Origin of the sequence: Methylobacterium sp. 190mf (assembly GCF_900107945.1) — a bacterium.
Taxonomy (GTDB): Bacteria; Pseudomonadota; Alphaproteobacteria; order Rhizobiales; family Beijerinckiaceae; genus Methylobacterium.
Map to the genome: position 1 here is coordinate 55,030 of NZ_FNVI01000013.1, position 56,233 is coordinate 111,262.

A 56,233-nucleotide genomic window follows, 5' to 3' on the forward strand; every position below is an offset into this window, starting at 1 on the left:
TCCATGGCGCCGATCCGCAGGGGTCCGCGCGGCTCGCCCTCGGCCAGCAGGGCGTGGCGCGCCTCCGCGAGCAGCTGCCCGACCTGGAGCGCGTAGGGCAGGAGCCGCTCCCCCGCCCGGGTAAGCGTCACCCCGCGGCTGCAGCGGTGGAACAGCGGCACGCGCAGGGCCTGCTCCAGGGCGCGGATCCGGCCTGTGACGTTGGACTGGACGGTGTTGAGCCGCGCCGCCGCCCGCCCGATGCCGCCGGTCTCGGCCACCGCCGCGAAGAACATCAGGTCGGTGCTGTTCATGTCATCTGCTTTTCCGATGCCTTCCTTCAGAAGGAATCATTTTTTCCGCCATCGCGCGAGCGCTAATCCCTGGCGGGCGGCGCGCGCAACCGAGACGCTACCCGGGGGAGGGGATCCATGGCCTTGAGGACCAGACTCACCGACGCCTTCGGGCTGCGACACCCGATCGTGCTAGCCCCCATGGACCCGGCCTCGGGGGGTGCCCTCGCGGCGGCGGTGAGCGCCGCCGGCGGCCTCGGCCTGATCGGCGGCGGCTACGGCGACCACGCGACGCTCGACCGGGAATTCGCCCGCGCGGGCAATCAGCGGGTCGGCTGCGGCTTCATCACGTGGTCGATGGCCCGGGACCCGTCGCTCCTCGACGCGGCGCTCGCCCGGTCGCCCGCGGCCCTGATGCTCTCCTTCGCGGATCCCGCGCCGTTCGCGGACCGGATCCGCGCCGCCGGCGTGCCGCTGATCTGCCAAGTGCACACCCTGGCGCATGCGAGGCGTGCCCTGGAGGTCGGCGCGGCCGCGGTGGTGGCGCAGGGGACGGAGGCCGGCGGCCACGGCCTCACCGCCCGCGGCACCGCGGCGTTCGTCCCGGCGGTCGCCGACCTGATCGCCCGCGAGCGCCCCGAGACGCTGCTCCTCGCGGCGGGCGGCATCGCGGACGGGCGCGGCCTCGCCGCCGCCCTGGCGCTGGGGGCCGACGGTGTCCTGATGGGGACCCGGTTCTGGGCCAGCCGGGAGGCGCTGATCCACCCGGCCGCGAAGCAGCGGGTTCTCGCCGCGACCGGCGACGACACGATCCGCACGCAGGTCTACGACATCGCCCGCCAGCGGGCCTGGCCGAAGCCCTATACCGGCCGACTCCTGCGCAACGCCTTCATCGAGACGTGGCACGGCCGCGAGGACGCGCTGCGCGCGGCCTCGGCCGAGCGGCGCCGGGACGTGGAGGATGCCGACGCGGCGGGCGACTACGACGTCGCCAACGTCACGGTCGGCGAGGCCGTCGGGCTCATCGCCGACCTGCCGGGCGCCGGCGACCTCGTCCTACGCATCGCCGAGGAGGCCGAAGCCGCGATCCGCCGGATCTCCGGCATGGCCGCGGCGGCGCCGTGAGGGCGCCGCCAGGGTGCTGTGAGGGTGCTCAGCAAAGCGTGACTACGCAGGGTTGCCGCGGACCGGAACCTCGGTGTTGCCGACGGTTTAGCGTGACGGCAAACCGTCGCGGTTTCTCGAGGCGCGTCTCGAGTCGGAGTCGCTCATGCGTATCGGTCTGATCTCCGTCCTGTCCGGGCTGCTCCTGTGCGCGGGGATCCCCGCGACGGCCAGCGCGGACGTGCTCGTCAACGTCGACAAGACCACCCAGCGCATGGAGGTCTCCGTCGACGGCCAGCCGCGCTATTCCTGGCCGATCTCGACCGGCGTCGCGAGCTACGACACCCCGTCCGGCGCCTACCGCCCGTTCCGTATGGAGCGCACGCACTTCTCGAAGGAGTGGGATGACGCGCCCATGCCCTTCGCGATGTTCTTCACGACCCAGGGCCACGCCATCCACGGCACCAACCACGTCCGGAGCCTCGGGCGCGCGGCCTCGCACGGCTGCGTGCGCCTGTCGGTGCGCAACGCCGCGACCCTGTTCAACCTCGTGAAGAGCCAGGGCATGGGCCGGACGCGGGTGGTGATCGAGGGGGCGGATGTCCCGATGGCGGACCGTGGCCGGCGCGGCACCCGGCTCGCCCGGAACCGCAGCCCCTACGAGCCGGACGATCTGCTGGCAAACAGCGATCAGATGGGGCGCCGGTCGGTGCCGGCCTATTACCGCCCGGCGGCCCGGCCGGCCTACGCGCCCGCGACGGTCTACGGCTACCCGGCCGACGCCGACGAGACGGACGGCTGGTAGGCCGGATCGCGGCCCAGGTCGCGAGTATCGGCCGCTCGGCGCCACGACGGCCACTGCGCGCAGACGATCACCGACCGCGTCGTCTGACCGCGAAAGTCATGTGCCGCCGCTCCCGCCCATTGCCGAGCGCGCCCTCCCGGCCTAGCTCCTGCGCGGCCATCAGAGCCTGCGCGGCCCCTGCCGCGACCTGAGACGGACGGAGACACCCCGAGATGCCCTTCGCTTTCTGCCGGTCCCTTCCCCTCGCCGCCCTGGCGCTCGCCGCGGCCACCGTGCCGGGCTACGCCCTCGAGGTGACGCGCTCGGCCGACATCGCCGCGCCGCCGGCCAAGGTCTGGCAGACCATCGGCGAGTTCTGCGGCATCGGCGACTGGCACCCCGCCATCGAGAAGTGCGTCCTGTCGGACAAGGACGGTATGAAGGTCCGCACCCTCAGCCTCAAGGGTGGCGGCACCATCAAGGAGGAGCAGGTCTCCCGCGACGACAAGGTGATGAGCTACACCTACACGATCCTCGAGAGCCCGCTGCCGGTCTCGGACTACAAGTCGACCCTCTCGGTCGCCCCCGCCGGCTCCGGCTCGAAGGTGACCTGGACCGGGACCTTCAACGCCAAGGGCGCGCCGGACACGGTCGCCACCGACGCGATCCAGGGCATCTACGATTCCGGCCTGAAGGCGCTCGCCGACAAGGCGAAGTAAGCCCGTCACGATTCGGAGCGCGCCGCCGACGCCGGATGCCGGCGGCGCGCTCCAAGTCCCTCCGGCAACAGCGGAATCGCGCGTTCGCGGCGAACCGCGTCCCGCGCTGCGCGCCCCTTCGGCATGTCGCCGGGGCGATTGACCCCTTGCCAAGCTCGGCCCAGAACCTCGGCGGCGCGGCCCCTCGCGCCCCAACAGGATGATCGCCGTGCCCGCGTCCCGCCTCCCGATGCGCCTCAGCCTCGTCGCCCTCGCCGTCGCGGCGCTGGGCGCCTGCCAGCAGCGCGCCACGCCCGCGGTGACGGAGCCTTCGCCGATCGTGCCGGCGCCCCTGGCCCTGCCCACGGGCAGCGGCTGCGGCCCGGAGATCGCCCGCACGAAGGCTATCGTCGACAGCGACGTGGCCACTGGCAACCTCAACAAGCCGGTGGGCGACCGCTTCAGCGCCGACCTCGCCCAGGCCGCCGCGGAATGCTCGGCCGGCAAGTCAGGCGAGGCCCTGCACCTGCTCGCCGCCGCCAAGAGCCGCTACGGGTACCGCTGAGCGCGGGGTTCTCCGGTTTCGCCGCGTCGCAGCGTCGCGCTCTCGATCCTGCAGGCGCGTCCAACCCATCCCCTCATCGTGAGGTGCCGGAGCGCAGCGGAGGCCTCGCGATCGCCGGCGCTCTCCGTCGAGGCCCGCCGACGCGGTCACCTCAGGATGCGGCCGTCGGTTCGGACAGGCGCATCCCGCGCTAGATCACGAACAGCAGGTTCAATCCGGCGCGCCGGAACCCGTCCTCGGCGATCTTCAGATCGAGCCCGTAGGACGCGATGTCGTCCGCCACCGGGTCGAGGGCCGGCGCCCGGTGCTGGTGGAGGTGCTTGATGTAGCTGTGGCAGGTCGTGCAGGTCTCGACCTGAACGTCCTTCGAGACCTCATCGAGCCCGTAATAGCTCACGTTCTCGCCGTCACCGCAGGCGGTGCAGCGGATCCGGACGTGGTTCCAGTACGTGCCGCAGACTGAGCAGCTGAGATACCGGGCCTTGTCGGCCGGGGTCCAGGAGACGATGACGCTCGCCACCGGCGCGCCGCCGCAGCACGGGCAGACGCCGTCCGCGACGGGCTTCAGCGTCCGCGTGTCGAGGCGCGCGGCCCGCTCGGCGAAGCGCACCTGCAACGCGGCTGAGACGAACAGGCATTCGGCGATCCGGTCGACCGGCAGCGCGCCCTCAAAAACCTGCACGGCGAGATCGCGGCGCTCCTCCGGCGCGGCGGCCCGCAGGGCATCCCGCGCCGCGGCCGAGGCCTCGGGCGCGGTCGCGAGATCCAGCGCGTCGAGCAGCGCCAAGAGGCACGCGTCGAAATCCTGGTCGGCCTCGAGGCTGTGCCGCGACAGCGGCGGCATGCCGTGCTCGCTCCGCAGCGCCTGATCGGCGGGATCCGGCGCCGGCGGGGCCGGAAACCGTGCCTGGATCGCCGCCTGGGCGCGGGCGACCTCACCGACGAACCGGAGATAGGCCTCCAGCGGGTGCCCGGGCGCGGCCTCCGCCAGGCGCGCGGCCCGGTCGGCGAACAGCGTCGCGGGATCGGGCAGGCGCACGAACGGGACCGAGCCCGAGATCCCGATCTTGTCGGGATCGGGCTTGAGCTCGCTGAAATCCCGGCGGCGGGGCTTCGGGGCCTCGGCGGGTTTCGGGGTCTTGTCCGCGGCCGGAGCCGCGGGTTTCCGCCTGAAGAAGTTGGCCACGCGATCAGGATCCGCGCTTGTCCACCGAGCCGCGGCGCGCCGGGCCGCCGGCCATCTGACGGAACCACTTGCGGTGATGCCGGTAGGCCCAGCCGCCCGTGACCGTGCCGCGGACCATCGCCCGGCCGGTGCCGCGCACCCAGATGCCGGCGTAGACGTGCACCACGATGATCGCGATGGCGATGACGGCGGCCAGCGAGTGCGCGAGCAGCGCCCAGCGCTGGGTCTCGATCGAGGTGAGGCCGCCGAAATAGGTGTTCCAGATCACGAGGCCGGTCACGAGCATCACGCCGATCAGCGCGGTCTGGCCCCAGAACACGCCCTTCTGGCCGGCATTGTACTTGCCGAGCTCCGGCAGCCGGTCCTCGCGGTTGGTGACCACGTCGCCGATCTTCTTCGACCACTCGACATCGTCCTTGTTGGGGATGTTGAGCCGCCAGAAGCGCACGAACAGGAAGAGGAAGCTGATCGCCAGCGCCACGCCGAACCACGGGTGGATCGCTCGGGTCGCCTGCCCGCCGCCGAACAGGCCGGTCAGCGAGAACAGGTAGGGCGTGAACATCGCCAGCCCCGAGAGGGTCAGCAGCGTGAACAGGATCGCGGTGATCCAGTGATTCACGCGCTGCACGCCGGTGTAGCGCGGGACGTACATCACCTCCGGCGCCTCGGACTTGGCGTGGTGGAGGGGGCGGGAATCGCCGTCCCGGACATCGTTCTGGATCGTCATCGGCCTTCACTCGCCTGACGGGGCCGCCCGTCGCGGCGGGCGGGCCGTGAAACTCGAAATCGGGTCGGGCGCCCGAGCCGTCTCCGCCCTGCCGAAACCGTTCGGCGCGGCGCTCCCTCCCCCCGCGGGGGAGGGAGACCGTCGCGTCTCAGTGCGGCCGGGCCTCCCCGCCATTCTCCCGGCGCTTGGCCTCGTCGTACTCGACCGCCTCTTCCTCCTCCTCGGGCACGACCTCGTTGGGGCCGGCCGTGACGTAGTGGAAGAAGCCCGCCACCGCCGCGAAGCCCATCGCGGCGAGACCGAACACCTTGGCGCCGCCCTTCCAGAAGGCGACCAGCGGCGAGATCTTCGGGTCGTTCGGCAGGCCCGCGTAGAGGTTCGGCTGGTCGGCGTGGTGCAGCACGTACATGACGTGCGTGCCGCCGACCCCGGCCGGGTCGTAGAGGCCGGCATGGGCGAAGCCGCGCGACTTCAGGTCCTCGACGCGGTCGTGGGCCTGATCGATCATGGCCTGCTTGGTGCCGAACATGATCGAGCCGGTCGGGCAGGCCTTGGCGCAGGCCGGGGCCTGCCCCACCGCCACCCGGTCCGAGCACAGGGTGCACTTGTACGCCTTGTGGTCGGTCTGGCTGATGCGCGGGATGTTGAAGGGGCAGCCCTTCACGCAGTAGCCGCAGCCGATGCAGTTCTCCTCGATGAAGTCGACGATGCCGTTGGAGTACTGCACGATCGCGCCGGGGGACGGGCAGGCCTTCAGGCAGCCCGGCTCGGTGCAGTGCATGCAGCCGTCCTTGCGGATCAGCCATTCGAGGTTGTTGGTCTCCGGGTTCTCGTACTCGGTGAACCGCATCAGGGTCCACGACTTCGGCGTGAGGTCGTGGGGGTTCTGGTAGGTGCCCGTGTTGACACCGATGTCGTCGCGCAGGTCGTTCCACTCCTCGCAGGCCGACTGGCAGGCCTTGCAGCCGATGCACTTCGACACGTCGATGAGTTTGGCGACCTCCACCTGACGGCGGATCTCCGGCGGCGTCTCCGTGGAGGCGGAGCGCTGGCGGATGTCGAGGGAGCTGTAGTCAGCCATGTCTGCCGCTCCCCCTTACGCGACCGCGTCCGACGGAGGCGTGGTCGGCTCGATGTTCACGAGCCAGGCCTTGAACTCCGGCGTCTCGGTGTTCGCGTCGCCGACGACGGGCGTCAGCGAGTTCGGGTGCCATCCTTTCTTGGTGTGGCCCATGAAGCCCCAGTGCTGCGGGATGCCGACGACGTGGACGGGCTTGCCGTCGCAGATCAGCGGCTTGATCCGCTTCGTCACCACGGCCTTGGCCTTCAGGGAGCCGCGCTTCGACCAGACGCGGACCCAGCCGCCCTTGGCGATGCCCTTCTCCTTGGCGAGCTCCTCCGAAATCTCCACGAAGGCTTCCGGCTGGAGGATCGCGTTGATCCGGGCGTGCTTGGTCCACCCGTGGAAGTGCTCGGTCAGGCGGTAGCTCGTCGCCGCGTAGGGGAACTCCTTCGCGTCGCCGAGGTCGGCGAGGTCGTCCTTGAAGATGCGGGACGCGGGCGCGCCCTTGATCTTCGGGAAGGCGAGGTTGGCCACCGGGGACTCGAAGGGCTCGTAGTGCGTCGGGAACGGCCCGTCGCGCATGAGACCGCGGGTCCACAGGCGGGCGACGCCCTCCTGGTTCAGGATGAACGGGCCGACGCCCTTATCGGGGGCGACGGTGACGCCGTAATCCGGCACGTCGAAGCCGATCCACTGCTTGCCGTTCCACTCGATGAGCTTCTTCTTCTCCGACCACGGGCGGCCCTCGGGGTCGCACGAGGCGCGGTTGTAGAGCACGCGCCGGTTGGCCGGCCACGCGAAGGCCCAGTTCGGCGCGATGCCGCGGTCGCCGGGATCGGTGTTGTCCCGGCGGGCCATCATGTTGCCCTTCTCGGTGTAGCAGCCCGAGTAGATCCAGCAGCCGCAGGCGGTCGTCCCGTCGTCCTTGAGCTGGGCGAAGCCGTCGACCTGCTTGCCCGCCGGGATGATCGTCCCGTTGAGGTCCGGCGTCGGCGCCAGCGTGTAGCCGTTGAGCTCGCGGGCGAGCTCGGTCGGCGTCGGCGCCTCGGCGATCGCGTAGTCCCACTTCAGATTGACGATCGGGTCCGGGAAGGCCCCGCCATCCTTCTTGTAGGCCGCCTTCATGCGGAGGAAGATCTCCGACATGATCTCGATGTCCGAGCGGCACTCGCCCGGCGCCTCCTGCGCCTGCCAGTGCCACTGCAGCCACCGGCTGGAGTTCGACAGCGAGCCTTCCTCCTCCACGAACAGGGTGGTCGGAAGCTCGAACACCTCGGTCTGGATCTTGGTCGGATCGACGTCGTTGTACTCGCCGTGGTTCTCCCAGAACCGGGCCGTCTCGGTCTTGAGCGGATCCATCACCACGATGAACTTCATCTTGGAGAAGGCTTCCGTCATCTTGGCGCGATTCGGGAACGACAGCAGGGGGTTGAAGCCCTGGATGACGTAGCCGGTCATCTTGCCCTGCTTGGCGAGCTCGAATCCGCGCAGCACGTCGTAGGTCGGCACGTCGAGCTTGGGCAGGTAGTCGTACGCCCAGTCGTTCTCCTTGGTAGCCTTGTCGCCCCACATCGCCTTCTGGAACGAGACGAAGAATTTGTTGTAGTTCTGCCAGTAGCTCGTCTGTCCGGGACGCAGCGGCTTGAACTGCCGCTTGGCGATGTAGCTCGCGTAGTCGGGCTCCTTCTCCACCGGGATGTTCAGGTATCCGGGGATGAGGTTCGACATCAGCCCGATATCGGTCAGCCCCTGGATGTTGGAGTGACCGCGCAGGGCCTGCATGCCGCCGCCGAGCACGCCGATGTTCCCGAGCAGCGTCTGCACGATGCACATCGAGCGGATGTTCTGCGAGCCCTTGGAGTGATGGGTCCAGCCGAGCGCGTAGAGCGAGGCCATCGACTTCTCGGGGGAAGCCGTCGTCGCCATCAGCTCGCAGACCTTCAGGAAGGTCTCCTTGGGAGAGCCGCAGATTTTCTCCACCATCTCGGGCGTGTAGATCGCGAGATGCTTCTTGAGGAGCTGCATCACGCAGCGCGGATGCTGCATCGTCTCATCGACCACGGCGTAGCCGTCGGGGCCGATCTCGTAGTCCCAGGTGGTCTTGTCGTAGTCGCGCTTGTCGGCGTCGTAGCCCGTGAACAGCCCCTCGCTGAAGTCGTAGCCCTCGCGGACCACGTACCCGGCGTTGGTGTAGGCGGAGACGTAGCGGTGCTGCAGCTTGTCGTTGTCGAGCAGGTACTTGGCCACCCCCGACAGGAAGGCGATGTCGGTCCCCTGCCGGATCGGGCAGTAGAGATCGGCCACCGACGCCGTACGGGTGAAGCGCGGATCGACGACGATCAGCTTGGCATTGTTATGGGCTTTCGCCTCCACGACCCACTTGAAGCCGCAGGGGTGGGCCTCGGCGGCATTGCCGCCCATCACGGTGATCACGTCCGCGTGCTTGATGTCCATCCAGAGGTTGGTCATCGCACCGCGTCCGAAGGAGGGCGCCAAACTGGCGACCGACGGACCGTGTCAAACTCTGGCCTGATTATCGAAGACCAGGGCCCCCATGCTTCGGACTGTCTTGTAGGTCAGCCACGCCGTCTCGTTGGTGGTGGCCGAGGCCCCGAGGAAGCCCATCGTGGTCCAGCGGTTGACCGTGAGGTCGCCGTTCTTGGCCACGAAGTTCTTGTCCCGGTCCTCCTTCATGAGCTGCGCGATGCGGTCGAGGGCAAAGTCCCAGGACACGCGCTTGAACTCGGAGGAACCCGGGGCGCGGTGGAGCGGGTACTTGGTGCGCGTCTCGGCGTGCACGAAGTCGAGCAGCGCCGAGCCCTTCGGGCAGAGCGTGCCGCGGTTGACCGGATGATCCGGATCGCCCTCGATGTGCATGACCGAGGAGCGCGCGTTCTTCGAACGGTCCCCCAGGCTGTAGAGGATCACGCCGCACGCGACCGAGCAGTACGGGCAGGTGTTGCGGGTCTCGCGCATCTGCGCGAGCTTGAACGGCCGCACCGCGGCGGCCATGGCGGGCTCGAGTCCGCCGAATCCGAGCGCGCCCAGCGAGCCGCCAGCGAGGCCGGCGCCGGCCCCCTTGAGCAGGCCACGCCTTGAGACCTGGACCGTCATCTCCGCTCCGTAAAAGCGATCTGGTATAATTCCAAGCTGTCCCAAAAAAGCGTGCGCGAGGCAAGTGCGGTTGCGTGACACAGCAAGTTGCCGTGTCTCAGCCGAAGCAACACGTTTGTCGCACCGGCATCATCCTGCATGAGAACGGTTTTTTTACTTGCTGGGATTGGCCGGATTGGTGCCTGACGGGCCGGCCGTGCGGTGCTCCAGGGGCGCCTGCGGCTCGGTCGCGGAGGTGCCGCCGGGCTGGGCCGGCGGCACGGGACGGTCGGCATTCTCCTTGATCGAGTTGCCGCCCGGGTCCGGCGCGTCCTTGGCGGCCGACTGCTCCCGCGGCACCGGGGCCTGGCTCCAGCCGTCCTGCGCGCTGCGGGACTTGTCGCCCATCGCGTCGACGCCCTTGATCTCGCCCGGCTTCGTCTGCGCGAGACAGGGCGACGCCACCGTCGCGAGACCGAGGAGCACCGACATCATCAGGGGAATCGAGCGGGACACGGGGCGCCTCCTGGCAGCAGGGGGAATGCGGGGAGAATGGCAGCGGGGGATGAACAGCGGGGAATGCCCGGGCAACGTAGCCTTCGCGGCGGCAGTTCCGGCCTGCGACACCGACCCGGCACGGGGCACCGGGATCGCGTGGCGGCAGCGCGGCCGCGGCGGTGACGGCTCCTTAACCAAACCTTGCAACCGTACGTGTCCACAGGTGCGAGGATTTCCCGGTCATGTCGAAGCCGCATCCCGAACGCCCCTGCGAGAACGAGCGGTCGGTCGACGCGCCGCCGCTGAGCTCCGACATCCGGCGCCATCTCGGCCAGAACCTGCGCGCGCTCTTCACCGACACGCTGGCGGCCCCGGTCGACAAGCGGCTGGAGGCCCTGATCGCCCGGCTCGACAAGCCGAAGCGCTGACCCGGACCGCCGCCGGTTGGGGAGCGGAGGATCGCCGTCATGCGGGCAACCGCGTGCGGCGCGAACCGCCGACGGCTCTCGCCGGCCCGCGGAATGCCGTCCGATGTGCGCTAGAGCACTTAAGATCGTTCGTTCTGAGAAACCCGATTCCGCGCAGGAAATCTTCTCCATCGGCGACACCAGAGAGAAGATCCATGCGTTCTGATCGTCTATTGCCCTGAGTTATCTTGCATTTCCGGCACGATCGTCGATCCTGATCGCGTTACGGCATCACGCGGGTCCACACCCGAGGCTTGACTTCGTTCGGTAAAAAGAACGATTTCGCGCCTCCCGGGGACGCCTGTCCCCTGCGTCGCAACCGCGGATGGCTGGGGGATCGGACGTGATGACGAACGCTTCAGGTCTGGGCCGGATGGCTCGGGCGATCGGGCTGACCCTTCTGGCCGGAGCCGGCCTGCTGACCTGCGCGCTGCCGGCCGCGGCCGAGACCGCGCTCCTCAACGTCTCGTACGACCCGACCCGCGAGCTCTACCGCGAGATCAACGCCGCCTTCGCGGAAGAGTGGAAGGCCAAGACCGGCGAGGCCATCACGGTGCGGGCCTCGCACGGCGGCTCGGGCGCGCAGGCGCGCACGGTGATCGACGGGGTGGACGCCGACGTGGTCACCCTCGGCATCCCGTCCGACATCGACGCGATCGCCAAGCTCACCCACAAGATCCCCGAGGATTGGCGCAGCAAGCTGCCGAACCAGGGGACGCCCTACACCTCGACGGTGGTGTTCCTCGTCCGCAAGGGCAACCCGAAGGGCGTCAAGGACTGGGACGACCTGGTCAAGCCCGACGTGAAGGTGATCACCCCGAATCCGAAGACCTCGGCGGGGGGGCGCTGGAACTTCCTCGCCGCCTGGGGCTACGCCTACGGGAAGGATAAGGACGCCGCGAAGGCCGACGCCTTCGTCGGGCAGGTCTACAAGAACGTGCCGGTGCTCGACACCGGCGCCCGCGGCTCGACGGTGACCTTCGCGCAGCGCGGCCTCGGCGACGTCCTGCCGACCTGGGAGAACGAGGCCTACCTCGTGCTCCAGGAATTCGGCGCCGACAAGTTCGACATCGTCTCGCCGCCAACCTCGATCTACGCCGAGCCGCCTGTGGCCCTGGTGGCGGTCAATGCCGAGCGGAAGGGCACCACCAAGGCGGCCCAGGCCTATCTCGACTTCCTCTACGGCGACCGCGCCCAGGCGATCTTCGCCAAGCACCATTACCGGCCGATCCGCCGGGAGGCGGCCGCCCCGGCGGACCTCGCCCAGCTGCCCGAGATCAAGCTGTTCAAGATCGAGGACCTCCAGGGATCCTGGGACGAGATCCAGAAGCGGAACTTCGACGCCGGCGGCCTGTTCGACCGTCTGAGCCGGGCCGGCCGCTGAGGCATCAGATCATGGTCCAGACGCCCCGTCCCCGTCGGACATTCCGACGGCCGAGCGTGATCCCGGGCTTCGGGATCAGCTTCGGCTACACGCTGACCTGCCTCGGCCTGATCGTCCTGCTGCCGCTGGCCGGACTGGTGGTGAAGGCCTCGGGACTCGGCCTGTCGGGCATCTGGGAGGTCGCCACCGATCCGCGGGTCGCGAGCGCCCTGCGGATCAGCTTCGGCGTCTCGGCGATCGCGGCGCTCGTCGCCTCGGTCTTCGGCTTCCTGGTGGCCTGGGTGCTGACCCGCTACCGCTTCCCGGGGCGCAAGCTGGTCGACGCCGCCGTCGACCTGCCCTTCGCGCTGCCCACCGCGGTCGCCGGCATCGCGCTCGCCTCGCTCTACGCGCCGGACGGGCTGCTCGGCGCGCCGCTCGCGCGCCTCGGAATCCAGGCGGCCTACACGCCGGTCGGCATCTTCATCGCCATGGTGTTCATCGGCCTGCCCTTCGCGGTGCGGACCGTGCAGCCGCTGATCGCCGAGATCGACAAGGAGATCGAGGAGGCCTCGGCCACCCTCGGGGCGACGCGCCTCGTCACCCTCACCCGGGTGGTGCTGCCGCCCCTGATCCCGGCGGTGCTCACCGGCTTCGCGCTCGCCTTCGCCCGGGGTGTCGGCGAGTACGGCTCGATCATCTTCATCGCCGGCAACCTGCCCTACGTGTCGGAGATCGCGCCGCTGCTCATCGTCATCAAGCTCTCCGAGTTCGACTACGGCGGCGCGGCGGCCATCGCGACGATCATGCTCGGGATCTCGTTCCTGACGCTGCTCGCCATCAACCTCATCCAGGCCTGGTCACGGCGGCGGTTCGGCTATGTCTGAGATCTTCTCCCCCGCCTTCGTGCCGGCCGCCAAGCCGGCCCCGGTCGCCTCGGAAGGGGTCGGCGTCCGCGCGGTCCTGATCGGGATCGCCGTGGCGTTCCTGGCGCTGTTCCTGGTGCTGCCGCTGTTCGCGGTCTTCCTCCAGGCCTTCTCGAAGGGGCTCGGGGCATTCCTAGACGCGTTCCGGGAGCCCGACGCCTGGAGCGCGATCCGCCTGACGCTGACCGTGGCGGCGATCGCGGTGCCGTTCAACGTCGTGTTCGGGCTGGCCGCCTCCTGGGCGATCGCCAAGTTCGAGTTTCCCGGCAAGGCGCTGCTGATCACCCTGATCGACCTGCCGTTCTCGGTCTCTCCGGTGGTCTCCGGCCTGATCTACGTGCTGCTGTTCGGGTCCCAGGGCCTGTTCGGCTCCTGGCTCCTCAACCACGGCGTCCAGATCCTGTTCGCCCTGCCGGGGATCGTCCTGGCGACGGTGTTCGTGACCTTCCCGTTCGTCGCCCGCGAGCTGATCCCGCTGATGCAGGAGCAGGGCACCGCCGAGGAGGAGGCGGCGCTGACGCTCGGCGCCTCGGGCCTGCACGCGTTCCGGACGGTGACGCTGCCCAATATCCGCTGGGGCCTGCTCTACAGCGTGCTCCTCTGCAATGCCCGGGCGATGGGTGAATTCGGAGCGGTGTCGGTGGTGTCGGGCCACATCCGCGGCCTGACCAACACCATCCCACTCCACGTGGAGATCCTCTACAATGAGTACAACTTCGTCGCCGCATTCGCCGTCGCTTCGCTCCTCGCCGTCCTTGCCCTCATCACCCTCGTCCTCAAATCCGTCCTCGAATGGCGCTTCGCGGGTGAGCTCGCGCACGGCCGGGCACACTGATCGCCCCTCCACGGCGATCCGGGTCGAGAACGTCTCGAAGACGTTCGACACGGCGGCGGTGCTGCACGACCTGTCGCTGGACGTGCGGGCGGGCGAGCTGATCGGGCTCCTCGGCCCGTCGGGCTCGGGCAAGACGACGCTGCTGCGGATCATCGCCGGGCTCGACGCGCCGGACCGGGGCCGGATCCTGTTCGGCGGCGACGACGCCACCGGCCTGCCGGTGCAGGAGCGGGCCGTGGGCTTCGTGTTCCAGCACTACGCCCTGTTCAAGCACATGAGCGTGGCCGACAACATCGCCTACGGGCTGAACGCGCGGCGCCGCGCCGACCGGCCGGCCAAGGCCGAGATCAAGCGCCGGGTCGGCGACCTGCTCGACCTGATCCGCCTCTCCGGGTTCGGCGACCGCTACCCGTCGCAGCTCTCCGGCGGCCAGCGGCAGCGGGTGGCGCTCGCCCGGGCCCTCGCGGTCGAGCCGCGGGTTCTCCTGCTGGACGAGCCCTTCGGCGCTCTGGACGCCCAGGTCCGCAAGGACCTGCGCCGCTGGCTGCGCGAGATCCACGACCGCACCGGCCAGACCACGATCTTCGTGACCCACGACCAGGACGAGGCGCTGGAGCTGTCCGACCGCGTGGCCGTGCTCGATCGCGGCCGCCTGGAGCAGGTCGGCACGCCCGACGAGGTGCAGGAGAACCCGGCCTCCGCCACCGTGATGAAGTTCCTGGGCGATTCCGTCGAGGTGGAGGCGATCGCCGAGGGCGGCCGGGTGCTGGTCCGGGGCCGGGAGACGCCGGTCGCCGCGCCCGCCAGCCTGTTCGGCCCGGTCAAGCTCTACGTCCGGCCCTGGCAGCTGCAGCTCGCCGAGCCCGAGGCCGCGCACCTATCTGGCACCGTGCGCAGCTCGTACCGGACGCAGGGGCGCCAGCGGATCGAGGTGGCCGACGCTGAGGGGCGCGTCCTCGCCGTGGAGGATTTCGACGGCGTGCGCTACCCGGCCGGCCACCCGGTCGGCCTGCGGATCAACGGCGGGCACGTGTTCGGGTGAGGCTCGCCAGCGGCCGCGCGGCACCCTAGGCTCCCGACCATGACCGTACCGAGTCGCGAACCCGCCTCCGACGTCCTGGCCGCCATCGGCCGGACGCCGCTGATCCGCCTGCGCCGCGCCTCCGAGGAGACCGGCTGCACCATCTACGGCAAGGCGGAGTTCCTGAATCCCGGCCTGTCGGTGAAGGACCGGGCGGCGCTCTCGATCGTGCGGGACGCGGAGACGCGGGGCCTGATCCGCCCGGGCGGCACGATCGTCGAGGGCACCGCCGGCAACACCGGCATCGGCCTCGCCCTGGTGGCCTCGGTGCGCGGCTACCGGACGCTGATCGTCATCCCGGTCACCCAGTCCGAGGAGAAGAAGCAGACCCTGCGGCTCGCGGGCGCCCGGCTGGTGGAAGTGCCGGCGGTGCCCTTCGCCAACCCGAACAACTACGTCCACGTGGCCCGGCGGCTCGCGGAGAAGCTCGCCGCCACCGAGCCGGCGGGCGCCTTCTTCGCCGACCAGTTCGACAACGTCGCCAACCGGCGGGCCCATGTCGACGGCACCGGCCCGGAGATCTGGGCGCAGACCGGCGGCCGGGTCGACGGCTTCGTCTGCGCGGCCGGCACCGGCGGCACGCTAGCCGGCACCGCCGAGGCCCTGCGCGCCCGCAACCCGCAGGTGCGGATCGCGCTGTCGGATCCGGAGGGCTCGGCCCTCTACGCCCACTACACGACCGGCACCCTGAAGGCCGAGGGCTCCTCGATCACCGAGGGGATCGGCCAGGGGCGGATCACCCGGAACCTCGAGGGCTTCACCCCCGACCGCGCCTTCCGGATCCCGGACCGCGAGGCTCTCGACATCGTCTTCGGGCTGATGCGGGAGGAGGGGCTGTCGCTGGGCGGCTCGTCGGGCATCAACGTCGCCGGGGCGATCCGGCTGGCCCGGGACCTCGGGCCCGGTCACACGATCGTGACGATTCTCTGCGACGGGGCGGCCCGCTACGCCTCGAAGCTGTTCAACCCGGCCTTCCTCACCGAGCGCGGCCTGCCGATTCCAGGCTGGCTCGACGCGCCCGCGGAGCCTCTGCCGGACTGGCACGCCTGAGGCCGGGGTCTCATCCGGAATTTTCCTCACAAAAGCGTGGCTTGGCGTTGAACGGAACGGAATGTCGCAGCGTTTGAACGGTCACGCTCGCACCAGCGCGACCGTCCGGAGAACGCGACCGATGTCCCTCGTCACCATCCTGCTCATCATCCTGATCATCCTGGCCTTCGGCGGCGGCGGCTTCCTCGGCGGCGGCGCGTATCGCGGCCCCGGCTTCGGCCTGGGCGGCATCCTGCTCATCGTGCTGATCGTGCTCCTGGTCACCGGGCGGCTCTGAGCGGCGGCCCGTCGCCTGGGCAGACGACTCGTCCGCCCAGGCTCCTGAACGCCGGCGGATCCCGCGCGAGCGACAGGGGATCCGCCGCGCGACCCGCATCTCAGCGGCAGGTGATCCCCACCACGGCGGGCGCGACCGCGCCGGGCCCGCCACCCGGGTGCGGCGCCGCCGCGGCGATGCCCTGGGCGGCGAGGAAGGCGGAGATCGCCCGCGCCGGCACGACCGGCAGGCGTGCCGGCGGCACCACCCCGGCGACCCGGCGCGGCGCCGCGGGATAGCGGGCGACGAGCCCGACGAGGGCCCCCGACCGGTCCAGCACCGGCGCGCCGCCGGAACCCGGCTGAAGCGCCGCGATCACGTCGCCGCCCCGCGCCTCTCCGGGAGCGGCCTGGACCCCGTCCGCACCCGGCGCCAGGGTGATCACGCTCTCCTCGGCACCGACGGGCTCGGACCGGAGCGCGGGCCGGAGCGGGGCGAGGGCGCCGGGCACATCGAGGAGGGCGAGGCCGGCGGGATCGGTGGCGAGCACCCGCGCCGATACCGGGCCGATCCTGGGCTGGGCGCAGCCCTCCAGCACGGCGACGGCGGTCAGCACGCGTCCCGGTGCCACCGCGAGACCCGCGCCCGAGGCCGGCGCGGGGGAGAGGCTCGCCGGCCTCAGCGGCGCGGCCTGCGGCTGGGGCGCCGGGTGGGCGGCGACGCGGGCCGCCGGTGCCGGACCCGGGCTCGAGGGTAGCTGCGCGGCCGGCGCCGCGGCGGGATCGGGAAACGGCACGAAGGCGTTCGCCACGGCGATCACGAGCCGGTCGACCTCCGGCGCCAGGGCGCGATCGTAGCCGAGCAGGAACCCCCGCACGCCCTCCGGTCCGGACGCGTAGCGGATGTAGGACAGTCCCGGCCCGGTCTCGGCGGTGACCACCACGGTGTCCGGCCGCCGCAGCTTGTAGGTCACCTTACGGCCGGGGAGCGGCGCGGTCGCCTTCTCGAACAGCGCGTCGAGGCTCTCGGCCCCCGGCGGGAAGGCGCGGGATTCCAGGGTGACGCGGCCGTCCTGGCTCTGCCAGCGGGTTCCGGAGGGCAGGGCGGTCCGTTTCGCCAGGAGTCTCTCGGGCACGCCCATCACGGCGCCGGTCCCGGGATCGACCGCGACGCGGAAGCGCGCCGCGTTCCGCGCCGCCGCGCCGGCGGCCAGCAGCGCCGCCCGGCCGCGCGGATCGAGGGGGTCGGCCCCGCCGGTCCGGGCGCCGTAGGCGGTGAGCGCCTCGAAGGTCCGGCGCCCGAAGGCCCCCGACACGACGGCGTTGAAATCGCCGGTCCAGACCAGGGCGTCCTGGACGGCCTTTCGGTCGGCCTCCGGCAGGGCCTCGAAGCCCGCCCGCATCGCCTCGAAGACGGGGTCGGCCGGCGCGCCGGCCGCCGGCGCGGGTCTGGGGGCGGCCCGGGCGGGCGCCGGCCGGTCCTGGGCCCCGACAGGCCCGGTGCCGAGGGCGATCAGGATCGCGAGGGCCGTCGCGCGCCGGGCGCGGCCGCGAAGGGTATCCGGGTTCCGACACCGCGACGCGTCACCCGAATCCATGCCCGCCCCCGACCCTCTCTGCACCGCGTCGTCCCGATCCTGGCAGAGGCCGCCGCGACAGGCCAGATCAATCCGGTGCCGGGCCGGTGTCGGCCCGGTCCCGGCAGCCGTGCGTCCGGCGCCGCGATGCGCTACAGGGCGGATGTCCGGCCCTGGGCGGCGGCCGGATCCCGGATCGGTCGTCCGGCCACGCGATGCCGCCACGGTTCGACGCGGAGCCCGGCATGAGCGACACGAACAACACCTTCAAGAAGGCGCCCAAGCGCAAGGCCGCCAAGGGCAAGAGCATCAGCGTCTCGCCGGAGATGCGGCAGGCCTACGCCGACCTGATCCAGGAGCGCGCCGAGAAGCAGGAGGCCTACGGCCGCCACCTGCCGCAGGACGAGACGCGGCGGCGGTAGCGCGGCCGGGAGAAGCGCCGCCCCGCATCGGCCTCAGCGCTTGCGCACGAACTCGGTGCGCAGCACGAGGCCCTTGATGGTGTCGTGGCGGCAGTCGATCTCCTCCGGATCGTCCGTGAGCCGGATCGACCGGATGACCGTACCCTGCTTCAGGGTCTGGTTCGCGCCCTTGACCTTGAGGTCCTTGATCAGCGTGACCGAATCGCCGTCGGCCAGGACGTTGCCGGCCGCGTCGCGGACGGCTCTCGTCTCGGCGGGTGCGGCCGCGGACCCGGGCGGGAGCCACTCGCCCGTCGCCTCGTCGTAGACGTAAGCCTCGTCGTCGCCGCTCAAAACCGTGCCCCCTGTCCGGATCGGGGCCGGGTCCTGTGAGGATCGCGTGGGCCCGTCATCAGCGCCCCGGCACACCGAATCGGTCGCCGAGTCGGCGCGGGACGCCGCGAGCCTAGCCGATCGGGCCGGCCCCGCGCGAGAGCGGGAACCGGCCCGACGGAGCGCCTTACCGCTTCAGCGGACCGGCCTCGATCACGTCCTCGACCGTGCGCAGGCCGGCGCGCGGGGAGTTGACGAGGCAGGCCATGTTGCCCGGCGGGTGCTGGTTCTTCCACATCTTGGTGTGGGCCTGGGGGATCTTGTCCCAGGGGAAGACCTCGCTCATGCACGGGTCGATCCGCCGGTCGAGCACGAACTGGTTCGCCGACGAGGCCTGCTTGAGGTGGGCGAAGTGCGAGCCCTGGATGCGCTTCTGCCGCATCCAGACGTAGCGGGCGTCGAAGGTGATGTTGAAGCCGGTCGTGCCGGCGCAGAACACCACCATGCCGCCGCGCTTCACCACCAGCGCCGAGACCGGGAAGGTCGCCTCGCCCGGATGCTCGAACACGATGTCGACGTCCTGCTTGCCGGTGATGTCCCAGATCGCCTTGCCGAACTTGCGCGCCTCCTTGGTCCAGGCGTGGAACTCGGGGCTGTTGACCTTGGGGAGCTGGCCCCAGCAGTCGAAGTCCTTGCGGTTGATGACGCCCTTGGCGCCGAGGCTCATCACGTAGTCGCGCTTCGACTCGTCCGAGATCACCGCGATGGCGTTGGCGCCCGAGGCCGCGCAGAGCTGCACGCCGAACACGCCGAGGCCGCCGGAGGCACCCCAGATCAGCACGTTCTGGCCCGGCTTCACCGTGTGCGGGGCGTGGCCGAACAGCATGCGGTAGGCGGTGGCGAGCGTCAGCGTGTAGCAGGCGGCCTCCTCCCAGGTGAGGTGCTTCGGCCGGACCATGAGCTGGCGGGACTGCACCCGGCAGAACTGCGCGAACGAGCCGTCGCCGGTCTCGTAGCCCCAGATCCGCTGCGAGGGCGAGAACATCGGGTCGCCGCCGTTGCACTCCTCGTCGTCGCCGTCGTCGCGGTTGCAGTGGACGATGACCTCGTCGCCGACCTTCCAGCGCTTCACCTTGGAGCCGACCTTCCAGACGATGCCGGAGGCGTCGGAGCCCGCGATGTGGTACTCGCCCTTGTGGACGTCGAAGGGCGAGATCGGCTCGCCGAGGCCGGCCCAGACGCCGTTGTAGTTGACGCCCGCCGCCATGACGTAGACCAGCACCTCGTCGTCGCCGATCTCCCAGACCGGCAGCACCTCGAGCTGGTGGGACTGTTCCGGGGGTCCGTGCCGCTCGCGCCGGATCGCCCAGGCATACATCTTGGCCGGCACATGACCCAGCGGCGGGATCTCACCCATCTCGTAGAGGTCCTTGACCTCCCCGCCCGTCGGACTGATCGCAGCGCTCGCCGCCATCTCGCTCTCCTCTCGTCCCGCGTGTTTCTCACGGCCGCGGTTCTCCATCGCGCTATACCGGCGATGCCGGAGGCGTCCAAGTGGGCCGAAAGTCGAAAGCCGACGGTTTCCGACATGAAAAAAGCGCGAGCACAGGGCGCGCGACCACGTATTCAAAATCGGCTTTCCGGCAGACCAAGTATTATTCGGCGCCGGCCTCGGTCGCCCCGGCCCCGAGACCTTGCCCGACTCCACCGCCGCGCGCCCGAGCTGCCCCGGGCCGTCCGGCGAGCACATGCACCTCTAAGTCATTGGTTCGACTTGCTCTCTCGCGCCTGAACAACGGCAAGTCCCGCGAAGAACAGTTCAGGTGGACATTATACCAGCACTGATAAAGCGGATCGGGACCGTCGCGCGGCACCGTCCGGACCGCGGGTGCGGGCGGCGCGCGGGCGGCGGCGCGCCGCGGCGCCTTCAAATCCCGCTGTTCCGGCGGGCAAGTTTTTTCATGAGCCGCGGATGCCCGCGCGGGCGTCTTGCACTTCCGTCCCGGATGACGCGTGCTCAAGCCTTCGCTACGGTGACCGCAAGGCCGCGCCCCGCGCGGATACAAAGATCACACGGAGGCGAGGAATGGGCGCGAGCGTCGCCGAGACCAGGAGCGACAAGTCGAGCCGCGACAAGCCCTGGATCATCCGCACCTACGCGGGGCACTCGACCGCGGCGGAGTCCAACAAGCTCTATCGGGGCAACCTCGCCAAGGGCCAGACCGGCCTGTCGGTTGCCTTCGACCTGCCGACCCAGACCGGCTACGACCCCGACCACGAGCTGTCCCGCGGCGAGGTCGGCAAGGTCGGCGTCTCGATCGCGCATCTCGGCGACATGCGGACCCTGTTCCAGGACATCCCGCTCGCCCAGATGAACACCTCGATGACGATCAACGCCACGGCCCCGTGGCTGCTGGCGCTCTACCTCGCGGTGGCCGAGGAGCAGGGCGCGCCGATCGCCGCCCTCCAGGGCACGACCCAGAACGACATCATCAAGGAGTACCTGTCGCGCGGCACCTACGTGTTCCCGCCCGCGCCGTCCCTCCGGCTCACCAAGGACGTGATCCTGTTCACGACCAAGAACGTGCCGAAGTGGAACCCGATGAACGTCTGCTCCTACCACCTGCAGGAGGCGGGGGCGACGCCGGTCCAGGAGCTCTCCTACGCGCTCGCCATCGCCATCGCGGTGCTCGACACCGTGCGCGAGGACCCCGAGTTCGACGCCGAGAGCTTCTCCGACGTCTTCGGCCGGATCTCGTTCTTCGTGAACGCGGGCCTGCGGTTCGTCACCGAGATCTGCAAGATGCGGGCGTTCTCGGAGCTCTGGGACGAGATCGCCCGCGAGCGCTACGGCATCGACGACCCGAAGAAGCGCATCTTCCGGTACGGCGTGCAGGTGAACTCCCTGGGACTCACCGAGCAGCAGCCCGAGAACAACGTCCACCGCATCCTGATCGAGATGCTGGCGGTGACGCTGTCCAAGCGCGCCCGCGCCCGCGCGGTGCAGCTCCCGGCCTGGAACGAGGCGCTCGGCCTGCCGCGGCCCTGGGACCAGCAATGGTCCATGCGCATGCAGCAGATCCTGGCCTTCGAGACCGACCTCCTCGAGTACGACGACATCTTCGACGGCAGCCACGTGATCGAGGCCAAGGTCGAGGAGCTGAAGGCGCAGACCCGCGCCGAGCTGGAGCGGATCGGCGGCATCGGCGGCGCGGTCGCGGCGGTGGAAACCGGGGCGCTCAAGCGCGCGCTGGTGGAGTCGAACGCGCGCCGGATCTCGGCGATCGAGGCCGGCGATCAGATCGTGGTCGGCGTCAACAAGTGGCAGCAGGGCGAGCCGTCGCCGCTCACGGCCGGGGAGGGGGCGATCTTCTCCGTCTCCGAGACCGTCGAGATGGAGGCGCAGAGCCGGATCCGCGAGTGGCGCGGCCGCCGCGACGAGAACGCCGTGGGCCAAGCCCTCGACGCCCTGGAGCAGGCGGCGCGCTCCGGCGCCAACATCATGCCGCCCTCGATCGAGGCCGCCAGGGCCGGCGTCACGACCGGCGAGTGGGGCGCGCGCCTGCGCGCGGTGTTCGGCGAGTACCGGGCGCCCACCGGCGTCACCGTGGAGACCGTCTCCAGCGGCGCGGCCGAGGAGGCCAAGCTCCTGATCGCCGATCTCGGCGAGCGGCTGGGCGAGACGCCGAAGCTCGTGGTCGGCAAGCCCGGCCTCGACGGCCACTCCAACGGCGCCGAGCAGATCGCGCTCCGCGCCCGCGACGTCGGCTTCGACGTCACCTACGACGGCATCCGGCAGACGCCGGCCGAGATCGTCGCGAAGGCCAAGGAGACCGGCGCCCACGTGGTCGGCCTGTCGATCCTGTCCGGCTCCCACGTGCCGCTGGTGCGGGAGGTCCGCGCCAAGATGCGCGAGGCCGGGCTCGACCACATCCCGGTGGTGGTCGGCGGCATCATCTCCCCGGAGGACGAGCTGGTCCTCAAGAACATGGGCGTGCGCGCCGTCTACACGCCGAAGGACTACGCCATCGACCAGATCATGGTCGGGCTCGCCAAGGTCGTGGAGAAGGGTCTGGATCGACGGGACGGCCCGGCGGATCCGCCGCGCGCCGAGGCCCAGGTCTACTAGCGGACCGAGACTGCCTGGACCGCGCGCGGTCCGGGCAGGACCAAACAACCTTAATATTTCTCAGACAAGCATAGGCCCCGGTCCCACGTGCGGGACCGGGGACGAATCCTATGCGCGCCGGTATCTCCATCGCGGCCAAGCTCGGCCTGTGTCTCGCGGCCCTGGTGCTGCTGATCGCCGCGACGAGCGGCCTCTCGCTGGCCGAGCTCGGCCGCATCGAGTCCGCCGCCGCGCAGCTGCGCGACACGCGCATCCCGGCCACCGACGCCCTCGGCCGGATCGGCATCAACTTCATGCGGCAGCGGGTCAACGCCGTCCGCCTGATCACCGCCGACACGCCCGCGCTGCGCGCCGAGGTCGCCGACCAGATCGCCAAGCGTGACGCGCTGCTCGCGGCCCAGTACGCCCGGTACGAGGCCCTGCCGCTGACCCAGCCCGAGCGCGAGGCCTACGCGGTGTTCCGCCAGCACGTGGCCACCTACGCCGAGCAGCAGCGGGAGGCGGTGGCCAAGGCCGAGGCGGGCGACGTCGCCGGCGGCCAGCGGATCTACAACACGGTGATGTCGGATAGCATCCGCGCCATCATGGCCGACTGGGAGAAGCTCGTCGCCCTGAACGGCGACGGCTCGCAGGCGAGCGGCACGCTGATCGCGCAGACCTACGACGCCGCCAAGCGGAACGTGCTGGCGCTCGCCGGCCTCGCCCTGCTGGTGGCCCTCGGGGCCTTCGTGCTGGTGACCCGCGGCGTCAGCGGGCCGCTCCGCAAGATCGCCGCCGTCACGCAGCGCCTCGCGGCGGGCGACGCCGAGGTGGCGATCTCCGGGCAGGAGCGCCGCGACGAGATCGGGGCGCTGGCGGGTTCCGTGGTGGTGTTCCGCGACAACCTCGTCCGCGCGCGCGCCCTGGAGGCCGAGACGGCGCTGGCCCGCGCCGATGCCGAGACGCAGCGCCGGGCCGCGACCCGGGCCATGGCCGACGCCTTCGAGCAGGCGGTGGGCGGCATCGTCGGCGGCGTGTCGGCGGCGGCCACCGAGCTGGAGGCCACCGCCCGGTCCCTGACCGGCAGCGCGGCCGAGGCGGCCGGGCAGTCCGGCACCGTCGCGGGCGCGGCGAGCGACGCCGCCGCCAACGTCAACACCGTCGCGGCCGCCGCCGAGGAGCTCGGCTCCTCGGTGCAGGAGATCGGCCGGCAGGTCAGCAGCTCGGCGGAACTCGCGCGGGTCGCCGTCGCCGAGGCGACCAACACGGTGGCGCTGGTCCAGGACCTGAGCGGCGCGGCCGCGAAGGTCGGCGACGTGGTGGCGCTGATCTCCGGGATCGCCGCCCAGACCAACCTGCTGGCGCTCAACGCCACGATCGAGGCCGCGCGCGCCGGCACCGCGGGCCGCGGCTTCGCGGTGGTGGCCTCGGAGGTCAAGGCGCTCGCCGAGCAGACCGCCCGGGCCACCGAGGAGATCACCGGCCAGATCGGCCGGATCCAGTCCTCCACCGGGCAGGCGGCGTCGGCGATCGACGGGATCGGCCGGCGCATCCGCGAGATCGACGGCGTGGCCTCCAGCATCGCGGCCGCCGTGGAGCAGCAGGGCGCGGCCACCCAGGAGATCGTCCGCAACGTCGCCGAGGCGGCCGCCGGCACCGGCGCGGTCACCGGTACCATCGCGAGCCTCGCCCAGTCCGCCGAGGAGACCGGCGCCGCCGCCGCACAGGTGCTCGGGGCCGCGAGCGAGATGTCGCGCCAGTCCGAGCATCTCGGGGCCGAGGTCGCGCGCTTCCTCGCCACGGTGCGGGCGGCGTAGCCCCCCCTCACAGTCGGGCGGCGGATCGCGTAGGACGGCGCCATGCCGCCCGACGCGCCGCCCGCCCTGATCGCCATCCTGCTCCTGGCGGTGCCCCTCGCCGCCGCGCTCTCGGCGGGCCTGATCCTGCGCCTGCGCCCGCTGCTGCAGCGCTACGCCCTGGCCCGGCCGAACGCCCGCTCCAGCCACACCGTGCCGACCCCGCAGGGGGGCGGGATCGCCGTGGTGACGGCACTGGTCACGATCTCGGGCCTGCTGATCGCGGCGCCGGAGATCGGCGGCCGGCCGGACTGGATCTGGCTTGCCGGCGGCGCCCTGGCCCTGGCGGTCCTCGGTGCCGTGGACGACGTCCGGCCGCTGCCGGCCGCCCTGCGGCTCGCCGTGCAGGCCGTCGTGGTCGGCCTGCTGGTCTGGCACCTGGACGGGCGCCTGCTGCCGGGCCTGCCGCTCTGGCTGGAGCGCGGCCTCGCGCTGCTGGCCGGCCTGTGGTTCGTCAATTTGACGAACTTCATGGACGGGCTCGACTGGATGACGGTCGCGGAGATCGTCCCGGTGGCGGGCGCGCTCCTGCTCATCGGCCTCGCCGGGCACCTGCCGCCGCTGCCGACCCTGGTGGCGGCGAGCCTGCTGGGCGCGGTGCTGGGCTTCGCGCCGTTCAACCGGCCGGTCGCGCGGCTTTTCCTCGGCGATGTCGGCTCGCTGCCGGTCGGGCTCGTCACCGCGTGGCTGCTGTGCCAGCTCGCCCTGGCGGGCGGGCTCGCCGCCGCCCTGCTGCTGCCGCTCGTCTACCTCGCCGATGCCAGCCTGACCCTCGCCGCGCGGGCGGCGCGGGGCGAGCGGGTCTGGGAGGCCCATCGCGGGCACTACTACCAGCGGGCCACCGTCAACGGGCTGACCGTGCCCGGCGTGGTCGGACGGGTGTTCGCGGCCAATCTCGCCCTGGCGGCGCTCGCCGCCGCGACCTTGTTTTGGCCGTCCTGGCCGGTCACGCTCGCCGCATCGGCCGCCGGGCTCGCCCTGGTCGCCGCCCTGCTCCGCCGCTTCGCCCGCGCCCCGGCGCCGGCCCCAGCCGAAGGTGCCGCCCAGCCGTGACAGAGGCCGCCCAGCCGTGACCGGACTCATCGCGCTCACCGGGGCGACCGGGTTCATCGGCCGCCACCTGCTCGCCGACCTCACCGCGCGCGGCTACCGGGTCCGCGTGCTGCTGCGCCGGCCCACGACCGTGCCGGAGGGCGCGGCGAGCGCGGTCGTCGGCGACCTGACCCGCCCGATCAACATGGCCGCGGCCCTCAGCGGCGTCGACGCGGTGGTGCACTCGGCCGGCCTCGCCCATGCCATGTCGGGGGCACCGGAGGACGACTACCGCACGCTCAACACCGAGGCGACGCGCCGGCTGGCGGAGGCCGCGGCGCGCGCGAAGGTGCGTCGCTTCGTGTTCCTGTCGTCGATCCGCGCGCAGGTCGGGGCGAGCGCGCCGGGCGTGGTCGGGGAGGGCGATCCGCCCCGGCCCACCGACGCCTACGGCCGCTCCAAGCTCGAGGCCGAGGCGGCGCTCGCCGAGACCGGCCTGGACTGGGTCGCGCTGCGCCCGGTCCTCGTCTACGGGGCCGGCGTGAAGGGCAACATGGCCGCGCTCCTGCGGCTGGCGCGCAGCCCCTACCCGCTGCCGCTGGGCGGCCTCGCGGCGCGGCGCTCGCTGATCGCGCTGGAGAGCCTGTCGGGCGCCGTGGACGCGGTGCTGGCGGCGCCCGGCCCCCTGAACCGCGCCCTCGTGGCGGCCGACCCGGACCCGCTCAGCCTGCCCGAGATGATCACGTCCCTGCGCCGGGGCCTCGGCCGCGGCCCGGGCCTCGTCCCGGTCCCGGCCGGGCTCCTCCGGCTGGCCTGCCGGCTGACCGGCCGGGACGCGCAGTTCGCCCGCGTCGCCGAGGGTCTCGTCGCCCGCGCCGACGGCCTCGCGTCCCTCGGCTGGCGGCCGGCCGGGCCGACTCCCGAGGGGCTGGCCCGCCTGGCCCGCGACGGCGGCTGAGGCGGCGGCTGAGGCGGCGGCCGCGCTCAGCGGCCCGCGTAGATGTCGGTGATCTTGCCGAGCAGCGACAGGGCGTCCGCCTTCGAGCGCTGGAACGCGTTGCGGCCCACGATCGAGCCGAATCCGCCGCCCGCGTGGATGGCCCGGATCTCGTCGAGGAAGCTGGCCTCCTCGGCCTGGGCGCCGCCGGAGAAGATCACGATCCGCCGGCCGTTGAACGCGCACTGCACCACGTGGCGGACGCGCTCGGCCGCCGTGCCGATCGGGATGCCGGTCGATTCGTAGACCTTCTTCGCCGCCGGCTGCTCGATATGGGCCGAGGGCAGCTTCACCTTGATGATGTGGGCGCCGAGCTGCGCGGCGATCTGGGCCGCGTAGCCGATCACGTCGATGGCGGTCTCGCCCTCCTTCGACAGGGCCGAGCCGCGGGCGTAGGACCAGATCACCACGGCGAGGCCGACGCTCTTGGCCTCCTCGGCGATCTCGCGGATCTGCCCGTACATGGCGTTGCGGTGGGCGGAGCCCGGGTAGATCGTGAAGCCGATGGCGCAGGCGCCGAGCCGCAGGGCGTCGGCCACCGAACCGGTTATCGCCTGCTCGGGATCCTCCTCGTCGGCCAGGAGGTCGTGGTCGTTGAGCTTCAGGATCAGCGGGATGCGCCCAGCATAGTCGCGCGCGCTCGCCTCCAGGAAGCCGAGCGGCGCCGCGTAGGCGTTGCATCCCGCCGCCAGGGCCAGCTCGAAATGGTAGTGCGGGTCGTAGGCCGGCGGGTTCGGACCGAAGCTGCGGGCGGGCCCGTGCTCGAAGCCCTGGTCGACGGGCAGGATCAGCATCTTGCCGGTGCCGCCGAGCTTGCCGTGCTCCAGCATCCGGGCGAGGTTGGTGAGGGTCCCGGGGCTGTCGGCCCCGTACCACGACAGGATCTCGGTGACGCGGGCGGATCGGTCCATCGGGCAGCCTCCTGGCCAGAGACCGTCGCGCCGCGGATCGGGCCGCGGGCCGTGCTGCGGACGGCTCCCGGTCGGAACGGTGCGGGCAAAGCCGCGGTTCCCGCACGCGGCGCTTTCGGCTAACCGGGCCGGAGCGGGCGCCGCCCGGTCCGGCCGCGCGCGCCCGAACCGGCAGCTCCGAGACCGGCCCACGAGACGCGTCAGAGGTTCGCTCATGCGCAGGCTGATCCTGCTGCGGCACGCCAAATCCGACCGTCCGCCGGGCGTGGCGGACCACGAGCGCCCGCTCAACGCGCGCGGGAAACGGGCCGCCCCGGCGGTGGGCGCCCACCTCGCGCGCGAAGGCCTGTGCCCCGACCTCGCCCTGGTCTCCACCGCCACGCGGACCCGCGAGACGTGGGCCGCGATGGAGGCGGCCCTCGGCAGCCCCGAGACGCGCTGGCATTCCGAGATCTACGAGGCGCCGGCGGACCGGATCCTCGGTGTGATCCGGCAGGCGCCCGACACGGCCGCCACGCTGATCGTCGTCGGCCACAATCCGGGCCTCGGCGACCTCGCCGCGGTCCTCGCAGGGTCGGGGCCGCGGGCGGCCCGGGACCGGCTGGCCCTGGAATTCCCGACCGCGGCCTTCGTGGTGATCGACTTCGACGGCGACCGCTGGGCGGAGATCGCGCCGGGCCGCGGGCACCTCGACCGGTACGTGCGCCCGCGGGACATCGACCCGGATCTCGGCGGCTGACGCCTCAGGCGACCGGCACCGCGACGGCGTGCGCCTCGACCTCCGCGTGGGTCGGCAGGGGCGAGCCCGGCACGAAGGCCTCGAAGGCCGCCCAGAAATCCTGCCGGATCGCGTCGCGCTCGGTCAGGATCTCGTGCCGCGAATCCGGCAGGACCAGGATATGGCCGGCCTTCAGCCGGGCGGCGAAGCGCTCGGTCTCCGCCGTGCCGCAGACCGGGTCGGCGCCCGCCGCGACGATCAGGGTCGGCAGCCCGATCCGCGGCGCCGCCCGCGGGTCGCGCAGCCGCGCCATCGCGCGGAACGCCTCCGCGAGCCACGCGATCGTCGGGTCGCCGACCGCGCCGGCGCCGACCTGCCGCGCCGCCGCGGCGTTGCGGGCGTAGCGGATGGGATCGCGCGACAGGCGGTTGCCGGCGTACGGGTTGGTGGCGATCGAGACCGGCTTGCCGAACGGGATGTAGCGGCTCCCGAGGCCGAGCCGCTGCAGGCCCCGCGACAGGATCGCGGCGCCGGCCGGCCAGCGGACCATCCGGATCGACAGCATCGGCGCCAGGGTCACCAGCCGCCGGAACGGCAGCGCGCCGTCGAGGGCCGCGAGGAGGGCGACGCATCCGCCCATGGAGTGCGCGAGGCCGACATGGGGCTCGGGCATCAGCGGCACCAGGATCGTCTCGGCCACCGCCCGCAGGTCGAGCCGGTAATCGTCGAACCGGGCGACGTGGCCCTTGTGGGGATCGTCGACCCGCCGGTCCGATTCGCCCTGGCCGCGCCAGTCGAAGGCCACGACCGCGAAGCCCCGGGCGCGCAGCTCGTGGATCGTCTCGTAGTACTTCTCGATGAACTCGGCCCGGCCCTGGAGCAGGCAGACCGTGCCCCGGCAGGTGCGCGCCGTGGTCTGCCAGTAGGCCGCCCGCAGGGTGCAGTCGTCGCGCGTGCCGACGGCGATCAGCGTGCCGCCCGGCGGGACCGGGTTGTCGGGGGTGCTGCGCAGGGTCAGGAGCGGCGGCTCGCGCCCGGTGTCACCGTCGAAGCGTCTCACTGGCCTCACCTCAGCGCCTCCGCGCATCGTCCGATGCACGCCCGGATGCACTCTGCGACCGTAGCGAAAAAATCTCGTTTCCGACCCTCGCCGGGGGTCTTGAAGCGCGATTTTCCCCCTCCGATATCTCGTCTGTGCCGGCCGTCAGGCGGCACGAGAGACGGGTCCGGCCCATCGGGCGGACCGGAATTGCATGTTGCTCAGACGAGGATATGTCATGCGTCAGTTCGATCTCGCTCCCCTGTACCGCTCCACCGTCGGCTTCGACCGCCTGTTCTCCGCCCTCGACCAGTTCGCGAGCGCCGAGGCGGCTCCGACCTACCCGCCCTACAACATCGAGCGGACCGGCGAGAACGCCTACCGCATCACCGTCGCGGTCGCCGGGTTCACCGAGTCCGACCTGTCGATCGAGGTGCGGGAGAACGCGCTCACGCTGAAGGGCGAGCGCAAGGCCGAGGGCAGGGCGGAGTTCCTTCACCAGGGCATCGCGGCCCGCGCCTTCGAGCGGCGGTTCCAGCTCGCCGACCACGTCCAGGTGACGGGTGCGGCGCTCGAGAACGGCCTCCTCCACATCGACCTCGTCCGCGAGGTTCCGGAGGCGAAGAAGCCCCGTCGCATCGAGATCGCCTCGGCGGCGCGCCCCAGCGCCCCGGTGATCGAGGGCGACGTCCGCAAGGACGCGGTCCAGCAGGCCGCCTGATCTCGCCGCGCGCGGGAACCGTCAGGTCCATATCAGGTCTTTGGAGCGCCCCGGCCCCGGCCGGGGCGCTTTCTCGTGGCGGCTGTCATAATGGCGTGTGGCCGTCGTGCTCTCTGTCGGATTCGACGGTGCACGGACGCGCACCCGGAGTGAACCCGACGATGGTCGCCAATCTCGCCCGCGGAGCCTACAGCGCGCTCGGAGCCGGCTGGCACAGGGGCGTGCAGTGGGGCGTCGGCGCGCCGATCGCCAAGCTGCGCCGCCGGTCGGTCCCGCTGCCGGGCGTCGAGGGCGTGGGCGGAATCGACGACGTGCTCTCGACCGAGCGGCCGATCCGCCTGCCCGAGCCGTTCGAGGGCCGCAGCCTCGGCCGCATCGGCAGCCTCGAGGTCCGGCTGGCGACGCGGAAATCGGAGATCCGGCGGGCCCAGCGGCTGCGCTACAAGGTCTTCTACGAGGAGATGTCGGCGGTGCCCTCCGGGCTCGCCGCCCTGTCCCGGCGCGACGTCGACGGCTACGACGCGGTCTGCGACCACCTGCTCGTCCTCGACCACGCGGCGCCGCGGCGGAAGAAGCCCTTCGTCGAGCCGCGCCCGAAGGTCGTCGGCACCTACCGGCTGCTGCGCGGCGAGGTCGCCGAGCGGCATACCGGCTTCTACTCGGAGAGCGAGTACGACCTCGCGCCGCTGCTCGCCGCGCAGGGGCACCGGCGGCTCCTGGAGCTCGGCCGCTCCTGCGTGCTCAAGCCCTACCGGAGCAAGCGGACCGTCGAGCTGCTGTGGCAGGGGATCTACGCCTACGTCCTGCACCACCGGATCGACGCGCTGATCGGCTGCGCGAGCCTGGAGGGCACCGATCCGGACCGGCTGGCCCTCCCGCTCGCCTTCCTGCACCACCATGCCCGCGCGCCGGAGGGCTGGCGGGCCCGGGCGCTGCCGGAGCGGGCGGTGGCGATGGACCGGATGCCGCGCGAGGCGGTGGACGCCAAGGCCGCCCTGCAGGCGCTGCCGCCCCTGATCAAGGGCTACCTGCGCCTCGGCGCCACCTTCGGCGACGGCGCGGTGATCGACCGCCAGTTCGGAACGACGGACGTGTTCGTCGCGCTGCCGGTCGAGGTGATCGGGGCGCGCTACCGGGGCCATTTCGCGCCAGCCGGGTGAGAGTCGATCCGGGAACCCCGAGGGTTCGCGCGACGGCGTCCTTGCGAGCGCAGCGAAGCAATCCAGGATCGCCACGCTTCGCAGGGTCGCGCTATCGCCCTGGGTTGCTTCGCAACGCTCGCAAGGGCGAGGGCGCTGCAGCCCCTCAGAGATCTCCCAGCGCCAGCTGACCCTGGTTGCGCGCCTTCGGCGGCGCGGCCTTGCGCTCCTTGGCCCGTCCGGAGGCGGGTCGGGCGGCGGCCGGCTTCCTGGGCTTCGGGTCGCCGCGCATCCGGGCCACCGCCTTGTCGCGGGCCACGGCCTCCGGGGCGTTCGGGTCGTCGGACAGCCACTTGCCGCGCTTGATCACCTCGTTCACGCGGCCCTGGTTGACCCCGACCTTGAAGGCGATCTCCTGCTGGGTCATGCCGGTCGTGGCGTGCAGGTCCAGGATCGCCCGGGCGAGTTCCGGGGTCATCTTCTGTCCGGTCAGCCGCCGGGCGGGCTTGACCGTGCGGGTCGCGCGGTCGCGCTCGCGCAGGCGCTCCAGCAGCGCCAGCGCCATGTTCATGCCGTGCTCGCGCAGGGCTTCCTCGAATTCCTTCAGGGTCGCCATCGGCGCCATCCTCCGCCGCGCTCTTGAGCCGGTACTGGCCGGGGAACGTGCCGGGAACGAAGCGGTTGCGCAAGCCGATCCGGCGGGTGCCCTCCGCCGTGCCGGTGGATGACACCCGCCGTCCACCGGAAATGCGCGGCCCTGGCCTCCCCCCGGCGGCTCCGCTAGAGGGGGCCGGACCGTGACGGCCGCCGGCGCGCAGACGATGATCAGCCCGATCCGCAGAATTGTCCCCGGCGAGGCGTCCGGCTCCCTGGCGCGGGAGCTGGAGGCCGGGGCGGTGCTGCTGTTCCCCGATCTGCCCCTGCCGTTCAGCGCGTTCGAGCGCCGGTTCACCGAGCGGCCATTCGCGGACGGCAGCGCCAAGAACGTCCGCATCCGCGGCGAGGCCGCCGAGCTGCGCGGCGCGGCCGGCACGCCGGAGGTGCAGGAGTCCCTGCGCCGGCTGCTGATCCGCTACCGTGCCTTCACCCGGGACCCTCTCGGACCTCGTGATGCACGGCGCCATGGGTGGCCGCTACATGCTGGAGCAGACCGCCTACCTGCCGGTCGCCGCCCAGGCCGACCCCACCTTAAGCCCGCAGCGCAACCTGGCGGCCAAGCTCGGCCGCGCCCTTCGCACCTGAGACAGGAACCGCACCGATGATCCTCGAAATCGCGCAGATCGAGATCAAGCCCGGCCTGGAGGCCGAGTTCGAGAAGGGCATCGCCGAGGCCTCGGCGATCTTCAAGCAGGCCAAGGGCTGCCGGCACTTCGAGGTCCGGCGCTCGATCGAGCACCCGCAGCGCTACCGGCTGCTGATCCATTGGGACACGCTGGAGGCCCACACCAAGGACTTCACCGGCTCGCAGCCCTGGCAGGATTACCGCGCCCTGGTCTCCCACTGCTTCGCCGGCCCGGTCGCCGTCGAGCACGCCGAGCAGGTGCTGAAGGCGTTCTGAGCCTCGGCGCGAGGCCGGGCAGGCCCCCTGGCGACCCGGAGCGTTGCGAGCCTGACCGCCGGTGCTAGGCTCCCGCGCGACGGGACCCGGGGCGAATCATCGGGGTTGCGGCAGGTGGGGAACAGGCTGATGGCGCGGCTCGGACGGCTCGCGGGTGCCCTGGCGCTCCTCGGAGGGATCGCCAGCAATCCGGCCCTCGCCCAGACCCCGCTCGCTCAGACCTCGCCGGCTCAGTCCCCACCTGCGGCCCGCACCGCGCCCCGCCCGGCGACGGCCGTCGCCGCGCCGTTCGCCAGGACCTTCGTCCGGACCGACCTCGCCAGCGCGGCGGTCCGCCTGGAGACCGCGCTGAAGGCGGAAGCGGGGGGCCCGCTGCGGCCCGCCGGCCAGTCTCGCGCGGCCGGGCTGGCCCTGCTCGCCGCCGACAAGCCCGACGAGGCGCTGGTGCCTTTGACCGCCGCGGTGGCGGCCGATCCGGCCGACGCGCGAAACTGGCAGGCCTATGCCCGGGGGGCCGCGGCGGCCCTGGGTGCCCTCGAGGACAACGACTACCAGGGCCGGTCGCGCCTGCGCGGGCGGGTGACGGCCGCCGCCTACCGCGCCTACGAGCGCGCCGGCACGGCGGCCGACGCCGCGGCCTCGCTGGCCGCGCTCGGCGCCGCCGAGGCCGAGCAGGAATCCTGGCGCCCGGCGCTCGACGCCTACGCGACGAGCCTCGCCCTGGCCGAGACCGGTTCGGTCCGGGAGACCTACGAGACCGTGCGGGCGCAGCACGGCTTCCGCATCCTCGACTACAAGGTCGATTCCGACGCGGCCGCCCCCCGGGCCTGCTTCACCTTCTCGGAGGCGATCCGCCCCAAGAGCGACTACGCCCCCTTCGTCGCCGTCTCGGGCAGCAGCGCGGCCGCCGTGACCGGGGAGGGCTCCCAGGTCTGCGTCGACGGGCTCAAGCACGGCGGCCGCTACGCCATCGTGGTGCGGCAGGGCCTGCCCTCCGCGGTCGGCGAGAGCCTGCTCAAGGCCGCCGATTACGAGATCTACGTCCGCGACCGCGCCCCGCAGGTGCGCTTCACCGGGCGCAACTACGTCCTGCCCCGGACCGGCCAGGCGGGCGTGCCCCTGGTCTCGGTGAACGCGCCCAAGCTCGACGTCGAGGTGCTGCGGATCGGCGACCGCGGCCTGCTGCCGACCCTGCGGTCGGAGGATTTCCTGGGCCAGCTCAGCGGGTCCACCGCCCGGACGATCGCGTCCGAGAAGGGCCAGCGCGTCTGGAAGGGCACCCTCGACACCGCCAAGGCCGAGCTGAACCAGGAGGCCGTCACCGCCTTCCCGGTCCTCCAGGCCGTGGGCAAGCTCGAGCCCGGCCTCTACGTGATGCTGGCCCGCCCCTCCGGCACGGCCGCCTCCGACGAGGAGTACGACACCCAGGCGACCCAGTGGTTCGTGGTCTCCGACGTGGGGCTCACCGCCACCAAGGGCCGGGACGGGGTCACCGTGGTCCTGCGCTCGCTCGCCTCCGCGCAGGTAATGCCGGGCGCCGAGATCCGGCTGGTCGCCCGCAACAACGAGGTGCTGGGCACCCGGACCACGGACGCGCAGGGCCACGTCGCCTTCGATCCCGGGCTCGCCCGCGGGGAGGGCGGCCTGGCGCCGAGCCTCGTGGTCGCGCAGGCGGGCGGCGATTACGGCTTCCTCGACCTCAACCTCGGCGCCTTCGACCTCACCGACCGCGGCGTGAAGGGACGGCCCGAGACCGGCGGCCTCGACGCCTACCTGTTCCCGGAGCGCGGGGTCTACCGCACGGGCGAGACCGTCCAGCTCACCGCCCTGCTGCGCGATCCCCGCGGGACCGCCGTGCCGGACCTGCCGCTGACCCTGGTGGTCAAGCGGCCGGACGGCGTCGAGTACCGGCGCGTCTCGGTGCCCGACCAGGGGCTCGGCGGTCGGGCCCTGCCGCTGCCGCTCCTGTCGGGGGCGATGCACGGCACGTGGCGGGTCTCCGCCTACACGGACCCGAAGGCGCCCGCGATCGGCGAGACCAGCTTCCTCGTGGAGGATTACGTCCCCGAGCGGCTGGAGGTGACACTCAAGGCCCGGCAGGCGGCCCTGAACCGGGGCGAGGCCGCCCAGGTCGACGTCGCCGCCCGCTACCTCTACGGCGCCCCGGGCGCCGATCTCGACGTGTCGGGCAGCGTGACCGTGCAGGCGGCGGCCACCAGCGGCATCAAGGGGCTGGAGAATTACGCCATCGGTCTCGACGACGAGGCCGTGGAGCCGACGACCCAGGAGTTGCAGGACCACGCCACCACGAACGCGCAGGGCGGCGCCACCGTCACGGTGCCGGTGCCCCAGGTCGCGGCGCCGCGGGCGCTGGAGGCGAAGATCACGCTGGCGGTCGGCGAGCCCGGAGGCCGGGCGCTGTCGCGCAGCCTGACCCTGCCGATCCTTCCGGCGAGCCCGGTCCTCGCCCTGCGCAAGGGCTTCACCGACCTGAAGGAGGGCGGGATCGCGGGCTTCGACGCGGTGTTCGCGCGCCCCGATGGCGCGCTCCTGGCCCGGCCGGGCGTGAGCTGGACCCTGTCGCGGATCGACCAGTCGTACCAGTGGTACCGGGCGGACGGGCGCTGGTCGTTCGAGGCGGTGAAGTCCGCGCGGCGCGTCGCCAGCGGCACCGTCGACCTCACGGCCGCCGGCCCGAGCCGGATCGAGGCGCCAGTGGGCCTCGGCCGCTACCGGCTCGAGGTCTCGGCCGCGGGCGCCCCGGAGGCGACCGCGAGCCTCGGCTTCGAGGTGGGCTGGGGCGGCTCCGAGACTGCGGAGGCGCCCGACCTGCTCGACCTGACCCTCGACAAGGCCGCCTACGCGGCCGGCGACACCCTGCGGGCCAAGCTCAGCCCGAAGTTCAAGGGGCAGGCCAGCCTGATGGTCGTCAGCGACCGCGTGCACCAGACCCTGGAGGTCAGCGTGCCGGAGGGCGGCACAACGGTCAGCATCCCGGTGAAGGCCGAGTGGGGCGCCGGCGCCTACTTGGTGGCCACCGCCTACCGGCCCCTCGACCAGGCGGCCAAGCGCCTGCCCGGCCGGGCGCTGGGTCTGGCGTGGTTCTCGGTCGACCGGGAGCGGCGCAGCCTCGGGGTCGCCCTGAAGGCGCCGGAGCGGGCGCGCCCGCGCCAGGACCTGACCCTGCCGGTCCAGCTCACCGGGCTGAAGGTCGGCGAGCCGGCGCGGATCACCGTGGCGCTGGTCGATGTCGGCATCCTCAACCTGACCCGCTACGCGGCGCCGGACCCGACCCAGTACTTCCTCGGCCAGCGGGCGCTCGGGCCGGAGGTCCGCGACCTCTACGGCTACCTGATCGACGGCATGCAGGGCTCGGCCGGGGCGATCCGCTCCGGCGGCGACGCGGGCGGCGGCGAACTCGCCGATTCCCCGCCGACCCAGGCGCCGCTGGCGCTCTATTCCGGCGTCGTGACCGTTGGGCCGGACGGCGCGGCCAGCGTCACCTTCCCGATCCCGGCCTTCAACGGCACCGGCCGCGTCATGGTCACCGCCTGGAGCGGCGACCGGGTCGGGCAGGCCCAGGCTGACGTGATCATCCGCGACCCGATCGTGCTCAGCGCCACGCTGCCGCGCTTCCTCGATACCGGCGACCGCTCGCGCCTTTTCGTGGCCCTGGACAACGTCGAGGGGCAGGCGGGCGAGTACACGGTCGACCTGAGCCCGACCGGCCCGGTCGTGGTCGGCGCCAGCGCGCTGCGCCAGACGCTGCGGCTGGAGGCAGGCGCCAAGGGCCAGTTCGCGATCCCGCTCACCGCCGCCGGACCCGGCACGGCCCGCCTCGACCTCGCCCTGTCGGGGCCGGGCCTCCCGGCCGCCCTGAACCAGAGCTTCGCCCTCGGGATCGCGCCGGGGACCGGCGCCCTGTTGCGCCGCTCGGTGCGCAGCCTCGCCCCCGGGGCGAACCTGACGCTGACCTCGGACCTCCTCGCCGACCTGCAGCCCGGCACCGGCAGCGTCTCGCTCTCGGCCACGGCTCTCCCGGGGGTCGACGTGGCGGCCCTGCTCCGGGCGCTCGACCGCTACCCCTACGGCTGCTCCGAGCAGGTGGTGAGCCGGGCGATGCCGCTGCTCTACGTCAACAAGCTCGCGGCCCTGGAGAAGCTCGCCCTCGACAACGGCGCCGACGAAAGGGTGCGCGAGTCGATCGAGCGCCTGCTCGCCCGCCAGGATTCGAGCGGCGATTTCGGCCTGTGGTCGGCACAGGGGTCGAGCGACCTCTGGCTCGACGCCTACGTGACCGACTTCCTCACCCGCGCCCGCGAGCGCGGCTTCGCGGTGCCGCAGAAGGCCTTCGCCCAGGCCCTCGACTACCTGCGCAACGCGGTGGCCAACGCCACCGAGGTGCGCAATGGCGGCGCCGACCTCGCCTACGCCGCCTACGTGCTCGCCCGGAACGGTCGGCCGGTGATGGGTGACCTGCGCTACCTCGCCGACACCAAGATCGGCGACTTCTCCTCCGCCCTCGGCCGCGCGCAGCTCGCCGCCGCCCTGGCGCTGCTCGGCGACCGCGGCCGGGCCGCCAAGACCATGGAATCGGCGCTCACGGTCCTGCGCGCCGAGCGCGACAAGGGTGTCTACCGCGCCGATTACGGCTCCCGCCTGCGCGACGGGGCCGGGCTGATCACGCTCGCCGCCGAGAGCGGGCTGGCGCAGGGGGCGCTGGCCCCCGCGGCGGCCGCGCTCGGCGAGGAGCAGCAATCCGAGCGCTCGACGAGCACGCAGGAGAATGCCTGGCTGGTGCTCGCCGCCGAGAGCCTGTCGAACGAGGCGGGCGCCCTCTCGTTCACCCTGGACGGCGCCCCGCAGACCGGCCTGCTGGCCCGGGTCTACCGGGAGGCGGCCCTGGCCGAAAGCGGCGTGCAGCTCACCAATACCGGCCGCGCGCCTGTGCAGGTGGCCGTGACCGTCAACGGCAGCCCCCTGGTGCCGGAGCCGGCGGCGCAGCAGGGCTACACGATCGAGCGCAGCTTCCGCCGCCTCGACGGCAGCGTCGTCGATCCGGCGAGCGGCCTGCGCCAGAACGACCGGCTGGTGGTGGTGCTCAAGGTCACGGAGGCCAAGGCGGAGGCGGCGCGGCTCCTGCTGGTCGACCCGCTGCCGGCGGGGCTGGAGATCGACAACCCGAAGCTCCTCGACGCCGACGCGCTCCAGGGGCTCGCCTTCGCCAAGGCCGACGTGCAGCCGGTCCACACCGAGTTCCGGGACGACCGCTTCGTGGCGGCCTACGACCGCGACCCGAGCCAGTCAGCCTTCTTCACCGTTGCTTACACGGTGCGGGCGGTCTCGCCGGGGACCTACGTCCACCCGGGCGCCACCGTGGAGGACATGTACCGGCCGGCGCGGTTCGGCCGGACCGCCTCGGGCAGCGTGACGGTCGGGGCGGCGAAGTAGGACGGCTTCCGTTCGAGCGCTCCGCTCGATTTGGCCCTCCCGTCATCGCGAGCGCAGCGAAGCGACCCAGCGCAGCGCGCCACCGGTGAGCGCGGCGCTACCCTGGATTGCTTCGCTCCGCTCGCAAGGACGGCGGTGCGGAGGCTGTCGTCCGGCCCCGACTAGGCCGCGGCGGCGCAACCCGCCGGGCCGGGCCGCTGCGTTGCGGCAGGCACATGGTGCATCGCGGAACCCCCGCGAGCGCCCACCCATTCCCACAGGTCCCGTTCGGAACCCGTGGAGCGATGCCCGATGCCGGACCTCGACGCGCTCGCCGGCTCCGCAGCCCGCGCGCTGGCCTACCTGCCGTGGTGGGCCGAGAGCCTGATCCTCATCGTCGCCTGCTGCGCCGTGGTGATGCCCCTGCACGGGATCGTCTACCGGGCGATGAAGCGGGCGGTGGCGGCCAAGAGCCTGTTCTGGCGCTCGCTGGTCTCGCGCACCCGCGGGCCGAGCCGCCTCGGCCTGATCGTGGTGGCGATCAGCCTCGCCTCGACCACCGTGCACCTGTCCTGGGAGGTGCGGATCGCCCTCAACCAGATCCTGCTGGTGGCCTTCGTGACGCTGACCGGCTGGTGCTGCGCCACCGCGCTCCACATCGCCACGGTGATCTACCTGCGCCGATTCAAGCTCGACGCCGAGGACAACCTCCTGGCGCGCAAGCATTTCACCCAGATGCGCATCCTGGAGCGGGCCGGCGTGACGCTGGTGGCCCTCATCACCCTGTCGGTAGCCTTGATGACCTTCGAGCCGGTGCGCCAGTACGGCGTCAGCCTGCTCGCCTCGGCGGGCGCGGCGGGCCTCGTCCTCGGGCTGGCCATGCAGCCAGTCCTGTCGAACCTCGTGGCCGGCATCCAGATCGCCATCACCCAGCCGATCCGGATCGAGGACGCGATCATCGTCGAGAATGAGTGGGGCTGGGTCGAGGAGATCACCGCGACCTACGTGGTGGTCCGCCTCTGGGATTGGCGCCGGCTGGTCCTGCCCCTGACCTACTTCATCCAGAAGCCGTTCCAGAACTGGACCCGCGACGGCGCCTCGCTGATCGGCAGCGTGTTCGTCTACGTCGACCACCGAGCGCCGGTCGCGGCGATGCGCGAGAAGCTCGCCGAGATCGCCAGGGCCACGCCCCTGTGGGACGGCAAGGTGGTCAACCTTCAGGTCTCGGACGCGAAGGAAGCGACCATCGAGATCCGGATGCTGGTGAGCGCCCGCAACGCGCCCCAGGCCTGGGACCTGCGCTGCGTGGTCCGCGAGGCGATGATCACGTGGCTCCAGGCCGAGCACCCGGAGGCCCTGCCGCGGCACCGGACAGAATGGGTCGGGGCCGAGCAGGCGCCGCTTCGCCGGGCGGAGGAGCGGCGGTTCGCGGCCTGAGCCACGCCGTCATCGCGAGCGCAGCGAAGCGACCCAGGGCCGCGCGCCATCGGCGAGCGTGGCGCCGCTGGATTGCTTCGCCGCGCTCGCAAGGACGGGTGTCAGTCGTCGGCGCCGGCGTAGAAGCTCTCCACGCCGATGCCCTCCTCCTGCATCAGCCGAGCGCGGGCGCGCAGCTTCTCGGTCTCGCTCTTGAGCTGGCCGCAGGCCGCCAGGATGTCCTGGCCCCGGGGCGTGCGCACCGGCGAGGCGTAGCCGGCGTTGAACACGATCTCGGAGAAGCGCTCGATCCGGTCCCAGTCCGAGCATTCGTAGCGGCTGCCCGGCCAGGGGTTGAACGGGATCAGGTTGATCTTGGCCGGGATGCCCTTGAGCAGGCGGACCAGCTCCCGCGCGTCCGCGTCCGAATCGTTGACGCCCTTCAGCATCACGTACTCGAAGGTGATCCGGCGCGCGTTGCTCAGGCCCGGATAGGCCCGGCAGGCCGCGAGCAGCTCGGCGATTGGGTATTTCCGGTTGAGCGGCACCAGCTCGTTGCGCAGGTCGTCGCGCACGGCGTGCAGCGAGATCGCCAGCATGGCGTTGGCCTGCTCGCCGAGCCGCGGGATCTGCGGCACGACCCCGGAGGTCGAGACCGTGATCCGGCGGCGCGACAGGCCGAGGCCCTCCTGGTCCGACATCACCCCGACCGCGTCGACCACGGCGTCGAGATTGTAGAGGGGCTCGCCCATGCCCATGAACACGATGTTGGTCACGAGCCGGCCGACCTCGCCGGAGCCGCCAGCGTCGCGGCTCGGCATCTGGCCGGGCCAGTCGCCGAGCTCGTCCCGGGCGGTGACGAGCTGCTGCACGATCTCGGCGGCCGACAGGTTGCGCACGAGGCGCTGCGTGCCGGTGTGGCAGAACGAGCAGGTCAGCGTGCAGCCGACCTGGGAGGACACGCACAGCGTGCCCCGGTCCGGGCCCGGAATGTAGACGCACTCGATCTCGGCGCCGCGATTGTGCTCCTGCCGGTTGGTCGGCGCCATGCGCAGCAGCCACTTGCGGGTGCCGTCGCGGGAGACCTGCCGGCTCGCCACCTCCGGCCGCTCCAGCGTGAAGTGCTCGGCGAGCTGCGCCTTCAGCGCCTTGCCGACATTGGTCATCTCGGCGAAGTCGGACGCCCCGCGGAAATTGACCCAGTGCCAGACCTGGCCGGCGCGCATCCGGCTCTCGCGCTCGGGCACGCCCATGCCGATGAGCTGCGCCTTGAGGGCGTCGCGGGTCAGGCCGACCAGCGAGGGGCGGCGGCCGGGCAGCGCCTCGGGGAGGAGATCCGGCGCCTTCTCGATCGCGGCATCGGCCGCGCGGGCGCTGTCGAGCGACGGCGTCGCCATGGCGTTCAAACGATCCATACGTTGGAAAGGGTCTGATATAGGCGATCGCGGCGGCGAATGCGAATGCGTGCCGCCCACAGGGGCCCTGACGGAGAGCCATGGCGACCGACACCCGAGCCGGGCAGGCGATCTACAATCCGCGGACGCTGCAGATCTACGACCTCGTCGTGCTGCGCCTGTCGAACCCGCTGATCTGGCGCTGCCCGACGGCGCGGATTCTGGATCTCTACGACCGGCACGCGGGCCTCGCGCATCTCGACGTCGGGGTCGGGACCGGCTGGTACCTCGACCGATGCCGGTTCCCGGCGCCCGCGCCGCGGGTCGGCCTGATGGACCTCAACGCCGACAGCCTCGCCTTCGCGGCCGACCGGATCGCGCGCTACCGGCCCGAGACCTACCAGGTCGACGTGCTCGGCGCCCCGGCCAGCGGCATTGCGCCGTTCGACTCGATCGGGATGACCTACCTGCTGCACTGCCTGCCGGGCGACATCGCCGCGAAGGCGAAGGCCTTCGACACGGTGCGGCCGTGCCTGGCCGACGACGGCGTGGTCTTCGGCGCCACGATCCTGTCGGGGGGCGTCCCGACCACGGGGGCGGCGCGGGCGCTGATGCGGGTCTACAACCGCAAGGGGGTGTTCTCGAACGCCGCCGACACGCTGCCGGAGCTGCGCGCGGCGCTGGAGCAGCGGTTCCGGTCGGTGGAGATCACGGTCGTGGGCTGCGTCGCCCTGTTCGTCGCGCGCGAGCCGCGCTGACCCATTCGCCGTCTTTGCGAGCGGAGCGAAGCAATCCAGCGGCGCCACACCCGCCGAGCTCGCGCTGCCCTGGGTTGCTTCGCTCCGCTCGCAAAGACGGGCATGAAAAAGGGCGCCCGCGGGCGCCCTGATCCGTCCTTCAAAAGACCCGAAAGAAATTAGGCGGCGGCGGTCTTCACCGGCACGCCCTTCTCGGACAGGAAGGTCTGCAGCTCGCCCGACTGGAACATCTCGCGGGTGATGTCGCAGCCGCCGACGAACTCGCCCTTCACGTAGATCTGCGGGATGGTCGGCCAGTTCGAGAAGGCCTTGATGCCCTCGCGGATCTCCTGGTCGGCCAGGACGTTCACGCCCTTGAACGGCACGCCGAGGTAGTTGAGGATCTGCACCACCTGCCCCGAGAAGCCGCATTGCGGCATCTGCGGCGTGCCCTTCATGAACACCACCACGTCCTGGGAGGCGATCTCGTTCTGGATGGTCGTGTTGACGTCGGTCATCGCTCTGTCCTTGTTCGTCGGTCGTATGTGAGGTGTGAGTCAGCGGCGCGCAACCGATGTAGCGATCGTACGAAGTGCGCGCTCTATGTCGAAAGTCTCGGTCAGCAGATCCTCAGGACGGATCGGGCAGGCCTCCGGCAGCCCCGGGAGCAGCGCGTTCCCATAGGCGCCGAGACCAGCCTCGGCCGCCGTGACGGCGGATTTCCAGATCCTGTTCCAGTTCAGCCTTTGCCGCATCGACGCTTCGTAGGTGTTCCAGGCGGTGATCTGGAAGGTCGCGATCTCCTCCCGCCAGTGCAGGCTGGCCGGTGCGAGCGGGGCGGATGCGCGCTTGAGGAGGTGGGCGAGCGTCTGGATCAGCAGACCTTCGACGGCCCGCAGATGCGAACGCCCCACGCTCTCGATCTCCTCGGCAACGTTCTCCCAATCGACCGCGTTCGACAGCTCGGGCCGCTCGGCCAGCGCGCGCAGGGCCGCCGCCTGCTCCTCGGCCCAGGTCACGATGTCGTCGTCGTAGAGACTCGGTCGGTCCATCGGGAGAGCTCCCGCGCGAAGGCTCAATCCTGCGGGACGCCCGTGGTCAGCGCAAGGGCGTGGAGCACGCCGCCCATCCGGCCTTGCAGGGCGCCGTAGACCATCTGGTGCTGCGCCACCCGGGTCTTGCCCTTGAAGGCCGCCGACAGGACGGTGGCGGCGTAATGGTCGCCGTCGCCCGCGAGGTCGCGGATCTCCACCTGCGCGTCCGGCAGGGCCTCGCGGATCATGCGCTCGATCTCGCCCGCATCCATCGGCATCGGGAAACTCCTCGTCAGAACGGGGCTCAGGCGGCCGGCGCGGCCGGCTGGCTCGCCATGTAGTCGGGCAGCCAGCCCTCGTGCGCCGCATTCAGGTCGGCGAGCGATATGGTCTCGCCGCCCGGCAGGGTCAAACGGTCGGAGCCCGCGACGCCGACCGAGGCCGCGGCCACGCCCTGGGCCGCGGCGGCCGCGAGGAGGTCGGTCGCCGCCTCCGGCCGCACCGCCAGCAGGTAGCGGCCCTGGTCTTCGCCGAACAGGTAGGCGTGGGGCGGCAGGTCCACCGGCACGTCGGAGAGCGCCGCGCCGAGGCCGCCCGCCATGGCCATCTCGGCGAGCGCGACGGCGAGGCCGCCATCCGCGAGGTCGTGGACCGTGTCGACGGTGCCGGCCTGGATCAGGCCGCGGACGAAGTCGCCGTTGCGGCGCTCCAGGGCGAGGTCGACCGGGGGCGGCGCGCCCTCCTCGCGGCCCTCGATCACCGACAGGTAGGCCGACTGGCCGAGCCAGCCCTCGCTGTCTCCGATCAGTACCAGCACGTCGCCTTCGCGCTTCAGGGCGATGGTCGCGTGGCGCGCCACGTCGTCGAGCACGCCGACGCCGCCGATCGTCGGGGTCGGAAGGATGCCGACGCCGTTGGTCTCGTTGTAGAGCGAGACGTTGCCCGACACGACCGGGAAGTCGAGCGCCCGGCAGGCCTCGCCGATGCCCTGGAGGCAGCCGACGAGCTGGCCCATCACCTCGGGCTTCTCGGGGTTGCCGAAGTTCAGGTTATCGGTGATCGCGAGCGGCTTGGCGCCGACCGCCGTGATGTTGCGCCACGCCTCGGCCACGGCCTGCCGGCCGCCCTCGACCGGGTCGGCCTCGCAGTAGCGCGGGGTCACGTCGCAGGTGAGCGCCAGCCCCTTCGGCCCGTCCTCGACCCGCACGATGGCGGCGTCGCCGCCGGGCTTCTGGACGGTGTTCCCTAGGATGAAGTGGTCGTACTGCTCGAACACCCAACGCTTCGAGGCGAGGTCGGGGGAGCCGACGAGGCGCTTCAGCGCGTCGGTGAGCGAGGCCGGGGCCGCCACATCGGCGGCCGCGATCACCGGCTGATGCGTGTTGGCGAGGTGCGGCCGGTCGTAGAGCGGGGCCTCGTCGCCGAGCTCCTTGATCGGCAGGTCGGCCACGGTCTCGCCGTGCCACTTGATGACGAAGCGCAGCGTGTCGGTGGTCCGGCCGATCACCGCGAAGTCGAGGCCCCACTTCACGAAGATGGCTTCGGCCTCGGCCTCCATGCCGGGTTTGAGCACCATGAGCATGCGCTCCTGGCTCTCCGAGAGCATCATCTCATAGGGCGTCATGCCCTCCTCGCGGGCCGGCACCTTGTCGATGTCGAGCTCGACGCCGAGGTCGCCCTTGGCGCCCATCTCCACCGCCGAGCAGGTAAGGCCGGCCGCGCCCATGTCCTGGATGGCGATGACCGCGCCGGAGGCCATCAGCTCCAGGCAGGCCTCCAGCAGCAGCTTCTCGGCGAAGGGGTCGCCGACCTGCACGGTCGGGCGCTTCGACTCGGATTCCTCGTCGAACTCGGCCGACGCCATGGTGGCGCCGTGGATGCCGTCGCGGCCGGTCTTGGAGCCCAGATAGACGATCGGGTTCCCGACGCCGGCGGCGGCCGCGTAGAAGATCCCGTCGGTGCGGGCGAGCCCCACCGCCATGGCGTTGACCAGGATGTTGCCGTCGTAGCGCTTGTGGAAGCCGGTCAGGCCGCCGACCGTCGGCACGCCGAAGGAGTTGCCGTAGCCGCCGACGCCCGCGACCACGCCCGAGACGAGGCTGCGGGTGCGCGGGTGGTCGGGGGAGCCGAAGCGCAGGGCGTTGAGCGCCGCGATCGGCCGCGCGCCCATGGTGAAGACGTCGCGCAGGATGCCGCCGACCCCGGTCGCCGCGCCCTGGTAGGGCTCGATGTAGCTCGGGTGGTTGTGGCTCTCCATCTTGAAGACGCAGGCGTGGCCGTCGCCGATGTCGATGACGCCCGCGTTCTCGCCCGGTCCCTGGATAACCCACGGCGCCGAGGTCGGCAGCCCGCGCAGATGCTTGCGGGAGGACTTGTAGGAACAGTGCTCGTTCCACATCGCCGAGACGATGCCGAGCTCGGTCAGCGTCGGGTCGCGCCCGATCAGGCCGCGGAAGCGCTCGTACTCGTCCGGCGTCAGGCCGTGCTGGGCCACGAGCTCGGGGGTGATCGGAACGTCGTTGCGGAACATGGGCGGTCTCGACGAGGGCGGTCCGGGAGCCCCGGCAGGGCCCTCGACCCGATGCGCGACCCGAACCGGGCCGCGCGCGGCGACGGTGACGGATTAGTGCGTTCCGCCACCGCGTTGCAATACGCCGGCACGGCTCGCCGTGTATGGGTGCCGGTCACGCGGCCGGCGGATGGGCCAGAAAATCGGCGATCGCGGCCACGAACTTGTCGCCGTAGGCCTCGCGCTTGCGTTCGCCGACCCCGTGGACGGTGCGCAGCGCCCAGAGATCAACGGGCTTCTGGCGGGCCATCTCGATGAGGGTCCGGTCCGGGAAGACCATGAAGGCCGCGATGCCCTCGGCCCGGGCCAGCGTGGCGCGCAGGCCGCGCAGGTGCTGGAACAGTGCCTCGTCGGTCTCCGAGAGGGCGATCTCGCCGTCCTCGCGGGCGGCGGCCCGTCGGCGCTCGCGGGATTCGGCCTTCGGCTCCGGATCGGGGCGGAGCTGGACCGGCTCCCGGCCGAACAGGATCGCCTCGCCCTTCTCGGTCATGGACAGGCCGCCGTAGCCGTCGGCGTTCTCGGCGATCGCCCCGGCGGCGAAGAGCTGGCGCAGGATCGCCCGCCACGCCGCCACCGGCTTGTCCGCCCCGACCCCGAAGGTCTTGAGGCTCGCGTGGCCGTTGCGGCGGATCTGGTCGCTCTCCTTCCCGTGGACCACGTCGCAAATATAGGCCGCGCCGAAGCGCTGGCCGGTGCGCACGATCGCCGAGAGGATCTTCTGGGCCGGGACGGTCCCGTCCACGAGGGTGACGCCGCCGCGGCACAGGTCGCAGCGGCCGCAAGCGCCGCTCGACTCGCCGAAATAGGCGAGCAGCGACTGGCGGCGGCAGGTGGCGCCCTCGCACAGGGTGATCATCGCCTCGAGCTTGCGCCGCTCGACCCGGCGGCGGTCGTCGGAAATCTCCTTCTCGTCGATCTGGCGGCGGCGGAGCGCCATGTCGTCGAGGCCGTAGAGGGTCAGGGTGTCAGCGGGCAGCCCGTCGCGGCCGGCGCGGCCGATCTCCTGATAGTAGCCCTCGACGTTGTTGGGCATGTCGGCGTGGCAGACGAAGCGCACGTCCGGCTTGTTGATGCCCATGCCGAAGGCGACGGTGGCGGTCATCACCACCCCGTCTTCCTGCAGGAACCGATCCTGGTTCGCCATCCGCGTCGCCTGGTCGAGGCCGGCATGGTAGGGCAGGGCGTCGAACCCGTCCTTCCGGAGGGTCTCGGCCAGCTGCTCGGTGCGCTTGCGCGACGAGCAGTAGATGATCCCGCTCTCCGCGCGCCGGTGCTTCAGGAACCGCTCGATCTGCCGGGCCGGGTTGTCCTTGGGCTGGAAGGTCAGCCGGATGTTCGGCCGGTCGAAGGAGTGGACGAAGATCTTCGGGGGCCGGTCCTGCGGGAACAGGCGCTCGGCGATCTCGGCGCGGGTCGCGGCGTCGGCGGTGGCGGTGAGCGCCAGGGTCTGGACGTTGCCCAAGGCCGTCCGGGCTCGGGCGATCTCCCGGTACTCGGGCCGGAAGTCGTGGCCCCACTGCGAGACGCAGTGGGCCTCGTCGACGGCGAGCCGCCGGACGCCGGCGCCGCGCAGGGCGTCCATGCAGCCGTCCATCAGCAGGCGCTCGGGGGAGACGAACAGCAACCGCAGGTCGCCGGAGCGCAGGCTGCGCCAAGTCTCGCGGGATTCGGATTCCCCGACCGTCGAGTTCAGGGTCGCGGCGTGGATGCCGACGCTGCGCATCTGCTGGACCTGATCGTGCATCAGCGCGATCAGCGGCGAGACCACCACGGTGAGGCCCGGATCGACCAGGGCCGGGAGCTGGTAGGTCATCGACTTGCCCGAGCCCGTGGGCATCACGGCGAACACGTCGGTCCCGTCGAGCACCGCGCCGATCACCTCGTCCTGGCCGGGGCGGAAATCCTCGTAGCCGAACGTCTTCTTCAGCGCGGCGCGGGCCTCGTCGAGGCGGGTCATCGGGATCCTTGGTCGGGGTCTGGCCGCCCTTGCGGCAGGGGTGTGTAGACACTAGCCTCCCCGTGTCTACACGGGGGCCGCCATGCCGCTCAACATCCGCAGTGAAGAGGTGAATCAGCTGGCCGAGAAGCTGGCATCGCGGGCCGGCGTGAGCAAGACCGAGGCGGTGCGACTCGCGCTCACGAACGAGCTGGCGCGGCGGGACGCGGAGCGCGAGACCTTCCTGGAGCGGGTCACGCAGATTCAGGAAAGGCTGGCGTCCTACCCGTCAACGGGCCTCCAGGCAGACAAGGCGTTCTACGACAGCCTGAACGACGAGTGATGTTCGTCGACGCGTCCGCCATCGTGGCGATCGTCGCCGGCGAGCCAGGACATCGTGCGCTGCTGGATCGGTTGCGCGACGGTTCCGTGCGGCTCACGAGCGGCGTCGCCGTCTACGAGGCGGTGCTCGCCATCGCCCGGCTCCAGGCCGTCCCCCCCGAGGTCGCTCGAGAGATCGTGGACGATTTCCTGGACGCCGCCGGCGTCACACGGGTCCCGATCGCCGAAGCGGAGGCGCGCCTCGCCGTCATGGCCCACGCCCGCTACGGCAAAGGCCGCCACCCGGCGCGCCTGAACCTCGGCGACTGCTTCGCCTATGCCTGCGCGCGGGTGCACGACGTGCCGCTGCTCTACGTCGGCGATGACTTCTCGCAGACCGACATCCGCTCGGCCCTCGGCTGAGCGCCTCGTCCGCATCAGAGGTCGGCACCCTCGTCTTTGCGAGCGAAGCGAAGCAATCCAGGCAGCGCTGGCCGACAAGCCGCGCGCCGCCCGGGGTCACGTCGCTGCGCTCGCGACGACGGCGAGCGGGGCCTCAGCCGCCGTGGAACTCGGCCACGTGCTGGGCGACGATCGCGTCGAAGGACGCGTCCGCCCGGAAGCCCAGGGCCAGGGCGGCCTCCGGCTCGAACGCCTCCGGCCAGGAGCCGACGATCCGCGCGATCGTGGCGTCGGGTTCGCGCCGGATCAGCGCCACGGCCTTGTCGCCCGCCGCGCGCCGCAGGGCCTCGATCTCCTCCGCCACCGTCGCCGAGACGCCCGGCATGGTCAGGCTGATCCGCGGGCCGATCGCCGCGAGGTCGAGCCCGGCCGCGTGGGTGAGGAAGCCCACCGCCGCCGCCGGGCTGGCGAACCAGTGCCGCACCGTGTCGGGCACCGGCAGGATCGCCTGCTGGCCGGCGAGCGGCTCGCGGATGATGCCCGAGAAGAAGCCCGAGGCCGCCTTGTTGGGCTTGCCCGGCCGCACGCAGATCGTCGGCAGCCGCAGGCCGATCCCGTCGAGGAAGCCGCGGCGGGCGTAGTCGGCGAGCATCAGCTCGCCCATGGCCTTCTGAACCCCGTAGGAGGAGGCGGGACGCAGGATGTGGTCGTCCGGGATGACCTTGGGGAAGGGCGGCCCGAACACCGCGAGTGAGGAGGTAAAGACCAGCTTCGGCCGGTAGCCGTCCGCCGCGCTGGCCGCCCGGATCGCGTCGAGGAGCAGGCGCGTGCCGTCGAGATTGACCCGGTAGCCCAGCTCGAGATTGGCCTCGGCCTCACCGGAGACCACGGCGGCGAGGTGGAAGATCACCCCCGGCCGCTCGGCGATGGCGGCCTCGGCGGCGCCGGGCGCCGTGAGGTCGGCGGCCTCGGCCCGCACCGGTCCGGAGAAGCCCTCGGGCGCCGCGGGCGGGACCACGTCGAGGAGCGTGAGGGCGGTGAGCGGCTGCCCGCCGACCCGGCCATCCCTCACCAGGGCGTCCACGAGGCGGCGGCCGATCATGCCGGCGGCGCCGAGAATCAGGGCGTGCATGGAAAACCTCCCGTCGGGTTGAGGCGTCAGGCCATCATGTCGAGGGCGCGGCCGAAAAAGTCGGCGCCGCCGAAATTGCCGGATTTCAGAGCGAGCAGCATCGGCTCGGGCCGGCCCGCCGTGCGCAGCACCGGCACACCCGCGGCGATCTCGGGCCCGAGCAGGAAGGCGGTGAGGCCCAGCCGGTCGACCACCGCGCCGGAGGTCTCGCCGCCGGCGACCACGAGCCGGCGCACCCCGCGGGCGACGAGGCCCTCGGCGATCGCCGCCAGCGCCGCCTCGATGGCGTGGCCGGCCGCGTCGACGCCGTGGGCGGCCTGGAGCGCGCGCACCGCCTCGGGCGGGGCCGAGGTGGCGATCAGCACCGGGCCCGAGGCCAAGTGCTTGTCCGCGAAGGCCAGGGCCTCGGCGACCACATCGTCGCCCGCGAGCAGCCGCGCCGGGTCGACGCGCAGCACCGGCATGATCGCCTCCGCGGCGGCGACCTGCTGGAGGGTCGCCTGCGAGCAGCTGCCGGCGAGGCAGGCCGAGGCGCCGCCCACCGGCTCGCCCACGGCTGCGCCGGCGGCGTCCTTGGTTCCCCGCCCGTCGGCCGCGAGCGCCCGGGCGAGGCCGAGGCCGAGGCCGGACGCGCCGACCGAGAACTTGCGGCCGACGATCGCCCGGCCGAGCACTTCGAGATCGCTGTCGAAGATTGCGTCCGCGATGGCGGCGCCCTTGCCCTCCTGCGCGAGGGCGTCGAGGCGGGCGGCCACGGCCTCCGCGCCCTTCGCCACCGTGGCGGTGTCGATCAGGCCGACGGGACTGCCGCTCTGGCGCCCGAGCACGCGCACGAGGTTGGCGTCGCGCATCGGGTTCAGCGGGTGATCCTTGAGCGGGCTCTCGTTCAGCGGCACCGAGCCGACGAACAGGTTGCCCTGGTAGACGCTCCGCCCCGTCTCGGGGAAGGCCGGGGTGACGAGGGCGACGGTCTCGCCGGCCTCTGCCCGCAGGGCGTCCATCACGGGGCCGATATTGCCCGCGTCGGTGGAGTCGAAGGTCGAGCAGACCTTGAACATCACGTGGGCCGCGCCCCGGGCCCGCAGCCAGGCCTCCGCCTCGCGGGAGCGCGCCACGGCCTGGTCGGCGGGGATCGAGCGGCTCTTGAGGGCCACCACCACCGCGTCGGCCTCCGGCAGCGACCGGCTGTCCTCAGGCACGCCGATGGTCTGGATCGTGCGCAGGCCCGCCTTGGTCAGCGTGTTGGCGAGGTCCGAGGCGCCCGTGTAGTCGTCGGCGACGCATCCCAGCGCGAGGCTCATCGGGCGCTCCCCTTGTAGGCGGCGAGCCAGCCGAGGCCCGCGACGGTGTCGGCGGCCGGAATGTACTCGCAGCCGACGAAGCCGCGGTAGCCGAGCCGGTCCAGCTCGTCGAACAGGAAGAAGTCGGCCATCTCGCCGGTCCCGGGCTCGTGCCGCTCGGGCACGCTCGCGGTCTGGACGTGGCCGATGAGCGGCATCAGGGCGCGCAGCCGCACGGTCACGTCGCCGTGCAGGATCTGGCAGTGGTAGAGGTCGAACTGGAGCTTCAGGTTCGGCAGGGCGAGCTCGCGGATCAGGTCGGCCGCGCGGCCGAAATCGTTGAGGAAATAGCCCGGCATGTTGCGGCCGTTGATCGGCTCCAGGACGAGGTCGAGGCCGGCCGGCGCCAGCCGCTCCGCCGTCCAGGTCACGGCCCGGCGGTAGGATTCGACCGCCCTGGGATCGTCCCAGGGGGCGAGGCCCGCCATGAGGTGGAGCCGGCCGACGCCGGTCGCCTCGGCGTAGCGGAGCGCCGTGTCGACCCCCGCCTTCAGCTCGTCGAACCGCTCCGGAAAGGCCGCGATCCCGCGCTCGCCCTGGGCGAAGTCGCCCGGCGGCAGGTTGAACAGGGCCTGGGTCAGGCCGTTCGCCCGGAGCCGCGCGCCGATGTCGTCCGGCGCATGCTCGTAGGGGAACAGGAACTCGACGGCGTCGAACCCAGCCTTGGCGGCGGCCTCGAACCGGTCGAGGAACGGCACCTCGTTGAACATGAGGCTCAGGTTGGCGGCGAAGCGCGGCATGGTTCTGTCCCCTCAAGCTTTCTCGGGCAGCTTCGCCCCCGAGACCTGGGCGTAGAGCCGCGCCACCGAGGCGTCGTCGTCCCGGCCCATGCCGGCGCCCGACGCCATCAGGAACATCTGAAGGGCCGCCGCCGCCACCGGCACCGGGTACTTCTCGGCGCGGGCCATGTCCTGCACGATGCCGAGATCCTTGACGAAGATGTCGACCGCGCTCTTCGGGCTGTAGTCGGCGTCGAGGATGTGCGGCACCCGGTTCTCGAACATCCAGGAATTGCCGGCCGACTTGGTGATCACCTCGTAGACGCGCCGGAGGTCGAGCCCCTGCTTGGCCGCGAAGGCCATCGCCTCCGAGGCGGCGGCGATGTGGACGCCCGCGAGCAGCTGGTTGATCATCTTGAAGGCAGCGCCCTGGCCAGCCGCGTCGCCGAGTTCGTAGAGCGTGCCCGCCATGGCATCGAGGGCGGGACGCGCCTTGGCGAAGGCCGCCGCCGAGCCGGAGGCCAGGAAGGTGAGGCCGCCTTCGGCCGCGCGGGCGGCGCCGCCGCTCATCGGGGCGTCGAGGTAGTGGCGGCCGGTGGCCTCCAGCCGCGCCGCCAGCGCCCGGGCGACGGCCGGGTCCATGGTGGCGGAGGAGACGAACACCGCGCCCTCCGGCATCGCGGCGGCGGCGCCGTCCTCGCCGAACAGGACCGCCTCGGTCTGGGCGGCGTTGACCACGACGCTCACCACCACGTCGGCGTCCCGCGCCGCCTCGGCGGGATTCGCGGCGGCCCGGCCGCCGGCGGTCGCGAAGCGCGCCACCGCGTCCGGGTTCACGTCGCAGGCGGAGACCGCGAAGCCCACCCGCAGGAGCGAGCCGGCCATCCCGGAGCCCATGGAGCCCAGGCCGATCACCGCGGCGCGGGGTGTTGCATTGGTCATCGGGGACGGCTCCTGAAGCTGGGAAAGGGCGCCTCGGCGTCGCCGCTCGAAGCGCGGGTCCCCTCTCCCGTGCGGGAGAGGGGCCAAGTCACGCCCGGATCAGAGGTCAGCGGTTGACCATCCGGGCGGGCGTCACGAACACGCAGACCGCGCCGACCACCAGCATGGCGGCGAGCGCGTAGAGGCCCGTGGCGGTGCTGCCGGTGGCATCCCGCAGGGCGCCGATCACGTAGGGGCTGACGAAGCCCGCGAGGTTCCCAACCGAGTTGATCAGCGCGATGCCGGCCGCCGCGCCCGCGCCGCTGAGGAACGCCGTGGGCAACGACCAGAACAGGGGCGAGCAGGTCAGCACGCCGGCCGCCGCCACCGACAGCGCCGCGATGGCGAGCGTCGTCGAGCCGGCATTGGCCGAGACCACGAAGGCGACCGCGCCGATCAGCGCCGGGATGATCAGGTGCCAGCGGCGCTCACGCATCCGGTCGGCGGAGCGGCCGAGCAGGATCATCACGATCGCCGCGCAGACGAACGGGATCGCGCTGATCAGGCCGATGTTGAAGTTGCCCTGCACGCCCGACGCCTTGACGATCGTCGGCATCCAGAAGGTCAGCCCGTACTGGCCGGTGACGAAGGCGAAGTAGATCAGGCTCATGAACCACACGCGGCCGTTGCGGAACACGGTCGCGATGGAGTGAGGGCTCGATTCCTTGCCCTGGTTGTCGGCCGCGATGTCGCGCTCGAGGAGCTGCTTCTCGGACTCCGTCAGCCACTTGGCCTCGGCGGGGCGGTTGTCGAGGTAGAAGAACACCGCGAGGCCGATCAGCACCGCCGGCACCGCCTCGATCAGGAACATCCACTGCCAGCCGGACAGGCCGTGGGCGCCGTTGAACGCGTCCATGATCCAGCCGGAGAGCGGGTTGCCGAAGATGCCGGAGATCGGGATCGCCGCCATGAACACGGCGATCACCCGGGCCCGGCGATGGGCCGGGAACCACGAGGTCGTGTAGAGGATGACGCCCGGGTAGAACCCGGCCTCGGCGAGACCGAGGAGGAAGCGCATCCCGTAGAAGCTCCACTCGGAGTTCACGAACAGGAACGCGCCGGAGATCACGCCCCAGGTGATCATGATCCGGGCGATCCACACCCGGGCGCCGACCCGGTGCAGGATCACGTTCGAGGGCACCTCGAACAGGAAGTAGCCGAGGAAGAAGATGCCGGCGCCGAGGCCGTAGACCGTCTCGGAGAACTTCAGCTCCTGGGACATCTGGAGCTTGGCGAAGCCGACATTCACCCGGTCGAGATACGCCACCACGTAGCAGAGCATCAGGAACGGCACGAGGCGCCAGAACACCTTCGCGTAGGTGCGGTCGGCGAAGGACTTCTCGTCCGCGGGTGCGGTGGCGCCCCCCAGCGGGGCGGCTTGAACCGGCATGGCGTACTCCCTGGTCCGGGCCGCACGGCCGCCGGACATTGCTCTTCACCGCTCGTCGGGCGGCGCTGGGGCGGTGCCATATCGCCTTTTGGCAGCGCTGCCAATCCGGTTGTGCGAGATAATGCAGGCGGCTATGTCAGTCGTGGATCGCCGCGGACGGTCTTCCCATCCCCTGCCTTATCCCGAGGCGCCGCAGCGCGGCGGAGGCCTCCTTCGGGGCCCGCTTCGCGGTCGCCTCAGGATGATGGAAGGAGGCTGAGAGGTTCGACGGGCGTCGTGAAAAAACCGCGCCGGGAGAGCGGGGCCATGGACGACATCCAGCCGTCGGGGCGGCTCGTCACCCTCACCGACGTCGCCCGCGAGGCCGGGGTCGGCGAGAGCACGGTCTCGCGGGTCCTGCGCAACCACGGCTCCTACTCCAAGCGCGCCGGCGAGCGGGTGGCGGAGGCGGTGGCCCGTCTCGGCTACGTTCCGAATCGCCTCGCCGGCAGCCTCGCCGGCCAGGGGGCGAGCGCGCGGCTCGTGGGCGTCGTCATCCCCTCGCTCGCCAACGTGGTCTTCCCCGACCTGCTGCGCGGCCTCACCGCCGCCCTCGACGCCGACGGCATCCCCTGCGTGATCGGCGTCAGCGACTACGACCCGGACCGGGAGGAGGCGCTGGCCGCCGCGCTCCTGTCCTGGCGGCCGGCGGCGCTGCTGCTCACCGGGCTAGAGCACAATCCCGGCACCGTCGCCCTGGCGAAGGCCGGGGGCGTGCGCGTGGTCGAGATGATCGACACGGACGGGGAGGGGATCGACGCCGTGGTCGGCTTCTCCAACCGCGCCGTCGGGGCGGCGAGCGCCCGCCACCTCGTCGCGCGCGGCTACCGGCGGATCGCCTATCTCGGCCACGACCTCGCGGTCGACCTGCGGGCGGGCAAACGGCTCGCCGGGTTCGAGGCCGCGCTCGGGCAGGCGGGCTTGGCGCTCCACGGCAAGGAAATCCGGACGGGACCGTCCTCGCCCGCCTCGGGCCGGGCCGGCTTGGAGGCGTTGCTGGCGCGCGTGCCCGATCTCGACGCGGTCTACTTCTCCAACGACGACATGGCGCTCGGCGGCTACTTCGCCTGCCTGTCGGCGGGGCTGGCGGTGCCGGGGCGGATCGCGCTGTTCGGCTTCAACGGGCTCGACTTCGCGGCGGCGATGCCGCAGCCCCTGTCGACGGTGCGCACGCCGCGCCTGGAGATCGGCCGGCAGGCCGCCGCCTGCCTGACCGGCGCAGGCCCGAGAAAGATCGATCTCGGATTCGAGCTGATCGAGGGAGCGACCGCATGAGCAACGAGAGCCGACTGCGCGAGGAGATCTGCCGCTACGGCCGCTCGCTGTTCGAGCGCGGCCTGACGCCGGGCTCGTCCGGCAACATCTCGCTGCGCCTGCCCGACGGCGGCTGGCTGGTGACGCCGACCAACGCGTCGCTCGGCTTCCTTGACCCGGCGCGGATCGCGCGGCTGGACGATGCGGGGCGGCTGGTCTCCGGCGACAAGCCCACCAAGGAGATCCCGCTGCACAGCGCGCTCTACGAGAGCCGGAGCGAGGCGAAGGCCATCGTCCACCTGCACTCGACCCACGCGGTGGCGGTGTCGATGCTGCCGGAGATCGACCCGCGGCAGGTGCTGCCGCCGCTGACGCCCTACTACCTGATGCGGACCGGCGGCACGGCGCTCGTGCCGTATTACCGCCCGGGCGACCCGGCCGTGGCGGATGCGATCCGGGGCTTGGCCGGGAAGTACAGCTCGGTGCTGCTCGCCAATCACGGCCCGGTGGTGGCCGGCGACAGCCTGGAGGGCGCGGTCTTCGCCACCGAGGAGCTGGAGGAGACCGCCAAGCTCTACCTGCTCCTGCGCAACCTCAACCCGCGGCAGCTGAGCCCGGGGCAGGTGGCCGATCTGGTGAGCCATTTCGGCCTGACCCTGCCGGAGCCGGATGACCATGCCGGGCACGATCACGGGTGAGTATCCTCAGGGATCGGTGTAAGGCGATACACGCCCCCTCTCCCGTGCAGGAGAGGGGATTTGCGCCAGATCCTGCGCTCGGCGCGCCGACGCTCACCCCTCGATCTTCGCGAACTCCGCCACTTCCCGCGTCGCGGCGCGCAGCGCGTTGAGCAGAGCCAAGCGGTTCTCGCGGAGCTTCGGGTCGGGGGCGTTGACGGTCACGTCCTGGAAGAACGTGTCGACCGGCGCGCGCAGCGTCGAGAGCGCCTGCATGGCGCCGGCGAAATCCTCGCGGGCGACGGCCGCCGAGGCGGTCTCGCGCGCCTGCGCCAGGGCCTCGGCCAGGGCACGCTCGGCCGGCTCGCCCGCGGCGGCCAGCGCCGCGTCCGGCGCGGAATCGTAGGCGCGGCCGTCCTTCTTCTCCTCGATCCGCAGGATGTTGGCCGCGCGCTTGTAGCCCGCGAGCAGGTTCTTGCCGTCCTCGGTGTCGAGGAACTGGCCGAGCGCCTCGACGCGGCGCACGACCATCAGCAGGTCGTCCTGGCCGGGGAGGGCGAAGACGGCGTCGATCAGGTCGTGGCGGGCGCCCTGGTCGCGGAGATAGACCTTCAGGCGGTCGGCGAGGAAGCCGAGGAGATCCCGCGCGTCGGCACCGGCCCGCCCGGCGAGGCCGCGATCCGCAGCGCCGACCTGCTCCAGCAGCCGCAGGCGCAGGCCGCGGTCGAGGATCAGCCGGATCACGCCGAGAGCGGCCCGCCGCAGCGCGAACGGGTCCTTGCTGCCCGTGGGCTTCTCGTCGATCGCCCAGAAGCCCGCGAGCGTGTCGAGCTTGTCGGCGAGCGCCACCGCGATGGAAACCGGATCGCTCGGCACCCGGTCGGAGGGGCCGAGCGGCTTGTAGTGCTCCTCGATGGCCGCGCAGACGCTGTCGTGCTCGCCCTGGAGCGCCGCGTATTTCCGGCCCATCAGGCCCTGCAGCTCGGGGAACTCGCCGACCATCTCGGTGACGAGGTCGGCCTTGGCGAGGCGCGCCGCGCGCTCGGCGAGCGCCGGGTCGGCCCCCACCAGCGGCGCGAGGTCCTTCGCCAGGGCCGCGATGCGG

At 71.9% G+C, this 56,233-nt stretch carries 51 protein-coding genes and 1 pseudogene (2 of these 52 running past the window's edge); 28 read left to right on the top strand and 24 right to left on the bottom strand.

Annotation, left to right across the window (positions count from 1 at the left end):
- On the bottom strand, window positions 1–293 hold the 5' portion of the coding sequence (locus tag C4T42_RS16790) for a LysR family transcriptional regulator (protein ID WP_103985469.1). 598 nt of this gene lie to the left of the window's left edge; 293 of the gene's 891 nt are visible here — the first part of the coding sequence; it begins with the start codon at window positions 291–293; its stop codon lies beyond the left edge, outside the window.
- A gap of 117 nt (window positions 294–410) precedes the next feature.
- On the opposite strand from C4T42_RS16790, the gene C4T42_RS16795 reads away from it, so the two are divergent.
- From C4T42_RS16795 to C4T42_RS16810, 4 genes are all read left to right on the top strand, one after another.
- Complete coding sequence (locus tag C4T42_RS16795; protein ID WP_103985470.1) at window positions 411–1,397, top strand: nitronate monooxygenase; 987 nt, start codon at window positions 411–413, stop codon at window positions 1,395–1,397.
- A 145-nt stretch (window positions 1,398–1,542) separates the two neighbouring features.
- Complete coding sequence (locus C4T42_RS16800; protein WP_103985471.1) at window positions 1,543–2,181, top strand: L,D-transpeptidase; 639 nt, start codon at window positions 1,543–1,545, stop codon at window positions 2,179–2,181.
- Window positions 2,182–2,393: 212 nt separating this feature from the next.
- Window positions 2,394–2,879 carry an SRPBCC family protein gene (locus C4T42_RS16805; RefSeq protein ID WP_012318087.1) on the top strand — a complete coding sequence of 162 codons (486 nt, stop codon included), beginning with the start codon at window positions 2,394–2,396 and terminating at the stop codon, window positions 2,877–2,879.
- 199 nt (window positions 2,880–3,078) lie between these two features.
- Window positions 3,079–3,423 carry a hypothetical protein gene (locus C4T42_RS16810; protein WP_103985472.1) on the top strand — a complete coding sequence of 115 codons (345 nt, stop codon included), beginning with the start codon at window positions 3,079–3,081 and terminating at the stop codon, window positions 3,421–3,423.
- Between the two features lie 190 nt (window positions 3,424–3,613).
- Here C4T42_RS16810 and fdhE read toward each other — a convergent pair whose 3' ends face one another.
- From fdhE to C4T42_RS16835, 5 genes are all read right to left on the bottom strand, one after another.
- Window positions 3,614–4,609, bottom strand: coding sequence for a formate dehydrogenase accessory protein FdhE (gene fdhE / locus C4T42_RS16815; protein WP_103985473.1), 996 nt, complete (start codon window positions 4,607–4,609; stop codon window positions 3,614–3,616).
- Window positions 4,610–4,613: 4 nt separating this feature from the next.
- Window positions 4,614–5,336 (bottom strand): formate dehydrogenase subunit gamma, encoded by a 723-nt coding sequence (locus C4T42_RS16820; protein ID WP_103985474.1) that lies wholly within the window; start codon window positions 5,334–5,336, stop codon window positions 4,614–4,616.
- A 148-nt stretch (window positions 5,337–5,484) separates the two neighbouring features.
- On the bottom strand, window positions 5,485–6,417 hold the full coding sequence (fdxH, locus tag C4T42_RS16825) for a formate dehydrogenase subunit beta (RefSeq protein ID WP_020092426.1): 933 nt from the start codon (window positions 6,415–6,417) through the stop codon (window positions 5,485–5,487).
- Between the two features lie 15 nt (window positions 6,418–6,432).
- Entirely contained in the window at window positions 6,433–9,513 is a 3,081-nt protein-coding gene (gene fdnG, locus C4T42_RS16830; protein ID WP_103985475.1) for a formate dehydrogenase-N subunit alpha, read from the bottom strand.
- Between the two features lie 153 nt (window positions 9,514–9,666).
- Window positions 9,667–10,008, bottom strand: coding sequence for a hypothetical protein (locus C4T42_RS16835; protein ID WP_103985476.1), 342 nt, complete (start codon window positions 10,006–10,008; stop codon window positions 9,667–9,669).
- Window positions 10,009–10,232: 224 nt separating this feature from the next.
- On the opposite strand from C4T42_RS16835, the gene C4T42_RS16840 reads away from it, so the two are divergent.
- The 7 genes from C4T42_RS16840 (at window position 10,233) to C4T42_RS16870 (ending at window position 15,989) form a co-directional block, all read left to right on the top strand.
- Complete coding sequence (locus C4T42_RS16840) at window positions 10,233–10,418, top strand: hypothetical protein (protein ID WP_103985477.1); 186 nt, start codon at window positions 10,233–10,235, stop codon at window positions 10,416–10,418.
- A 412-nt stretch (window positions 10,419–10,830) separates the two neighbouring features.
- Window positions 10,831–11,841, top strand: a complete 1,011-nt coding sequence (locus C4T42_RS16845; RefSeq protein ID WP_103985478.1) for a sulfate ABC transporter substrate-binding protein — start codon at window positions 10,831–10,833, stop codon at window positions 11,839–11,841.
- A gap of 11 nt (window positions 11,842–11,852) precedes the next feature.
- A complete protein-coding gene (gene cysT / locus C4T42_RS16850) occupies window positions 11,853–12,707 on the top strand; it encodes a sulfate ABC transporter permease subunit CysT (protein ID WP_103985479.1) in 855 nt (284 codons plus the stop codon).
- A complete protein-coding gene (gene cysW, locus C4T42_RS16855) occupies window positions 12,700–13,581 on the top strand; it encodes a sulfate ABC transporter permease subunit CysW (protein ID WP_091682273.1) in 882 nt (293 codons plus the stop codon). Before cysT ends, cysW begins: the two co-directional genes overlap by 8 nt.
- Window positions 13,553–14,623: a sulfate/molybdate ABC transporter ATP-binding protein gene (locus C4T42_RS16860; RefSeq protein WP_234080988.1), complete on the top strand. Its 1,071-nt coding sequence runs from the start codon at window positions 13,553–13,555 to the stop codon at window positions 14,621–14,623. The genes cysW and C4T42_RS16860 overlap by 29 nt, the downstream gene beginning before the upstream one ends.
- Window positions 14,624–14,662: 39 nt before the next feature.
- The gene (locus C4T42_RS16865) at window positions 14,663–15,712 is read left to right on the top strand and encodes a cysteine synthase A (RefSeq protein WP_103985480.1); all 1,050 of its coding nucleotides are present in this window, start codon (window positions 14,663–14,665) and stop codon (window positions 15,710–15,712) included.
- 121 nt (window positions 15,713–15,833) lie between these two features.
- Window positions 15,834–15,989, top strand: a complete 156-nt coding sequence (locus C4T42_RS16870; protein WP_007563230.1) for a hypothetical protein — start codon at window positions 15,834–15,836, stop codon at window positions 15,987–15,989.
- A 100-nt stretch (window positions 15,990–16,089) separates the two neighbouring features.
- On the opposite strand, the gene C4T42_RS16875 is transcribed toward C4T42_RS16870, so the two are convergent.
- A complete protein-coding gene (locus C4T42_RS16875) occupies window positions 16,090–17,565 on the bottom strand; it encodes a trypsin-like peptidase domain-containing protein (RefSeq protein WP_103985481.1) in 1,476 nt (491 codons plus the stop codon).
- 224 nt (window positions 17,566–17,789) lie between these two features.
- On the opposite strand from C4T42_RS16875, the gene C4T42_RS31980 reads away from it, so the two are divergent.
- A complete protein-coding gene (locus tag C4T42_RS31980; RefSeq protein ID WP_012318104.1) occupies window positions 17,790–17,966 on the top strand; it encodes a hypothetical protein in 177 nt (58 codons plus the stop codon).
- A 33-nt stretch (window positions 17,967–17,999) separates the two neighbouring features.
- Here C4T42_RS31980 and C4T42_RS16885 read toward each other — a convergent pair whose 3' ends face one another.
- Complete coding sequence (locus C4T42_RS16885; protein WP_091927268.1) at window positions 18,000–18,299, bottom strand: alkylphosphonate utilization protein; 300 nt, start codon at window positions 18,297–18,299, stop codon at window positions 18,000–18,002.
- Window positions 18,300–18,465: 166 nt separating this feature from the next.
- Window positions 18,466–19,752: a crotonyl-CoA carboxylase/reductase gene (ccrA, locus tag C4T42_RS16890; RefSeq protein WP_042672037.1), complete on the bottom strand. Its 1,287-nt coding sequence runs from the start codon at window positions 19,750–19,752 to the stop codon at window positions 18,466–18,468.
- Between the two features lie 612 nt (window positions 19,753–20,364).
- Here ccrA and C4T42_RS16895 point away from each other — a divergent pair.
- From C4T42_RS16895 to C4T42_RS16910, 4 genes are all read left to right on the top strand, one after another.
- Window positions 20,365–22,407, top strand: a complete 2,043-nt coding sequence (locus tag C4T42_RS16895; protein ID WP_091979820.1) for a protein meaA — start codon at window positions 20,365–20,367, stop codon at window positions 22,405–22,407.
- 110 nt (window positions 22,408–22,517) lie between these two features.
- Window positions 22,518–24,203, top strand: a complete 1,686-nt coding sequence (locus C4T42_RS16900; RefSeq protein ID WP_103985482.1) for a methyl-accepting chemotaxis protein — start codon at window positions 22,518–22,520, stop codon at window positions 24,201–24,203.
- A 42-nt stretch (window positions 24,204–24,245) separates the two neighbouring features.
- The gene (locus C4T42_RS16905) at window positions 24,246–25,295 is read left to right on the top strand and encodes a glycosyltransferase family 4 protein (protein ID WP_103985483.1); all 1,050 of its coding nucleotides are present in this window, start codon (window positions 24,246–24,248) and stop codon (window positions 25,293–25,295) included.
- Window positions 25,296–25,311: 16 nt separating this feature from the next.
- Entirely contained in the window at window positions 25,312–26,232 is a 921-nt protein-coding gene (locus tag C4T42_RS16910; RefSeq protein WP_103985484.1) for an NAD-dependent epimerase/dehydratase family protein, read from the top strand.
- Between the two features lie 26 nt (window positions 26,233–26,258).
- Here the strand turns inward: C4T42_RS16910 and C4T42_RS16915 are convergent, their stop codons facing one another.
- Entirely contained in the window at window positions 26,259–27,182 is a 924-nt protein-coding gene (locus C4T42_RS16915) for a class I fructose-bisphosphate aldolase (RefSeq protein WP_103985485.1), read from the bottom strand.
- 214 nt (window positions 27,183–27,396) lie between these two features.
- Between C4T42_RS16915 and C4T42_RS16920 the strand changes: the two genes are divergently transcribed.
- Window positions 27,397–27,921 (top strand): histidine phosphatase family protein, encoded by a 525-nt coding sequence (locus C4T42_RS16920; protein ID WP_103985486.1) that lies wholly within the window; start codon window positions 27,397–27,399, stop codon window positions 27,919–27,921.
- Window positions 27,922–27,925: 4 nt separating this feature from the next.
- Here the strand turns inward: C4T42_RS16920 and C4T42_RS16925 are convergent, their stop codons facing one another.
- Complete coding sequence (locus tag C4T42_RS16925; RefSeq protein ID WP_056523499.1) at window positions 27,926–28,960, bottom strand: alpha/beta hydrolase; 1,035 nt, start codon at window positions 28,958–28,960, stop codon at window positions 27,926–27,928.
- A 217-nt stretch (window positions 28,961–29,177) separates the two neighbouring features.
- Here C4T42_RS16925 and C4T42_RS16930 point away from each other — a divergent pair, with 217 nt between their 5' ends.
- Both C4T42_RS16930 and C4T42_RS16935 read left to right on the top strand, forming a co-directional pair.
- Entirely contained in the window at window positions 29,178–29,660 is a 483-nt protein-coding gene (locus C4T42_RS16930; protein WP_042673074.1) for an Hsp20 family protein, read from the top strand.
- 161 nt (window positions 29,661–29,821) lie between these two features.
- Window positions 29,822–30,820 (top strand): GNAT family N-acyltransferase, encoded by a 999-nt coding sequence (locus C4T42_RS16935; RefSeq protein WP_103985542.1) that lies wholly within the window; start codon window positions 29,822–29,824, stop codon window positions 30,818–30,820.
- Window positions 30,821–30,965: 145 nt separating this feature from the next.
- Here C4T42_RS16935 and C4T42_RS16940 read toward each other — a convergent pair whose 3' ends face one another.
- Window positions 30,966–31,415 carry an RNA polymerase subunit sigma-70 gene (locus C4T42_RS16940; RefSeq protein ID WP_103985487.1) on the bottom strand — a complete coding sequence of 150 codons (450 nt, stop codon included), beginning with the start codon at window positions 31,413–31,415 and terminating at the stop codon, window positions 30,966–30,968.
- Window positions 31,416–31,620: 205 nt separating this feature from the next.
- Between C4T42_RS16940 and C4T42_RS16945 the strand changes: the two are divergent.
- The 4 genes and pseudogenes from C4T42_RS16945 (at window position 31,621) to C4T42_RS16960 (ending at window position 39,224) form a co-directional block, all read left to right on the top strand.
- A pseudogene (locus tag C4T42_RS16945) lies at window positions 31,621–32,041 on the top strand (Kdo hydroxylase family protein).
- Between the two features lie 16 nt (window positions 32,042–32,057).
- Window positions 32,058–32,357, top strand: a complete 300-nt coding sequence (locus C4T42_RS16950) for an antibiotic biosynthesis monooxygenase family protein (RefSeq protein ID WP_042673072.1) — start codon at window positions 32,058–32,060, stop codon at window positions 32,355–32,357.
- A 129-nt stretch (window positions 32,358–32,486) separates the two neighbouring features.
- Window positions 32,487–37,808: an alpha-2-macroglobulin gene (locus C4T42_RS16955; RefSeq protein WP_103985488.1), complete on the top strand. Its 5,322-nt coding sequence runs from the start codon at window positions 32,487–32,489 to the stop codon at window positions 37,806–37,808.
- 291 nt (window positions 37,809–38,099) lie between these two features.
- Window positions 38,100–39,224, top strand: a complete 1,125-nt coding sequence (locus tag C4T42_RS16960; protein ID WP_103985489.1) for a mechanosensitive ion channel family protein — start codon at window positions 38,100–38,102, stop codon at window positions 39,222–39,224.
- A 101-nt stretch (window positions 39,225–39,325) separates the two neighbouring features.
- Here the strand turns inward: C4T42_RS16960 and rlmN are convergent, their stop codons facing one another.
- Entirely contained in the window at window positions 39,326–40,600 is a 1,275-nt protein-coding gene (gene rlmN, locus C4T42_RS16965) for a 23S rRNA (adenine(2503)-C(2))-methyltransferase RlmN (protein WP_103985490.1), read from the bottom strand.
- 98 nt (window positions 40,601–40,698) lie between these two features.
- On the opposite strand from rlmN, the gene C4T42_RS16970 reads away from it, so the two are divergent.
- Complete coding sequence (locus C4T42_RS16970) at window positions 40,699–41,355, top strand: class I SAM-dependent methyltransferase (protein ID WP_103985491.1); 657 nt, start codon at window positions 40,699–40,701, stop codon at window positions 41,353–41,355.
- A gap of 158 nt (window positions 41,356–41,513) precedes the next feature.
- On the opposite strand, the gene grxD is transcribed toward C4T42_RS16970, so the two are convergent.
- From grxD to recQ, 5 genes are all read right to left on the bottom strand, one after another.
- Window positions 41,514–41,852 carry a Grx4 family monothiol glutaredoxin gene (gene grxD / locus C4T42_RS16975; protein WP_012318124.1) on the bottom strand — a complete coding sequence of 113 codons (339 nt, stop codon included), beginning with the start codon at window positions 41,850–41,852 and terminating at the stop codon, window positions 41,514–41,516.
- A gap of 39 nt (window positions 41,853–41,891) precedes the next feature.
- Window positions 41,892–42,386, bottom strand: coding sequence for a DUF29 domain-containing protein (locus tag C4T42_RS16980; RefSeq protein WP_103985492.1), 495 nt, complete (start codon window positions 42,384–42,386; stop codon window positions 41,892–41,894).
- Window positions 42,387–42,409: 23 nt separating this feature from the next.
- A complete protein-coding gene (locus C4T42_RS16985) occupies window positions 42,410–42,646 on the bottom strand; it encodes a BolA family transcriptional regulator (RefSeq protein WP_007568343.1) in 237 nt (78 codons plus the stop codon).
- Between the two features lie 26 nt (window positions 42,647–42,672).
- Window positions 42,673–44,898 carry a phosphoribosylformylglycinamidine synthase subunit PurL gene (gene purL / locus C4T42_RS16990; protein ID WP_103985493.1) on the bottom strand — a complete coding sequence of 742 codons (2,226 nt, stop codon included), beginning with the start codon at window positions 44,896–44,898 and terminating at the stop codon, window positions 42,673–42,675.
- Between the two features lie 154 nt (window positions 44,899–45,052).
- Window positions 45,053–46,894 carry a DNA helicase RecQ gene (recQ, locus tag C4T42_RS16995; protein WP_103985494.1) on the bottom strand — a complete coding sequence of 614 codons (1,842 nt, stop codon included), beginning with the start codon at window positions 46,892–46,894 and terminating at the stop codon, window positions 45,053–45,055.
- Window positions 46,895–46,976: 82 nt separating this feature from the next.
- Here recQ and C4T42_RS17000 point away from each other — a divergent pair, with 82 nt between their 5' ends.
- Window positions 46,977–47,216 carry a type II toxin-antitoxin system VapB family antitoxin gene (locus C4T42_RS17000; RefSeq protein ID WP_103985495.1) on the top strand — a complete coding sequence of 80 codons (240 nt, stop codon included), beginning with the start codon at window positions 46,977–46,979 and terminating at the stop codon, window positions 47,214–47,216.
- Window positions 47,216–47,617, top strand: coding sequence for a type II toxin-antitoxin system VapC family toxin (locus C4T42_RS17005; protein WP_042675795.1), 402 nt, complete (start codon window positions 47,216–47,218; stop codon window positions 47,615–47,617). The genes C4T42_RS17000 and C4T42_RS17005 overlap by 1 nt, the downstream gene beginning before the upstream one ends.
- Before the next feature lie 133 nt (window positions 47,618–47,750).
- On the opposite strand, the gene denD is transcribed toward C4T42_RS17005, so the two are convergent.
- From denD to C4T42_RS17030, 5 genes are all read right to left on the bottom strand, one after another.
- Window positions 47,751–48,728 (bottom strand): D-erythronate dehydrogenase, encoded by a 978-nt coding sequence (gene denD, locus C4T42_RS17010; RefSeq protein WP_103985496.1) that lies wholly within the window; start codon window positions 48,726–48,728, stop codon window positions 47,751–47,753.
- A 26-nt stretch (window positions 48,729–48,754) separates the two neighbouring features.
- Window positions 48,755–50,029 (bottom strand): 3-oxo-tetronate kinase, encoded by a 1,275-nt coding sequence (gene otnK / locus C4T42_RS17015; RefSeq protein ID WP_103985497.1) that lies wholly within the window; start codon window positions 50,027–50,029, stop codon window positions 48,755–48,757.
- Window positions 50,026–50,808, bottom strand: coding sequence for a 2-oxo-tetronate isomerase (gene otnI, locus C4T42_RS17020; protein WP_103985498.1), 783 nt, complete (start codon window positions 50,806–50,808; stop codon window positions 50,026–50,028). The genes otnK and otnI overlap by 4 nt, the downstream gene beginning before the upstream one ends.
- Window positions 50,809–50,820: 12 nt before the next feature.
- The gene (gene ltnD, locus C4T42_RS17025; protein ID WP_103985499.1) at window positions 50,821–51,729 is read right to left on the bottom strand and encodes an L-threonate dehydrogenase; all 909 of its coding nucleotides are present in this window, start codon (window positions 51,727–51,729) and stop codon (window positions 50,821–50,823) included.
- Window positions 51,730–51,835: 106 nt separating this feature from the next.
- Entirely contained in the window at window positions 51,836–53,158 is a 1,323-nt protein-coding gene (locus tag C4T42_RS17030) for an MFS transporter (protein ID WP_103985543.1), read from the bottom strand.
- Window positions 53,159–53,464: 306 nt separating this feature from the next.
- Between C4T42_RS17030 and C4T42_RS17035 the strand changes: the two genes are divergently transcribed.
- Both C4T42_RS17035 and C4T42_RS17040 read left to right on the top strand, forming a co-directional pair.
- A complete protein-coding gene (locus tag C4T42_RS17035; RefSeq protein WP_103985500.1) occupies window positions 53,465–54,472 on the top strand; it encodes a LacI family DNA-binding transcriptional regulator in 1,008 nt (335 codons plus the stop codon).
- A complete protein-coding gene (locus tag C4T42_RS17040; RefSeq protein ID WP_103985501.1) occupies window positions 54,469–55,149 on the top strand; it encodes an aldolase in 681 nt (226 codons plus the stop codon). The genes C4T42_RS17035 and C4T42_RS17040 overlap by 4 nt, the downstream gene beginning before the upstream one ends.
- Before the next feature lie 93 nt (window positions 55,150–55,242).
- On the opposite strand, the gene glyS is transcribed toward C4T42_RS17040, so the two are convergent.
- Window positions 55,243–56,233 carry the final stretch of a glycine--tRNA ligase subunit beta gene (glyS, locus tag C4T42_RS17045; protein ID WP_103985502.1) on the bottom strand. 1,109 nt of this gene lie beyond the right edge of the window, so the window shows 991 of its 2,100 coding nt (coding positions 1,110–2,100); the start codon falls outside the window, past its right edge; its stop codon occupies window positions 55,243–55,245.

Coding starts and splice junctions, on each gene's coding strand:
- C4T42_RS16795 (WP_103985470.1), top strand. CDS start 411: ATGGCCTTGAGGACCAGACTCACCGACGCCTTCGGGCTGCGACACCCG.
- C4T42_RS16800 (WP_103985471.1), top strand. CDS start 1,543: ATGCGTATCGGTCTGATCTCCGTCCTGTCCGGGCTGCTCCTGTGCGCG.
- C4T42_RS16805 (WP_012318087.1), top strand. CDS start 2,394: ATGCCCTTCGCTTTCTGCCGGTCCCTTCCCCTCGCCGCCCTGGCGCTC.
- C4T42_RS16810 (WP_103985472.1), top strand. CDS start 3,079: ATGATCGCCGTGCCCGCGTCCCGCCTCCCGATGCGCCTCAGCCTCGTC.
- C4T42_RS16820 (WP_103985474.1), bottom strand. CDS start 5,336: ATGACGATCCAGAACGATGTCCGGGACGGCGATTCCCGCCCCCTCCAC.
- fdxH (WP_020092426.1), bottom strand. CDS start 6,417: ATGGCTGACTACAGCTCCCTCGACATCCGCCAGCGCTCCGCCTCCACG.
- C4T42_RS16840 (WP_103985477.1), top strand. CDS start 10,233: ATGTCGAAGCCGCATCCCGAACGCCCCTGCGAGAACGAGCGGTCGGTC.
- C4T42_RS16845 (WP_103985478.1), top strand. CDS start 10,831: ATGGCTCGGGCGATCGGGCTGACCCTTCTGGCCGGAGCCGGCCTGCTG.
- cysT (WP_103985479.1), top strand. CDS start 11,853: ATGGTCCAGACGCCCCGTCCCCGTCGGACATTCCGACGGCCGAGCGTG.
- cysW (WP_091682273.1), top strand. CDS start 12,700: ATGTCTGAGATCTTCTCCCCCGCCTTCGTGCCGGCCGCCAAGCCGGCC.
- C4T42_RS16865 (WP_103985480.1), top strand. CDS start 14,663: ATGACCGTACCGAGTCGCGAACCCGCCTCCGACGTCCTGGCCGCCATC.
- C4T42_RS16870 (WP_007563230.1), top strand. CDS start 15,834: ATGTCCCTCGTCACCATCCTGCTCATCATCCTGATCATCCTGGCCTTC.
- C4T42_RS16875 (WP_103985481.1), bottom strand. CDS start 17,565: ATGGATTCGGGTGACGCGTCGCGGTGTCGGAACCCGGATACCCTTCGC.
- C4T42_RS31980 (WP_012318104.1), top strand. CDS start 17,790: ATGAGCGACACGAACAACACCTTCAAGAAGGCGCCCAAGCGCAAGGCC.
- ccrA (WP_042672037.1), bottom strand. CDS start 19,752: ATGGCGGCGAGCGCTGCGATCAGTCCGACGGGCGGGGAGGTCAAGGAC.
- C4T42_RS16895 (WP_091979820.1), top strand. CDS start 20,365: ATGGGCGCGAGCGTCGCCGAGACCAGGAGCGACAAGTCGAGCCGCGAC.
- C4T42_RS16900 (WP_103985482.1), top strand. CDS start 22,518: ATGCGCGCCGGTATCTCCATCGCGGCCAAGCTCGGCCTGTGTCTCGCG.
- C4T42_RS16905 (WP_103985483.1), top strand. CDS start 24,246: ATGCCGCCCGACGCGCCGCCCGCCCTGATCGCCATCCTGCTCCTGGCG.
- C4T42_RS16915 (WP_103985485.1), bottom strand. CDS start 27,182: ATGGACCGATCCGCCCGCGTCACCGAGATCCTGTCGTGGTACGGGGCC.
- C4T42_RS16920 (WP_103985486.1), top strand. CDS start 27,397: ATGCGCAGGCTGATCCTGCTGCGGCACGCCAAATCCGACCGTCCGCCG.
- C4T42_RS16930 (WP_042673074.1), top strand. CDS start 29,178: ATGCGTCAGTTCGATCTCGCTCCCCTGTACCGCTCCACCGTCGGCTTC.
- C4T42_RS16935 (WP_103985542.1), top strand. CDS start 29,822: ATGGTCGCCAATCTCGCCCGCGGAGCCTACAGCGCGCTCGGAGCCGGC.
- C4T42_RS16940 (WP_103985487.1), bottom strand. CDS start 31,415: ATGGCGACCCTGAAGGAATTCGAGGAAGCCCTGCGCGAGCACGGCATG.
- C4T42_RS16950 (WP_042673072.1), top strand. CDS start 32,058: ATGATCCTCGAAATCGCGCAGATCGAGATCAAGCCCGGCCTGGAGGCC.
- C4T42_RS16955 (WP_103985488.1), top strand. CDS start 32,487: ATGGCGCGGCTCGGACGGCTCGCGGGTGCCCTGGCGCTCCTCGGAGGG.
- C4T42_RS16960 (WP_103985489.1), top strand. CDS start 38,100: ATGCCGGACCTCGACGCGCTCGCCGGCTCCGCAGCCCGCGCGCTGGCC.
- rlmN (WP_103985490.1), bottom strand. CDS start 40,600: ATGGCGACGCCGTCGCTCGACAGCGCCCGCGCGGCCGATGCCGCGATC.
- C4T42_RS16970 (WP_103985491.1), top strand. CDS start 40,699: ATGGCGACCGACACCCGAGCCGGGCAGGCGATCTACAATCCGCGGACG.
- grxD (WP_012318124.1), bottom strand. CDS start 41,852: ATGACCGACGTCAACACGACCATCCAGAACGAGATCGCCTCCCAGGAC.
- C4T42_RS16980 (WP_103985492.1), bottom strand. CDS start 42,386: ATGGACCGACCGAGTCTCTACGACGACGACATCGTGACCTGGGCCGAG.
- C4T42_RS16985 (WP_007568343.1), bottom strand. CDS start 42,646: ATGCCGATGGATGCGGGCGAGATCGAGCGCATGATCCGCGAGGCCCTG.
- purL (WP_103985493.1), bottom strand. CDS start 44,898: ATGTTCCGCAACGACGTTCCGATCACCCCCGAGCTCGTGGCCCAGCAC.
- recQ (WP_103985494.1), bottom strand. CDS start 46,894: ATGACCCGCCTCGACGAGGCCCGCGCCGCGCTGAAGAAGACGTTCGGC.
- C4T42_RS17000 (WP_103985495.1), top strand. CDS start 46,977: ATGCCGCTCAACATCCGCAGTGAAGAGGTGAATCAGCTGGCCGAGAAG.
- C4T42_RS17005 (WP_042675795.1), top strand. CDS start 47,216: ATGTTCGTCGACGCGTCCGCCATCGTGGCGATCGTCGCCGGCGAGCCA.
- denD (WP_103985496.1), bottom strand. CDS start 48,728: ATGCACGCCCTGATTCTCGGCGCCGCCGGCATGATCGGCCGCCGCCTC.
- otnK (WP_103985497.1), bottom strand. CDS start 50,029: ATGAGCCTCGCGCTGGGATGCGTCGCCGACGACTACACGGGCGCCTCG.
- otnI (WP_103985498.1), bottom strand. CDS start 50,808: ATGCCGCGCTTCGCCGCCAACCTGAGCCTCATGTTCAACGAGGTGCCG.
- ltnD (WP_103985499.1), bottom strand. CDS start 51,729: ATGACCAATGCAACACCCCGCGCCGCGGTGATCGGCCTGGGCTCCATG.
- C4T42_RS17030 (WP_103985543.1), bottom strand. CDS start 53,158: ATGCCGGTTCAAGCCGCCCCGCTGGGGGGCGCCACCGCACCCGCGGAC.
- C4T42_RS17035 (WP_103985500.1), top strand. CDS start 53,465: ATGGACGACATCCAGCCGTCGGGGCGGCTCGTCACCCTCACCGACGTC.
- C4T42_RS17040 (WP_103985501.1), top strand. CDS start 54,469: ATGAGCAACGAGAGCCGACTGCGCGAGGAGATCTGCCGCTACGGCCGC.